Annotated in this window: 53 protein-coding genes (1 of these 53 running past the window's edge); 40 read left to right on the top strand and 13 right to left on the bottom strand. The window is 72.2% G+C overall.

The window, feature by feature from the left end:
• The 5 genes from V7Q31_RS05975 to V7Q31_RS05955 all read left to right on the top strand — a co-directional run.
• Positions 1 to 1,563 carry the 3' portion of a bifunctional metallophosphatase/5'-nucleotidase gene (locus V7Q31_RS05975; RefSeq protein WP_333832774.1) on the top strand. Its footprint begins 45 nt before the window's first position, so the window shows 1,563 of its 1,608 coding nt (coding positions 46-1,608); its start codon lies off the left edge, out of view; its stop codon occupies positions 1,561 to 1,563.
• A gap of 10 nt (positions 1,564 to 1,573) precedes the next feature.
• Positions 1,574 to 2,584, top strand: coding sequence for a hypothetical protein (locus V7Q31_RS05970; RefSeq protein WP_333832773.1), 1,011 nt, complete (start codon positions 1,574 to 1,576; stop codon positions 2,582 to 2,584).
• Between the two features lie 2 nt (positions 2,585 to 2,586).
• Complete coding sequence (locus V7Q31_RS05965) at positions 2,587 to 3,270, top strand: SOS response-associated peptidase (RefSeq protein ID WP_333832772.1); 684 nt, start codon at positions 2,587 to 2,589, stop codon at positions 3,268 to 3,270.
• 114 nt (positions 3,271 to 3,384) lie between these two features.
• Positions 3,385 to 3,837: a (2Fe-2S)-binding protein gene (locus V7Q31_RS05960; RefSeq protein WP_333832771.1), complete on the top strand. Its 453-nt coding sequence runs from the start codon at positions 3,385 to 3,387 to the stop codon at positions 3,835 to 3,837.
• Between the two features lie 14 nt (positions 3,838 to 3,851).
• On the top strand, positions 3,852 to 6,164 hold the full coding sequence (locus V7Q31_RS05955; RefSeq protein ID WP_333832770.1) for a xanthine dehydrogenase family protein molybdopterin-binding subunit: 2,313 nt from the start codon (positions 3,852 to 3,854) through the stop codon (positions 6,162 to 6,164).
• 43 nt (positions 6,165 to 6,207) lie between these two features.
• On the opposite strand, the gene V7Q31_RS05950 is transcribed toward V7Q31_RS05955, so the two are convergent.
• A complete protein-coding gene (locus V7Q31_RS05950) occupies positions 6,208 to 7,890 on the bottom strand; it encodes a sensor histidine kinase (RefSeq protein WP_333832769.1) in 1,683 nt (560 codons plus the stop codon).
• Between the two features lie 208 nt (positions 7,891 to 8,098).
• Between V7Q31_RS05950 and V7Q31_RS05945 the strand changes: the two genes are divergently transcribed.
• The 12 genes from V7Q31_RS05945 (at position 8,099) to scpB (ending at position 21,130) form a co-directional block, all read left to right on the top strand.
• The gene (locus V7Q31_RS05945) at positions 8,099 to 8,971 is read left to right on the top strand and encodes an amino acid ABC transporter permease (protein ID WP_333832768.1); all 873 of its coding nucleotides are present in this window, start codon (positions 8,099 to 8,101) and stop codon (positions 8,969 to 8,971) included.
• 22 nt (positions 8,972 to 8,993) lie between these two features.
• Complete coding sequence (locus V7Q31_RS05940) at positions 8,994 to 9,827, top strand: transporter substrate-binding domain-containing protein (RefSeq protein ID WP_333832767.1); 834 nt, start codon at positions 8,994 to 8,996, stop codon at positions 9,825 to 9,827.
• A gap of 34 nt (positions 9,828 to 9,861) precedes the next feature.
• Positions 9,862 to 10,758: an amino acid ABC transporter permease gene (locus tag V7Q31_RS05935; protein WP_333832766.1), complete on the top strand. Its 897-nt coding sequence runs from the start codon at positions 9,862 to 9,864 to the stop codon at positions 10,756 to 10,758.
• A gap of 248 nt (positions 10,759 to 11,006) precedes the next feature.
• Entirely contained in the window at positions 11,007 to 14,129 is a 3,123-nt protein-coding gene (locus tag V7Q31_RS05930) for a helicase-related protein (protein WP_333832765.1), read from the top strand.
• A 19-nt stretch (positions 14,130 to 14,148) separates the two neighbouring features.
• Positions 14,149 to 14,463, top strand: a complete 315-nt coding sequence (locus tag V7Q31_RS05925) for an RNA-binding S4 domain-containing protein (protein WP_333832764.1) — start codon at positions 14,149 to 14,151, stop codon at positions 14,461 to 14,463.
• Positions 14,464 to 14,521: 58 nt separating this feature from the next.
• Positions 14,522 to 14,860 (top strand): ferredoxin FdxA, encoded by a 339-nt coding sequence (gene fdxA, locus V7Q31_RS05920; RefSeq protein ID WP_333832763.1) that lies wholly within the window; start codon positions 14,522 to 14,524, stop codon positions 14,858 to 14,860.
• 288 nt (positions 14,861 to 15,148) lie between these two features.
• A complete protein-coding gene (locus V7Q31_RS05915; protein WP_333832762.1) occupies positions 15,149 to 15,667 on the top strand; it encodes a CarD family transcriptional regulator in 519 nt (172 codons plus the stop codon).
• A gap of 180 nt (positions 15,668 to 15,847) precedes the next feature.
• The gene (argS, locus tag V7Q31_RS05910) at positions 15,848 to 17,587 is read left to right on the top strand and encodes an arginine--tRNA ligase (protein ID WP_333832761.1); all 1,740 of its coding nucleotides are present in this window, start codon (positions 15,848 to 15,850) and stop codon (positions 17,585 to 17,587) included.
• A gap of 122 nt (positions 17,588 to 17,709) precedes the next feature.
• The gene (locus V7Q31_RS05905; RefSeq protein ID WP_333832760.1) at positions 17,710 to 18,681 is read left to right on the top strand and encodes an SPOR domain-containing protein; all 972 of its coding nucleotides are present in this window, start codon (positions 17,710 to 17,712) and stop codon (positions 18,679 to 18,681) included.
• A gap of 1 nt (position 18,682) precedes the next feature.
• A complete protein-coding gene (gene nagZ / locus V7Q31_RS05900; protein ID WP_333832759.1) occupies positions 18,683 to 19,735 on the top strand; it encodes a beta-N-acetylhexosaminidase in 1,053 nt (350 codons plus the stop codon).
• The gene (locus V7Q31_RS05895; RefSeq protein WP_333832758.1) at positions 19,728 to 20,513 is read left to right on the top strand and encodes a segregation and condensation protein A; all 786 of its coding nucleotides are present in this window, start codon (positions 19,728 to 19,730) and stop codon (positions 20,511 to 20,513) included. Before nagZ ends, V7Q31_RS05895 begins: the two co-directional genes overlap by 8 nt.
• Positions 20,510 to 21,130: an SMC-Scp complex subunit ScpB gene (scpB, locus tag V7Q31_RS05890; protein ID WP_333832757.1), complete on the top strand. Its 621-nt coding sequence runs from the start codon at positions 20,510 to 20,512 to the stop codon at positions 21,128 to 21,130. Before V7Q31_RS05895 ends, scpB begins: the two co-directional genes overlap by 4 nt.
• 6 nt (positions 21,131 to 21,136) lie before the next feature.
• On the opposite strand, the gene V7Q31_RS05885 is transcribed toward scpB, so the two are convergent.
• Positions 21,137 to 21,823 carry a response regulator transcription factor gene (locus V7Q31_RS05885; protein WP_333832756.1) on the bottom strand — a complete coding sequence of 229 codons (687 nt, stop codon included), beginning with the start codon at positions 21,821 to 21,823 and terminating at the stop codon, positions 21,137 to 21,139.
• A 146-nt stretch (positions 21,824 to 21,969) separates the two neighbouring features.
• On the opposite strand from V7Q31_RS05885, the gene ribA reads away from it, so the two are divergent.
• The 4 genes from ribA to V7Q31_RS05865 are packed head-to-tail and all read left to right on the top strand — an operon-like array spanning position 21,970 to position 24,666.
• Positions 21,970 to 23,058 (top strand): GTP cyclohydrolase II, encoded by a 1,089-nt coding sequence (gene ribA, locus V7Q31_RS05880; protein ID WP_333832755.1) that lies wholly within the window; start codon positions 21,970 to 21,972, stop codon positions 23,056 to 23,058.
• On the top strand, positions 23,055 to 23,561 hold the full coding sequence (locus tag V7Q31_RS05875) for a L,D-transpeptidase family protein (protein WP_333832754.1): 507 nt from the start codon (positions 23,055 to 23,057) through the stop codon (positions 23,559 to 23,561). The genes ribA and V7Q31_RS05875 overlap by 4 nt, the downstream gene beginning before the upstream one ends.
• Positions 23,555 to 23,773 (top strand): hypothetical protein, encoded by a 219-nt coding sequence (locus tag V7Q31_RS05870; RefSeq protein WP_333832753.1) that lies wholly within the window; start codon positions 23,555 to 23,557, stop codon positions 23,771 to 23,773. Before V7Q31_RS05875 ends, V7Q31_RS05870 begins: the two co-directional genes overlap by 7 nt.
• Before the next feature lie 44 nt (positions 23,774 to 23,817).
• On the top strand, positions 23,818 to 24,666 hold the full coding sequence (locus V7Q31_RS05865) for a DMT family transporter (RefSeq protein WP_333832778.1): 849 nt from the start codon (positions 23,818 to 23,820) through the stop codon (positions 24,664 to 24,666).
• Between the two features lie 6 nt (positions 24,667 to 24,672).
• Here V7Q31_RS05865 and V7Q31_RS05860 read toward each other — a convergent pair whose 3' ends face one another.
• Positions 24,673 to 25,437: an NAD kinase gene (locus tag V7Q31_RS05860; RefSeq protein WP_333832752.1), complete on the bottom strand. Its 765-nt coding sequence runs from the start codon at positions 25,435 to 25,437 to the stop codon at positions 24,673 to 24,675.
• Positions 25,438 to 25,688: 251 nt separating this feature from the next.
• Here V7Q31_RS05860 and V7Q31_RS05855 point away from each other — a divergent pair, with 251 nt between their 5' ends.
• The 5 genes from V7Q31_RS05855 (at position 25,689) to V7Q31_RS05835 (ending at position 30,151) form a co-directional block, all read left to right on the top strand.
• Positions 25,689 to 26,147, top strand: coding sequence for a MaoC family dehydratase (locus tag V7Q31_RS05855; protein WP_333832751.1), 459 nt, complete (start codon positions 25,689 to 25,691; stop codon positions 26,145 to 26,147).
• 131 nt (positions 26,148 to 26,278) lie between these two features.
• Positions 26,279 to 27,250: a bifunctional riboflavin kinase/FAD synthetase gene (locus V7Q31_RS05850; protein ID WP_333832750.1), complete on the top strand. Its 972-nt coding sequence runs from the start codon at positions 26,279 to 26,281 to the stop codon at positions 27,248 to 27,250.
• 85 nt (positions 27,251 to 27,335) lie between these two features.
• Positions 27,336 to 27,851, top strand: coding sequence for a methanogen output domain 1-containing protein (locus tag V7Q31_RS05845; RefSeq protein WP_333832749.1), 516 nt, complete (start codon positions 27,336 to 27,338; stop codon positions 27,849 to 27,851).
• A gap of 106 nt (positions 27,852 to 27,957) precedes the next feature.
• Positions 27,958 to 28,983: a hypothetical protein gene (locus tag V7Q31_RS05840; RefSeq protein WP_333832748.1), complete on the top strand. Its 1,026-nt coding sequence runs from the start codon at positions 27,958 to 27,960 to the stop codon at positions 28,981 to 28,983.
• A gap of 118 nt (positions 28,984 to 29,101) precedes the next feature.
• Positions 29,102 to 30,151 carry an aldose epimerase family protein gene (locus V7Q31_RS05835; RefSeq protein WP_333832747.1) on the top strand — a complete coding sequence of 350 codons (1,050 nt, stop codon included), beginning with the start codon at positions 29,102 to 29,104 and terminating at the stop codon, positions 30,149 to 30,151.
• A gap of 111 nt (positions 30,152 to 30,262) precedes the next feature.
• Here the strand turns inward: V7Q31_RS05835 and rnr are convergent, their stop codons facing one another.
• The 7 genes from rnr to V7Q31_RS05800 all read right to left on the bottom strand — a co-directional run bounded on the left by rnr (position 30,263) and on the right by V7Q31_RS05800 (position 38,708).
• Positions 30,263 to 32,497 carry a ribonuclease R gene (rnr, locus tag V7Q31_RS05830; protein WP_333832746.1) on the bottom strand — a complete coding sequence of 745 codons (2,235 nt, stop codon included), beginning with the start codon at positions 32,495 to 32,497 and terminating at the stop codon, positions 30,263 to 30,265.
• Between the two features lie 91 nt (positions 32,498 to 32,588).
• A complete protein-coding gene (locus tag V7Q31_RS05825) occupies positions 32,589 to 33,524 on the bottom strand; it encodes an alpha/beta hydrolase family esterase (protein WP_333832745.1) in 936 nt (311 codons plus the stop codon).
• Positions 33,521 to 36,274 carry a type I DNA topoisomerase gene (gene topA, locus V7Q31_RS05820; RefSeq protein WP_333832744.1) on the bottom strand — a complete coding sequence of 918 codons (2,754 nt, stop codon included), beginning with the start codon at positions 36,272 to 36,274 and terminating at the stop codon, positions 33,521 to 33,523. Before topA ends, V7Q31_RS05825 begins: the two co-directional genes overlap by 4 nt.
• 230 nt (positions 36,275 to 36,504) lie before the next feature.
• Positions 36,505 to 36,975 (bottom strand): tellurite resistance TerB family protein, encoded by a 471-nt coding sequence (locus tag V7Q31_RS05815; RefSeq protein WP_333832743.1) that lies wholly within the window; start codon positions 36,973 to 36,975, stop codon positions 36,505 to 36,507.
• Positions 36,976 to 37,007: 32 nt separating this feature from the next.
• Entirely contained in the window at positions 37,008 to 37,484 is a 477-nt protein-coding gene (locus V7Q31_RS05810; RefSeq protein ID WP_333832742.1) for a DNA polymerase III subunit chi, read from the bottom strand.
• A gap of 1 nt (position 37,485) precedes the next feature.
• Positions 37,486 to 38,184, bottom strand: a complete 699-nt coding sequence (locus V7Q31_RS05805) for a DUF1638 domain-containing protein (protein WP_442976365.1) — start codon at positions 38,182 to 38,184, stop codon at positions 37,486 to 37,488.
• Between the two features lie 104 nt (positions 38,185 to 38,288).
• Positions 38,289 to 38,708, bottom strand: coding sequence for a SufE family protein (locus V7Q31_RS05800; RefSeq protein WP_333832741.1), 420 nt, complete (start codon positions 38,706 to 38,708; stop codon positions 38,289 to 38,291).
• A 117-nt stretch (positions 38,709 to 38,825) separates the two neighbouring features.
• Between V7Q31_RS05800 and V7Q31_RS05795 the strand changes: the two genes are divergently transcribed.
• On the top strand, positions 38,826 to 39,275 hold the full coding sequence (locus V7Q31_RS05795) for a hypothetical protein (RefSeq protein WP_333832740.1): 450 nt from the start codon (positions 38,826 to 38,828) through the stop codon (positions 39,273 to 39,275).
• Positions 39,276 to 39,294: 19 nt separating this feature from the next.
• Here V7Q31_RS05795 and V7Q31_RS05790 read toward each other — a convergent pair whose 3' ends face one another.
• The gene (locus V7Q31_RS05790) at positions 39,295 to 40,674 is read right to left on the bottom strand and encodes a dipeptidase (protein ID WP_333832739.1); all 1,380 of its coding nucleotides are present in this window, start codon (positions 40,672 to 40,674) and stop codon (positions 39,295 to 39,297) included.
• A gap of 79 nt (positions 40,675 to 40,753) precedes the next feature.
• Positions 40,754 to 42,592: a phosphoenolpyruvate carboxykinase (GTP) gene (locus tag V7Q31_RS05785; RefSeq protein ID WP_333832738.1), complete on the bottom strand. Its 1,839-nt coding sequence runs from the start codon at positions 42,590 to 42,592 to the stop codon at positions 40,754 to 40,756.
• A 289-nt stretch (positions 42,593 to 42,881) separates the two neighbouring features.
• Here V7Q31_RS05785 and V7Q31_RS05780 point away from each other — a divergent pair, with 289 nt between their 5' ends.
• The 13 genes from V7Q31_RS05780 to phnE (V7Q31_RS05720) all read left to right on the top strand — a co-directional run bounded on the left by V7Q31_RS05780 (position 42,882) and on the right by phnE (V7Q31_RS05720) (position 54,011).
• Positions 42,882 to 43,226 (top strand): hypothetical protein, encoded by a 345-nt coding sequence (locus V7Q31_RS05780; RefSeq protein ID WP_333832737.1) that lies wholly within the window; start codon positions 42,882 to 42,884, stop codon positions 43,224 to 43,226.
• A gap of 712 nt (positions 43,227 to 43,938) precedes the next feature.
• Positions 43,939 to 44,568, top strand: coding sequence for a DapH/DapD/GlmU-related protein (locus tag V7Q31_RS05775; RefSeq protein ID WP_333832736.1), 630 nt, complete (start codon positions 43,939 to 43,941; stop codon positions 44,566 to 44,568).
• Positions 44,561 to 44,998: a phosphonate C-P lyase system protein PhnG gene (locus tag V7Q31_RS05770; RefSeq protein ID WP_333832735.1), complete on the top strand. Its 438-nt coding sequence runs from the start codon at positions 44,561 to 44,563 to the stop codon at positions 44,996 to 44,998. Before V7Q31_RS05775 ends, V7Q31_RS05770 begins: the two co-directional genes overlap by 8 nt.
• Positions 44,998 to 45,606, top strand: coding sequence for a phosphonate C-P lyase system protein PhnH (gene phnH / locus V7Q31_RS05765; RefSeq protein ID WP_333832734.1), 609 nt, complete (start codon positions 44,998 to 45,000; stop codon positions 45,604 to 45,606). Before V7Q31_RS05770 ends, phnH begins: the two co-directional genes overlap by 1 nt.
• Positions 45,607 to 45,608: 2 nt before the next feature.
• Complete coding sequence (locus V7Q31_RS05760) at positions 45,609 to 46,706, top strand: carbon-phosphorus lyase complex subunit PhnI (RefSeq protein ID WP_333832733.1); 1,098 nt, start codon at positions 45,609 to 45,611, stop codon at positions 46,704 to 46,706.
• Positions 46,703 to 47,635 carry an alpha-D-ribose 1-methylphosphonate 5-phosphate C-P-lyase PhnJ gene (locus V7Q31_RS05755; protein WP_333832732.1) on the top strand — a complete coding sequence of 311 codons (933 nt, stop codon included), beginning with the start codon at positions 46,703 to 46,705 and terminating at the stop codon, positions 47,633 to 47,635. The genes V7Q31_RS05760 and V7Q31_RS05755 overlap by 4 nt, the downstream gene beginning before the upstream one ends.
• Positions 47,632 to 48,447, top strand: coding sequence for an ATP-binding cassette domain-containing protein (locus V7Q31_RS05750; RefSeq protein WP_333832731.1), 816 nt, complete (start codon positions 47,632 to 47,634; stop codon positions 48,445 to 48,447). The genes V7Q31_RS05755 and V7Q31_RS05750 overlap by 4 nt, the downstream gene beginning before the upstream one ends.
• Before the next feature lie 7 nt (positions 48,448 to 48,454).
• Positions 48,455 to 49,159 (top strand): phosphonate C-P lyase system protein PhnL, encoded by a 705-nt coding sequence (locus tag V7Q31_RS05745; RefSeq protein WP_333832730.1) that lies wholly within the window; start codon positions 48,455 to 48,457, stop codon positions 49,157 to 49,159.
• Positions 49,146 to 50,315 (top strand): alpha-D-ribose 1-methylphosphonate 5-triphosphate diphosphatase, encoded by a 1,170-nt coding sequence (locus tag V7Q31_RS05740; protein ID WP_333832729.1) that lies wholly within the window; start codon positions 49,146 to 49,148, stop codon positions 50,313 to 50,315. The genes V7Q31_RS05745 and V7Q31_RS05740 overlap by 14 nt, the downstream gene beginning before the upstream one ends.
• Positions 50,316 to 50,398: 83 nt before the next feature.
• Positions 50,399 to 51,199: a phosphonate ABC transporter ATP-binding protein gene (gene phnC, locus V7Q31_RS05735; RefSeq protein WP_333832728.1), complete on the top strand. Its 801-nt coding sequence runs from the start codon at positions 50,399 to 50,401 to the stop codon at positions 51,197 to 51,199.
• 90 nt (positions 51,200 to 51,289) lie between these two features.
• Complete coding sequence (phnD, locus tag V7Q31_RS05730) at positions 51,290 to 52,198, top strand: phosphonate ABC transporter substrate-binding protein (protein ID WP_333832727.1); 909 nt, start codon at positions 51,290 to 51,292, stop codon at positions 52,196 to 52,198.
• Positions 52,199 to 52,248: 50 nt separating this feature from the next.
• On the top strand, positions 52,249 to 53,160 hold the full coding sequence (gene phnE, locus V7Q31_RS05725; protein ID WP_333832726.1) for a phosphonate ABC transporter, permease protein PhnE: 912 nt from the start codon (positions 52,249 to 52,251) through the stop codon (positions 53,158 to 53,160).
• Positions 53,157 to 54,011, top strand: coding sequence for a phosphonate ABC transporter, permease protein PhnE (phnE, locus tag V7Q31_RS05720; RefSeq protein ID WP_333832725.1), 855 nt, complete (start codon positions 53,157 to 53,159; stop codon positions 54,009 to 54,011). Before phnE (V7Q31_RS05725) ends, phnE (V7Q31_RS05720) begins: the two co-directional genes overlap by 4 nt.
• A gap of 114 nt (positions 54,012 to 54,125) precedes the next feature.
• Here phnE (V7Q31_RS05720) and V7Q31_RS05715 read toward each other — a convergent pair whose 3' ends face one another.
• Entirely contained in the window at positions 54,126 to 54,362 is a 237-nt protein-coding gene (locus tag V7Q31_RS05715) for a hypothetical protein (protein ID WP_333832724.1), read from the bottom strand.
• Positions 54,363 to 54,551: the final 189 nt, after the last annotated feature.

Raw genomic sequence — 54,551 nt, 5'->3', positions numbered from 1 at the left:
GGCCTCGCCGCCGCCCCCGCCTCAGCCGAATTCGCGCTGACGATCCTGCACATCAACGACTTCCACAGCCGGATGGAGCCGATCTCCAAATTCGACAGCACCTGCTCCGCCGAGGACGACGCCAAGGGCGAGTGCTTCGGGGGCGTCGCGCGCCTCAAGACCGCCATCGACGCCCGCCGCGCCGCCATCGCAGCCGCAGGCGGCCACGCGCTCACGCTCGACGCGGGCGACCAGTTCCAGGGCTCGCTCTTCTACACCACCTACAAGGGCGCCGACGCCGCCGAAATGATGAACGCCATCGGCTTCGACGCGATGGCCGTGGGCAATCACGAATTCGACGACGGCCCCGCCGTGCTCGCCGCCTTCGCCGCCGCGCTCGAGGCGCCGCTCGTCTCGGGCAACACCGTCGTCTCGCAGGAGCCCGCGCTCGCCGGAAAGATCTCGCCCTCGGTCGTGCTGGAAGTCGGCGGCGAGAAAGTCGGCATCGTCTCCGCCCTGACCCCCGACACCGCCGTGATCGCCTCTCCCGGCCCCACCGTGACCTTCCTCGACGAGATCGAGCGCCTGAAGGCCGACGTCGCCGAGCTCGAGGCGCAGGGCGTGACGAAGATCGTCGCGCTCACCCATGTCGGCTTCGGCCGCGACCTCGAGATCGCGGCCGCCGTGCCGGGCATCGACGTGATCGTCGGCGGCCACAGCCACACGCTGCTGGCCAACGCGCAGGAGCGCGCGACCGGCCCCTACCCGGTGATGGCGACCGGCCCGGACGGCGACGTGCCCATCGTGCAGGCCTACGCCTATGGCAAGTTCCTCGGCGAGCTGCGCGTGGTCTGGGACGATGCGGGCCGCGTGACCTCCGCCACGGGCGAGCCGATCCTGCTCGACGCCTCCGTGACCCCCGACCCCGCCATCGCCGCCCGTCTGACTGAGCTCGCCGCGCCCATCGAGGCGCTGAAAGGCCAGGTCGTCGGCGAGGCGTCCGCTCCCATCGACGGCTCGCGCGAGACCTGCCGCCTCGCCGAATGCCAGATGGGCGTGCTGGTGACCGACGCGCTGCTCGACCGCGCCCGCCCGCTCGGCGCCGCCATCGCCATCACCAATGGCGGCGGCCTGCGCGCCTCGATCGACGCCGGCCCCGTCACGATGGGCGAAGTGCTGACCGTCCTGCCCTTCCAGAACACCATGGCGACCTTCACGGCCAGCGGCGCCGAGATCCTCGCCGCGCTCGAGAACGGCGTGAGCAAGGTGGAGGAGCAGGCGGGCCGCTTCCCGCAGGTGGCCGGTCTGCGCTTCACCTGGTCCGCGGCGAAGCCCGCCGGCGCGCGCATCCTCTCGGTCGAAGTCGAGACCGCCGAAGGCTGGGCGCCGCTCGACCCCGCCGCCGACTATGGCGTCGTCTCCAACAACTACATGCGCAACGGCGGCGACGGCTACGCGATGTTCAGGGAGGCGCGCGACGCATACGATTACGGCCCCGGCCTCGACGAGGTGGTGGCGAGCTTCGTCGCCGCCAACGCGCCCTACGCGCCGCGCCTCGCGGGCCGCATCACGCAGGCCGATTGAGCGGGGCCGATTGAGCCGCCTCGGCAACTGGCGGCGGGCCGCGGCGGGGCTTCTCGCCCTGTCCGGCCTCGCCACAGGGGCCGCCGCCCTCCACGCGGCGGCGACTTCGCCTGCGCTCGCGCTGGTGGAGGAGATGAGCCCCGACGCCCTCGGCCCCGAGGCGCTGCGCCTCCGCCTCGAAACCGCCCTCGCAGCTGCGGTCACCGCCGACTGGCTCGCCCGCGAGACCGACGCCGCGCTCGACGAGCGCCCGCTGAACTGGTCCCGCCTCGACGCGCTTTCCGATCTCGCCGCCGAGCGCGGCCTCTCCCTGCCGCCCGAAACCGAGGCGCGCCGCATGGCGGCGCTCGCCGAACGCCCCGGCCTCGTCTGGGCCTGCGCGGAAGGGGCGCTCGGCGCCGACCTCCCCGACCACCCCACCGCCATCGCCTGCCATTTCGGCGCGTCGCTCACAGTGATCGGCGACGGGCGCGACCTGATCGCCGAAGGCGCGAAGCATCTGGCGGGCGAGGAGGTGGACGAAGTGACGGTCGCCCTCGCCGGCGCCGGCCTCGCGGCGGTTCTGGCGGGCCCCGCCGGTCCCGCAGTCAAGGCGTCGGCTGCGGCGCTGCGCACGGGCCGCCGCCTCGGCGCCGTCTCGCCCCGCCTGATCGCCGACGCGCTCGCCCAGCTGCGCCGCGCCGGCCCCCGCGCGCTCGCCGGCCCCTTCGCCGACATCGGGCGCGTGGCCGCCGATCTCGGCCCGGTCGCCGCCATCCGCAGCCTGCGCCATCTCGACAGCCTCGACGACGCGCGCAAGCTGCGCCGTGTGTCCGAGGCGATGGGCCCGCGCACCGCGCGGACCTTCGAGGCGCTCGGCGCGCAGCGGGTGTTCGCCGCCCTGACCCGCGTCAGCCGCGCCGCCCTGCGCATCGGCGGCCTCGCCGCCGCGGCGGTCGCGTTCCTGCTGGGCGCGCTCGCCGCGCTGGGGCAAGTCAGCCTCGGCCGCCTCCTCCGCCCCCGTCCCCGCCCGGTCCGCTAGCGATGTGCGGCCGCTTCGCCCTCACCCTGCCGCGCGACGCCGTGCGCGCCCATTTCTCCGCCGCGCCCACGGAGGCCGCCGCCGCGCTCCCCGACGCCCCGCGCTACAACATCTGCCCCACCCAACCCGTCGCCGCGATCCGGCTCGACGCGGAGGGCCGGCGCGCGCTCGACGCGCTGCGCTGGGGCTTCATCCCCCCTTGGGCCAAGACCCCGAGCGACGGCCCGCTCCTGATCAACGCCCGCGCCGAGACGCTGCACGAGAAGCCCGCCTTCCGCGAGGCGTGCCGGCGCACCCGCTGCCTGATCCCCGCCACCGGCTTCTTCGAATGGCGCGCCGATGCGGGCCGCGGCAAGGAGCCTTGGTTCATCCGCCCGGCGCAGGCCGACCTCATGGCCTTCGCGGGCGTCTGGACGGTCTGGTCCGGGCCTGACGGCCCCGTCGCCTCCTGCGCCATCGTCACCTGCGCCGCGAACGCGGCCCTCGCGCCGATCCACCACCGCATGCCGGTGATCGTGCCGCCCGCCGATTACGGCCTCTGGCTCGGCGAGGAAGGAAAGGGGGCGGCGACGCTGATGAAGCCCGCCCCCGAGGGGTTTCTCGCAATGCACAGGGTGGACCGCGCCGTCAACGCCGCCCGCCACGACGCGCCGGAGCTCATCGAACCGATCGACGCCGAGGCGTGAAATCGGGCGAACCGCACATCCCGCTTGTGAGAATCGTTCCGCCTCGCGCCTTGCGTGTGATAGTCTGTCGCACCAACGTCGCGACGGCGAAGACGACGCAGGGAGGAGACCCCGATGGCCAGACTGACCCTCAACGGTCGGGATCGCGAGATCTCCGCGCCCGACGACATGCCGCTGCTCTGGGCCCTGCGCGACCTCGAAGGGCTGACCGGCGCGAAATACGGCTGCGGCGCCGGCCTCTGCGGCGCCTGCACCGTGCATCTCGACGGCGTGGCCGTGCGCAGCTGCCAGACGCCCCTCTCCGCCTGCGAGGGCCGCTCCGTCGTCACCATCGAGGGGCTGCACCCCGAGGGCGACCATCCGGTGCAGGCGGCGTGGCGCGAGTTGAACGTGCCGCAATGCGGCTACTGCCAGTCCGGCCAGATCATGCAGGCGGCGAGCCTGCTCGCCGAAAACCCCCGCCCCTCCGACGACGACATCCTGCGCGCCATGGAGGGCAACATCTGCCGCTGCGGCTGCTACGAGCGCATCGTCGCCGCCGTCCGCCACGCCGCCACCGGCAGTTGAGGGAGGACCGCGCCATGCTCCACCGCATCCTGAGCGACAAGACCGCCTCCTCCGCCCTGCGCATCGCCCGAGTCGACCGCCGCGCCTTCCTCAAGGGCGCGTCGGGCTTCGCGCTCGCGGCATACGCGCTCCCCGCTTCCGCCTTCGACCGCTGGCCCGTCGGCGGCGAAGACATGTCCAACGGCCTGCGGACCGACCCGCTGATCTTCGTCGCCATCGACCCGGACGGAACCGTCACCCTCGTCGCCCACCGCGCCGAGATGGGGCAGGGCTCGCGCACCAGCCTGCCGATGGTGCTGGCCGACGAGATGGGCGCCGACTGGGCGCGCGTGCGCATCGTCCAGGCCCCCGGCGACGAGCCGCTCTACGGCAATCAGGACACGGACGGCTCGCGCTCGATGCGCCACCACATCCAGGCGATGCGCCAGATGGGCGCCGCCGTCCGCCAGATGCTCGCCGAAGCCGCCGCCGAGCGCTGGGGCGTCGCGCCTGAGGCCGTCCGCGTCGGCGTGCACGAGGTCGCCGACACGGTCGGCGGCGCGACGCTCGGCTTCGGCGAGCTGGCCGAGGCCGCGATGGCCCGCCCCGTCCCCGCCTTCGAGGCGCTCAGCTTCAAGTCCGAGGACGAGTTCCGCTACATCGGCAAGGAGGTCGTGCGGATCGTCGATCTGCACGACATCACCACAGGCAAGGCGATCTACGGCGCCGACGTCGCTGTGGAGGGGATGCTGGTCGCCGCCATCGCCCGTCCGCCGGTCGTCGGGGGGCGCGTCGCCCGTTTCGACGCGACCGCCGCCCTCGCCATCCAAGGCGTCGTCGCCGTCGAGACGCTCGACCCCCCTCCCCCCGGCCCGGTCGCCTTCATGCCGCTCGGGGGCGTCGCCGTTCTCGCGGAAAACACATGGGCCGCGATCCGCGGCCGCGACGCGCTGACCGTCGAGTGGGAGGACGGGCCGAACGCCGTCTATGACAGCGCGGCCTTCCGCGCCGAGATGGAGGCGACAGCCGCCGCCCCCGCCCGCATCATCCGCGACCGGGGCGACGTGGAGGCGGCGAAGGCGCAGGCCGCCAACGTGATCTCGGCGACCTACCATCAGGCCCACATGTCGCACGCGCCGATGGAGCCGCCCGCCGCGCTGGCCCGCGTCGAGGGCGGGAAGGCCGAGATCTGGGCGCCCGTCCAGAGCCCCTATGGAACCCGGCAGGCCGTCGCCGGCGCGCTCGGCCTGCCCGAGGCGGACGTGACCGTGAACCAGACGCTTCTCGGCGGCGGCTTCGGGCGCAAGTCGAAATGCGACTTCGCCATCGAGGCGGCGCTGCTGAGCGCGAAGGCGGGCCGCCCCGTCCGCGTCCAGTGGACCCGCGAGGACGACATCCGCCACAGCTTCCACCACACCACCTCCGTCGAGCGGATCGAGGCGGCGGTGGACGGCGCGGGCAAGGTGACCGGCTGGCTCCACCGCGCCGTCGCGCCCACCATCATGTCCACCTTCATGCCCGACCCCGAGCACTCCGCGACCTGGGAGGCGGGGATGGGGCAGGTGGACAACCCGTTCGACGTGCCGAATCTGCGCTGCGAGAGCGGGCCGGCGAAGTCGCACACCCGCGTCGGCTGGTTCCGCGCCGTCTCCAACATCCCGCACGCCTTCGCGATCCAGTCCTTCGCCGCCGAACTCGCCCATGAACTCGGCCGCGACCAGCGCGAGATGCTGCTCGAGCTGATCGGCCCGGCGCGCAAGGTCGACCTCGCCGCCGAGGGCTTCCCGGAGGATTTCTGGAACTACGGCGAGAATTGGGACCATTTCGCCATCGACACCGGTCGCCTCGCCAACGTCCTCATGCTGGCGTCGGACGCCGCCGGCTGGGGCCGCGATCTGCCGGAAGGCGAAGGGCTGGGCCTCGCCGTCCATCGCAGCTTCGTGACCTATGTCGCGGCCTGCGCGCGGGTGAAGGTCGAGAACGGGCGCATCCGCGTGCCCGAGATCCACATGGCCGTCGATTGCGGTTTCGCCGCCAACCCCGAGCGCATCCGCAGCCAGATGGAGGGCGCGGCGGTGATGGGCATGACGCTGACGCTGCACAGCGGCGTGAGCTTCGAGAAGGGCCGGGTGGTCCAGTCCAACTTCAACGACTACCCGATGGCGCGCGCGACCAACTTCCCCGAAAAAGTCCATGTCGAGATCGTGAAGCACCCGTTCTCGGTCCCCGCCGCGGGCGTCGGCGAGCCGGGCCTTCCGCCCATCGCGCCGGCGATCTGCAACGCGCTGTTCAACGCGACCGGCAAGCGCATGCGCTCGCTGCCCATCGGCGAGACCATCGACGCCTGAGGCGTGGACAGGCCGAGGAGGCGGGCGCGCGCGGCCCGCCCCCTCACGCCCGCGGAACCGTCACCGAGATCGCCACGACGCCGCCCTCGACCTGCGTCGAGAGCTGCGCGCCGATGCCGGCGGCGAGCTTTCCGACCAGCGGCAGCCCGATCCCCAGCCCCTTGGAATTCACCGCGACCCCGCGCCCGCCTTCGATATAGCCGTCGATCATTTCCTTGGTGACCGCGGCGGCCTCGTTCTCGACCGTGATCGTCGCGCTCTCCGGTCCGAGCGAGCACAGCACCCGCACAGTTCCCCGCCGGTCGGAATACCGCGCGGCGTTGACCACGAGATTGATCAGGATCTGCAGCAGGCGGTTGCGGTCGGACCGCACCGAGAGCCAGGTTCCCTCGAGTTCGGTCGGAAACGCCGCGTCGTCGCCGATCTTCGCGCGCGCGATCGCGGCCAGATCGTGGAGCAGATCGACGAGGTCGAACTCCGCGATGGCGGGTTCGAACTGCCCCCGCGCGATCCGCGCGATGTCGAAGGCGTCGTCCACCATGGCGTTCAGATACCAGGCGCAGCCGCGCATGTATTTCAGGTGCTTCGAGACCTGATCCTGCGCGGCGCCCGTCTCCATGCCGTTCTCTGTGATGTCGAGCAGCCCGATGATGCCGCCGAGCGGCGTCTTGAACTCGTGGGCGAGCTGGGCGAACTCGGCCTCGACGGCGGCGATGCGCCGGGTGAGCGCGTCGCGCTGCTCCGACAGTTCGTGGATGCGCAGGCGCCGGATCGCCGCCGCCGCCCGCTCCCGCATGCGCGCCATCGACAGGGCGATCATCGCGAAGGAGGCGAGCAGGAAGGTGCTGATCTGGAAGGCGAATTCGATCCGCCCTGACGGCGCCGCGTCGGTGGACAGCCACGCCGCCGCGATCGCGGAGATCAGGAACAGGTAGATCACCGCCGATTTCGGGGAGGCGGCGTAGGCCGCGATCACGCTGAACACGCCCACCCCGACGACGCAGAGCAGCCGGACGTTCAGCTCCGACCCTCCCGCGATCGCGGCGAAGACCGAGGCCAGCGCGACGGCGAGCCCCAGAGCCGCGAGCGGGGCTCTGAGGCGCGCCGCCGCTCTCCGCAGCGCGGCGCGCGACCGGATCGGACCAAGGGGCGCGAACAGCAGGACCGGGGCGAGCGAGAGGGCCCCGAACAGGTCGCCCACCGCCCAGCCCAGCAGGCGTTCGATGCTCAGCTCGTCTTCGCCCCCGGTGGCCAGATGCGCGTTCACATTGCCGAGCGCCGACGACAGCGCCGACCCGAGAAACGCGGCGACCATCAGCATTGCGAGCGTTTTCGGCCGGATCGACTGGCGAAGCGTCCGGACCTGGCTTCGATAGAGCAGCCCGGCCGCCAGATATGCGACCGCATGCGCGAGACTGCCGAGCACCGCCCAGTGGTCGGGATAGCCCGCCCATTGGCCCGACCCCGCGACGAACGACGCTGCGAAAACGGCGGGCGCCGCCGGCGCGCCGTAGCGGATCGTCAGGAACAGCGAGATCGCCGCCGGCGGATACCACGCGCTCACCCCATGATTGACCGCGAGGATCTCAGCGAGCTTCCACAGGGCGACCCAAGCAATGCTCCACGCGACGATCGCCGCCGCGTCGCCCAGATGGGGCCGGCCCTTCTCCGGGACGACGCCTGCTGGGCGCTTCGCGTCGTCTCGAACCGGCGTAGTCAATTGCATGAGTTTGCGCCTTACAATGGCGTGTGGACCAATCGCCGCCGACATGGCGCTCCGAATCTGAACAAGACCTTAACGCCGCGTCTCGAAAGTAGCTATTCGCATACCGTCCGCGGCAGGCCAACCCGGAAAGATCGACGCCGACGCGCGGAAGCCCGGCGCGGCGCCTTCGCGCTTGCAACGCCGGGCCGGGGCGGCCACAACACCCTCGATGACGGAGCGCGGCGAGACGCTGAGCATTGGGGCCGCCGCGCCCGACCTGCCTCCCCCCGCGCAGGCCCGTCTGCGCGCGCGCCTGCGCAAGGCGGGCGATGTGGCGCTGTTCGCCCTCGGCGCGGGGCTGCTGGCCTGGGCGATCTACGCCGGCGCGCAGGCGATGGGCTACAACTGGCAGTGGAGCCGGGTGCCGCGCGGCTTCTACCGGGTCGTCGAGGGCGAGCTGATCTGGGGGCCGCTCGCGCGCGGGCTGGTCGTGACGCTGCAGATCACCCTCGCCGCGATCCCGCTCGCGCTGGCGATCGGGCTGGCGACCGCCCTTCTGCGGCTGTCGCGCTCCTTCGCGGGCCATGCGCTGGCGACCTTCTATCTGGAGATCGTGCGCAACACGCCGCTGCTGGTGCAGATGTATCTGTTCTATTTCGTGCTCGCGCCGATCCTCGGGATCGACCGGTTCTGGACCGGGGTGCTGTGCCTTGCGGTGTTCGAGGCCTCCTTCATCTCCGAGATCATCCGCGGCGGCGTCCTCGCCGTGCCGCGCGGGCAATGGGAGGGCGCGGCGGCGCTGGGCCTGCGGCCGGCGCAGCTCTGGCGCAAGGTGGTGCTGCCGCAGGCGGCCCCGCTGATGGCCCCTCCGATGACCTCGGCCGTCGTCAATCTGATCAAGAATTCGGCGATCGTCTCGACCATCGCGGTGTTCGACCTCGCCAACGAAGCGCGCAACATGATCGCCGACACCTTTCTGAGCTTCGAGATTTGGCTTGTCGTCGCAGCCGTCTATCTGTGCCTCACAATTCCGCTCTCGGCCGTCGCCGGATGGCTGGAGCGCCGAAGCAACCGCAACCGCCGCGCCGCCGCGCCCGGCTGACCCCTTCACGGAGACCCCCCTCATGTTAAAGCGATTTTCGGCGGCTCTGGCCGCAGGCCTGACCGCTCTGGGCCTTCTCGCCCCGGCAACCCATGCGCAGGACGCCCGTCAGGCGCTGTCGCAGAGCAGCGTCGTCGAGCAGATCAAGAGCCGCGGCGCGATCCGCGTCGGCATGGCGACCTTCATCCCCTGGGCGATGCGCGACAAGAACGGCGAGCTGATCGGCTTCGAGATCGACGTCGCCAAAAAGCTCGCCGCCGATATGGAAGTCGACGTCGAATTCGTGCCCACCGCCTGGGACGGCATCATCCCGGCGCTGCTGGCCGGCAAGTTCGACGTGATCATCGGCGGCATGTCGATCACGCCGGCGCGCAACCTGACCGTCAACTTCTCGCGCCCCTACGCCCATTCCTCGCTCGGCGTGATGGCCAATCGCAGCCTCGCCGAAGGCCTCGCCTGGCCGGAGGGCTACGACGCGCCGGAAGTGACCTTCGCCTGCCGCCGCGGGGCCACCCCCTGCGCCTGGATCGCCGAGCGCTTCCCCCGCGCCACGCTGCGCCAGTTCGACGACGAAGGGCAGATGGTGCAGGAAGTGCTGAACGCCGCCGCCCACGCCGCCGTCTCCTCCCAGCCCACCCCGGCCTTCGAGATCTACGAGAACCCCGAACTGCTGTTCGCGCCGACCGACGAGCCGATCAACCCCGGCAACGAGGCCTTCGCGCTGCGCAAGGGCGATCCCGACGCGCTGAACTTCTTCGACAACTGGATCCTCGTGAACACCGCGAGCGGCTGGCTCGAGGCGCGGCACGAGTACTGGTTCGGCGGGCGGCCCTGGGCCGACCAGCTGGGCCAGTAAGCGGGCCCCGCGAAAGACGGACGCTGCGGCGCGGATGTATCCCGACCCGGACGCCCCGCGCCGCTTCGGCTGGCTCGACGCCGCGCTGATCGCGCTGACGGCGCTCTGCGCGGCCTATGTCTGGACGCGCGTTTCGGACGTGCTGGCCTATCGCTGGGACTGGAGCTTCCTGCCTCAGGCCCTGTTCCGCAGGGACGCCGAAACCGGCTGGCTGTCGCCCAACCTGCTGCTCGAAGGGCTGCTGGTCACCATCCGCCTGTCGCTGTGGGCGATGCTGGGGGCGAGCGTTCTGGGGATGGCGCTCGGCGCCATGGCGGCGAGCGCGCGGCTCTTGCCGCGGATGGTCGCCGCCGCCTATGTCGGGCTGGTGCGCAACATGCCGCCGCTCGTCTTCATCTTCATCTTCTACTTCTTCCTGTCCTCGCAGATCGCCCCGGCGCTCGGCCTGTCGGAGGCCGCGCGCGGCATGAGCCCCGCGGCGGCGGCGCTGACCCGCGCGCTGATCGGTCCGCCGGAGCTGCTGGAGAACCTCGTCTCCGGCGCGCTGTGCCTCGCGCTGTTCGAGGCCGCCTATGTCTGCGAGATCGCGCGCGCGGGGCTGAGTTCGGTGCCGGCGGAGCAGCGCGAGGCGGCGCGCAGCCTCGGCCTCGGGCCGTGGCGGGAGTTCCGCCACGTCGTCGCCCCGCAGGCGCTGCGGGCGGTCACGCCGCCGCTCGCCAACCAGTTCATCATGCTGGTCAAGAACAGCGCCATCGTCTCGCTGATTTCGGTGCAGGAGCTGACCTTCGTCGGAACCGAGATCGCCGTCTCCACCGGGCGGCGCTTCGAGACGTGGATCGTCGTGGCGGCGATGTATTTCGTCCTGTGCTATGCGCTGTCGCGGCTCTTCGCGCGGATGGAGCGGCGGATGCGGGCGCGCGACGCGCGTTAGGGCGCAAGCCCGCACGAGAAGATCCGTTGACAAGCTTTTTTGAAAACAACGGTCCACAGCTAGGACCTGCCTCTTTCGGGTCGATCTCCGCTCCAGCCCGGAGCCCCATGCCGAAGGCGCTCCGCGTCGTCCGCCGCGCGGGGCTTGCGCGATTTCGCGCGCGCGGGCTTCCCTTCGCGCGGCGCGCGCAATACGTCCCTTGGGCGGGCCGGCGCCGCCGGTCCCGCCCCGCGCCCGGAGCGACCGTCATGAACGCCCTGCCCCCGCACGCGCGCGACGCCACGGTCACGGCGATGCTCGGCCCCACCAACACCGGAAAAACCCATTACGCCATCGAGCGGATGCTCGCCCATCGCAGCGGGATCATCGGCTTCCCGCTGCGCCTGCTCGCCCGCGAGGTCTATGACCGCGTCGTGGCGCTGCGCGGCCCCCGCGTCGCCGCGCTGATCACCGGCGAGGAGAAGATCGCGCCGGCGGATGCGCAATATGTGCTCTGCACGGTCGAATCGATGCCGCTCGACTGGGGGGCGGAATTCCTCGCGGTCGACGAGATCCAGCTCTGCGCCGACCCCGACCGCGGCCATGTCTTCACCGACCGGCTGCTGCGCGCGCGCGGCCTGTCGGAGACGCTGTTTCTCGGCTCCGAGACCATGCGCGCGCGGATCGCCGCGCTGATCCCCAAGGCGCGCTTCGTCAGCCGCCCGCGCTTCTCGACGCTGAGCTACGCCGGCCCGCGCAAGATCTCGCGCCTGCCGCCGCGCTCGGCGGTGGTGGGGTTCTCGACCGATTCGGTCTATGCGATCGCCGAGCTGATCCGCCGCCAGAAGGGCGGCGCTGCGGTGGTGATGGGCTCGCTCTCGCCCCGCACCCGCAACGCGCAGGTCGCGCTGTTCCAGAACGGCGACGTGGAGCATCTGGTGGCGACCGACGCCATCGGCATGGGGCTCAACCTCGATCTCGACCATGTCGCCTTCGCGGGCCTGCGCAAGTTCGACGGCCGCCGCCACCGCGCGCTCGCGCCGGAGGAGCTGGCCCAGATCGCCGGGCGCGCGGGCCGCCATGTCGCGGACGGCAGTTTCGGCGTCACCGCCGAGGCCCGCCCGCTCGACGACGACGTGGTCGAGCGCATCGTCACCCACCGCTTCGACCCGGTGACGCGGCTGCAATGGCGCAACGCGCGGCTCGATTTCGGGACGGTTCCGGCGCTGATGGCGAGCCTTGAGGCCCCGCCGCCCCATCCCGACTTGCAGCGCGCCCGCGAGGCCGACGATCTGGCGGCGCTGCGCTGGCTGTGGGCCGACCCCGAGACGCGCGACATCGCGCAGGGCGGCCCGGCGGTGCGGCTCCTGTGGGACGTCTGCCAGATCCCCGACTTCCGCAAGACCTCGCCCAGCGAACATGCGGCGCTGCTGGCGCGCATTTACCGGTTCCTGACGGCGGAGGCGGGCGTTATACCCTGCGGCTGGATCGCCGAGCAGGTCGCGCGCGTCGATCGGACCGAAGGAGACATCGACGCGCTGTCGCGCCGTCTCGCCCATGTCCGCACCTGGACCTACATCGCCAATCGCGGGCGGTGGCTGGACGATCCGGGCGGATGGCGCGAGAAGACCCGCGCCGTCGAGGACCGGCTGTCCGATGCGCTGCACGAGCGGCTGACGAAGCGGTTCGTCGATCGCCGCACCAGCGTGCTGATGAAGCGGCTGAAACAGAAGGAGAGGCTCGTGGCCGAAGTCAGCGAGAGCGGCGAGGTCGTCGTCGAGGGCCACGCCGTCGGCCGGCTGGAGGGCTTCCGCTTCCGCCCGGACCCCGCCGCCGGCGCCGAGGAGGCCCGCACCCTGCGCTCGGCCTCGCTGCAGGCGCTTCAGGCCCATCTCGCCCACCGCGCCGACCGCTTCTACAACGCCCCCGACACCGAGATCGACGTCACCGAACAGGGCGGACTGATGTGGGGGACCGACGCGGTCGGCCGCCTCGAAACCGGGCCCGACCAGCTGAGCCCCGCGGTGCGCGCCTTCGTCGAGGAGGATGTCGACCCCGCCATCTCCGAGAAGGTCCAGCGCCGCCTGAGCCACTGGATCGAGCGCCGGATCAAGGCGCTGTTCGAGCCGCTGACCGCGATGCGCGACGACCCCGCGATGACCGGCCTCGCCCGCGGCGTCGCCTTCCAGCTCGTCGAGGGCCTTGGCGTGCTGCAGCGGCGCGCGGTCGCCGAGGACGTCAAGGCGCTCGACCAGGACGGGCGGGCGGCGCTGCGCAAGCACGGCGTGCGCTTCGGCCAGCACCATGTCTTCATGTCGGCGCTGCTCAAGCCCGCGCCCACCCGCTTCCGCCTGCTGCTGTGGAGCCTGCACAGCAAGTTCGACGATTTCCCGCCCGCGCCCCCGCCCGGCCTCGTGACCATCGCGCAAGTCCCCGGCGCGCCGGAGGGGTTCTACACCCGCGCGGGCTATCGGCTGTGCGGGGCGCGGGCGCTGCGCATCGACATGCTTGAGCGACTCGCGGACATGATCCGCCCGCTCGACGCGCGCGCGGGCTTCGAGGCGACGCCCGACATGCTCTCGATAACCGGCTGCACGCTGGAGCAGTTCGCGGACCTGATGAAGGGCCTCGGCTTCGCCGCCGAGCGCGGCGAGCGGCCAAAGGCGGCGCGGCGAAGCGAACCTGCCGCGCATGCCCAAGCCGCAGCGGGCGGCGACGCGCCCGCCGCGACGCCCGAGGAACCCGCGGAAGCGCCCGCCGAAGCTGTGGCCGAGAGCGCCGAGGCGACCTTCGACGCGCCGGCGGAGACGCCTTACGAGCCGCAGCCCGACGCCGCGCCGGCAGAGGCGCCGCAAGAGTCGCAGCCGGACGCGCTGATGTCGGACATCGCCGACGAAGCCGCCGCCGAACCCGAAATCGAAGGGGCGCCGGCGCCCGTCGAGATCGAGGCCTTCTACACCTTCACGCTGGCGCCGCGGCGTCAGCCCAATGCGCGGCGCGGCGACCGCGGGCCGCGGACCGAGGGCGAGACCCGGGCGCCGCGCGGCCAGCGTCGGGACGGCCGCCGGGAGCAGCCGGCGGCGGCGGACGGCGCGGCGCCCGTCGCCGACGCCGCGGCGCCTGCCGATCCGGGCCCGAAGCGCGCCGAATTCGCGCGCGGCGGCGACGGCGGACGCGGGGGACCGGGCAAGGGCGGCAAACCGGGCTTCAAGAGCGGAAAGCAGGGCTTCAAGGGCGGAGGCCGCCCCGACCGCGACGCGGGCAGGGATGGCGGCCGGGAAGGCGGGCGCGACGCCGCCCCCCAGCGCGCGGCGCCCCCCCCGCCGCGCGACAAGCCGGTCGATCCGGACAGCCCCTTCGCGATCCTCAAACAGCTCAAGGATCGCATGTGACGCGGGCCGAGGGCGGCGCGTGAGCGACGCCGACGGCCCCCCGCGCGCGCGCCTCGACGTCTGGCTGTGGCGCGCGCGCTTTTTCCGCACCCGCAGCCTCGCTGCGGAGGCCGCGGCGAAGGGCCTGCGCGTGAACGGCCAGCGCGTCGCCAAGCCGGGCGCCGGCCTCAAGACGGGCGACGTGCTGACCTTCGCGCAGGCCGGGCGCATCCGGGTGATCGAAGTCGCCGCGCTCGGCGACAGACGCGGCCCCGCCGCCGAGGCCCAGGCGCTCTATGTCGACCGCGACCCGCCCGCCGACGCCGCGCCGGACGCAGGCGAAGGCCCCCCTTGAAGCCCTCCGTTCGCCTGCTTACAACCCCGGACACGCGTTTTCGCTGGAGTCGCCGCCCATGACCTATGTCGTCACCGACAACTGCATCCGGTGCAAATACACCGATTGCGTCGAGGTCTGCCCGGTCGACTGCTTCTACGAAGGCGAGAACATGCTCGTCATCCACCCCGACGAGTGCATCGATTGCGGCGTCTGCGAACCCGAATGCCCCGCCGACGCCATCAAGCCCGACACCGAGCCCGGCCTCGAGAAATGGCTCGAGGTCAACACGAAATACGCCGGTCTCTGGCCCGTGCTGACCACCAAGCGCGATCCGATGCCGGACGCGGAGAAGTATGACGGCGAATCGGAAAAATTCGAACGCTACTTCTCAGAGGCCCCCGGCGAGGGCGACTGAACGTCGGGGCCCGCAGCTTTCGATCAATCGGTTCAAGACCTTGGCGCACACGCACTGAAGTCTCCGGAAATTTTGTCGCGGCGCAGTAGGATTCCGGCCTCGGGGATGTTATATTGAGGTCACACTCGAAGATCGGGGCTTCGGCGGCGCGCATGACCGACACGACTGTCCAGACCTGATCTTCGCTCTCCTGACGCCGCGCCTTGGCGTCCCCGAACGGGGATGAGGGCAGTGGCGTCTTTTTGACTGTGCCCTGCGCAAGCGCGGCGAGACCGAACGGGAGAAATCATGACCAAGAAACCGACCCAGCGGCGCGGCGACTTCCACCCCGACGATTTCGTGGTCTACCCGGCCCATGGCGTCGGGCGCATCCTGTCCATCGAGGAGCAGGAGATCGCGGGCTGCCGGCTCGAGATGTTCGTGATTTCCTTCGACAAGGAGAAGATGACCCTCCGCGTGCCGACCGCCAAGGCGAATTCGGTGGGGATGCGCTCGCTGTCCTCGCCCGACATCGTCGAGAAGGCGCTCCAGACGCTGAAGGGCCGCGCCCGCGTGAAGCGCGCGATGTGGTCGCGCCGGGCGCAGGAATACGAGCAGAAGATCAATTCGGGCGATCTGCTCTCGATCGCGGAAGTCGTGCGCGACCTGCATCGCGGCGGCGACCAGCCCGAGCAGTCCTATTCCGAGCGCCAGCTCTACGAGGCGGCGCTGGAGCGTCTGACCCGCGAAGTCGCCGCGGTCGAGCGCCTCGACGACGCGACCGCCGCCGAGCGCATCGAGACCGCTCTGGTGCGCCGCGCCGCCTGAACCGGCCGCCAGAGGCCGCACCGAAGCCGCCTTCCGAAGGGAAGGCGGCTTTTTTCATGGCGCGCTTGCAATGAGCGGGCGCTAACGCGCGACGGGCCGGTCGACGGCGGCCCCCGCTTTGCGCGGCCCGGCGTTCTGCGCTAGAGGGCGGGCGCGCAGCAATCCGAAGGGCGGTCCGCCATGAACCTGTTCGCCGACATCCGCGTTCTGGTCGTCGAGAGCCTGTCCGCGCTGGCCGCCGAAGGCGTCCTGCCCGGTGGTCTCGACCTGTCGCCCGTGCAGGTCGAGCCGCCGCGCGACCCCGCCCATGGCGACATGGCGACCAACGCCGCGATGGCGCTGGCCAAAGCCGCCGGGCTGAGCCCCCGCGCCATCGCCGAGCCGCTCGCAGCCCGCCTCGCCGGCGACCCGCGCGTGACGGCCGCCGAGGTCGCCGGCCCCGGCTTCATCAACCTTCGCCTCGCCCCGATCTGCTGGCTCGAAGCGGCGCGCGACGCGCTGGAGGCGGGGCTGCTCTACGGCCGCTCGGAAATGGGCGCGGGCAGGCGCGTCAATGTCGAGTTCGTCTCGGCCAACCCGACCGGCCCTCTGCATGTCGGCCACACCCGCGGCGCGGTGTTCGGCGACGCGCTGGCCAACCTGCTGCATTTCGCCGGCTGGGAGGTCACGCGGGAATACTACGTCAACGACGGCGGCGCGCAGGTCGACGTGCTCGCGCGCTCGGCCTATCTGCGCTACCGCGAGGCGCGCGGCGAGGCGGTTGAAATCCCCGCCGGCCTTTACCCCGGCGACTATCTCGTCGCGGTGGGCGAGGCGCTGTCGGAGCAGTTCGGCGACGCGCTGATGGACCTGCCGGAGGAGTCCTGGCTGCCCGACGTGCGCGAATTCGCCATCGAGCGGATGATGGCGGCGATCCGGTCCGATCTCGACCTGCTCGGCGTGAGGATGGACCGTTATTTCTCGGAGCGGTCGCTCTACGACACAGGGCTGATCGAGGCGGCGCTGAAGCGGCTGGACGAGGCCGGGCTGATCCATGTCGGCGTGCTGGAGCCGCCCAAGGGCAAGACGCCCGAGGATTGGGAGCCGCGCCCCCAGACCCTGTTCCGCTCGACGCAGTTCGGCGACGACACCGACCGCCCGCTGAAGAAGTCGGACGGAAGCTGGACCTATTTCGCCCCCGACATCGCCTATCATTTCGACAAGATCGAACGCGGCTACGATCTGCTGATCGACGTGTTCGGCGCCGATCACAGCGGCTATGTCCGGCGGATGAAGGCGGCGGTGGCGGCGCTGTCGGACAACCGCGTCGAACTCGACGTGAAACTGTGCCAGCTCGTGAAGCTCTACAAGAACGGCGAGCCGTTCAAGATGAGCAAGCGCGCGGGAAGTTTCGTCACCCTGCGCGACGTGATCGCCGAAGTCGGCGCGGACGTGACCCGCTTCGTGATGCTGATGCGCAAGAACGACGCGGCGCTCGATTTCGACTTCGCCAAGGCGATGGAGCAGTCGAAGGACAACCCGGTCTTCTACGTCCATTACGCCAACGCCCGCATCGCCTCGATGCTGCGCATGGCGGGCGAGGCGGAGCTCGACGCCTCGGACCGCGCGCTGGCGGGCGCCGCGCTCGAGACGCTGACCCATCCCGCGCAAGTGGCGATGGCGCGCAAGCTCGCCGAATGGCCCCGGCAGGTCGAGCAGGCGGCGGCGGCGCACGAGCCGCACCGCATCGCGTTTTTCCTGCACGAACTCGCCTCGGAGTTCCACAGCCTCTACAACGCCGCGCGCGACGAGCCGGCGCTGCGCGTGGTGCAGGGCGCGCCCGAGGGCGATGCGGCGCGATTGGCGCTGGCGCGCGCCGTTTCGGTTGTCATTTGCGCCGGACTTGCTATCCTCGGCGTCGCTGCGGTGGAAGAGATGTGACGCGTTGACGTCGCCGGCCTCCGGAGCTTGAGCAGAGCAGGCGCGGCGACGCGCCTTTCCGATCACCCGGAGGCGGCGGACGGCGTGCGCTCCCTCCCCTGTGATACAGGCGATCCGGCGCGATGCGGGACGACGAGACATTCGACTCCGAAGACGAAACCCGTCCGGCGGGCGGCTGGCGGCCCGTTCTGGGGGCCGGGCTGTCGCTGTGCCTGCTGGGCGCGACGGTGGTCTGGATCTACCAGCTCGGCATGCGCGACGCGGCGGAAGTCCCGGTGATCCGGGCGCTCGCGGGCGAGACGAAGATGCGCCCCGACACGCCCGGCGGCGCCCGCTTCGCGCATCAGGACCGCAGCGTCTACGACGTGATCGACGCAGGCGGCGCCGCCCCGACCGGGATCGCCCTCGCCCCGGCGCCGGAGCGGCCCACCGACGAGGACCTCCCCGCAGCGCGGCTCGCCGCGCTGGCCGAGCGCGCCGCCGCCCCGGTCGCCGCCGAACCCGCGAGCGCGCCCGAAATCGCGCCCGAACCTTCTGCGGCCCCGGACGCCGCCGCGCCTGCGCCTGAGGACGAACTCGCCAGTCACGCCGAGCTTCCCCCGTCGGCGGGCGGGGAAGTCGACCGCCTCGTGGCGCTGGTGCTCGAGGACGCCGGCGCGACCGCGTTCGACGCGCCCGGGCCCGCGGCGCCGAGGTCGAGCCCGGTCGCGCCGCCGCGCCCCCCGCGCGCCGCCGCCGCGCGCCCCGCGGCTTCCGAATCCGGCGTTCCCGTCCTTCAGGCTTCCTACTCCCCCGCCGAGCCCGCGCGGGCCCAACCGGCTGCGGCGCAAGCCGCCGTCGCGCAGCCGGACGGGGCGAATCTGGAGATCGGCGCTTACCTCACGCGCGGCGACGCCGAGCGGATGTGGGCCGCGTTCCGCGCCCGCAACGGCGATCTGATGGCGGGTCGGGAGCCGGTGATCTCGCCGATCGTCTCGGGCGGGCGGAATCTTTGGCTGTTGCGCGCCGCGGGGTTCGAGCGCCGGGCCGACGCCAGCGCCGTCTGCGACGCGCTGAAGGCGCGCGGCGAGGAGTGCGTGGCGAGGGGCGGCTGACATGGCCGCGCCGGCGCCTGTCCCGACCGCAGCCGGCCCCACCGCATCCGGCCCGTCCGCCGCGATCTACGGGTGCTCGGGCCTCGCACTGACGCAGGCCGAGCGCGCCTTCTTCGCCGACGCCGACCCTTTCGGCTTCATCCTGTTCGCCCGCAACGTCGCCGACCCCGCGCAGCTGCGCGCGCTGACCGCCGAGTTGCGCGCCTGCGTGGGCCGCGACGCGCCCATTCTGATCGATCAGGAGGGCGGACGCGTCGCGCGGCTGACGCCGCCGCACTGGCGCCGCTGGGCCGATGTCGGAACCATGCTCGCCGCCTGCCCGCCCGAGGCGGCGGAGGAGGCGCTGGAGCTGCGCTATCGCCTCATCGCCGCCGAGTTGCGCGCCGTCGGGATCGACGTGAACTGCGCCCCGGTGCTCGACGTGCCGCAACAAGGCGCCCATCCCGTGATCGGCGCCCGCGCGCTGGGGACGGACCCGGCGACCGTCGCGCGTCTGGGCGGCGCCGTGCGGCGCGGGCTGGAGGCCGGGGGCGTCGCGCCGGTGATCAAGCATCTGCCCGGCCATGGCCGCGCCGGCGCCGACAGCCACGAGGCGCTGCCGGTGGTGGACGCGCCGCGCGCCGCGCTGGAGGCCGATTTCGCCGCTTTCGCGCCCCATGCCGACGCGCCGTTCGGGATGACCGCGCATGTGCTCTACACCGCGCTCGACGCGGAGGCCTGCGCGACGCTCTCGCCGGTCGTGATCGGCCTGATCCGCGAGACGCTCGGCTTTCGCGGCCTGCTGATGAGCGACGACGTCTCGATGCGCGCGCTGGCCGGCCCGATGGCGGCGCGCTGCGACGCCGCCTTGCGCGCCGGCTGCGACGTGATCCTGCATTGCAACGGGCTGATGGACGAAATGGAGGCCGTGGCGGGCGCTGTCGGCCCGCTCGCCGGCGCGACGCTGGCGCGGGCCGAGGCGGCGCTGGCCGCCCGGCGCCCGCCCGAGCCGTTCGACGCCGCGCTTGCCGAAGCGCGCCTGCGGGCGCTGGCGGCGGAGCCCGTCCATGCCTGAGGACTTCGCGCCGCTGGACGTGGAGGCCGAGGCGCTGGTCGTCGACGTCGACGGCTTCGAAGGCCCGCTCGATCTGCTGCTGACGCTGGCGCGGGGCCAGCGCGTCGATCTGCGCAAGGTCTCGATCCTGCAGCTGGCCGAGCAGTATCTGCGCTTCGTCGAACAGGCGCAGCGGCTGCGCATCGAGCTTGCGGCGGATTATCTGGTGATGGCGGCGTGGCTCGCCTTCCTGAAGTCGCGCCTGCTGCTGCCCGCCCCGCAGGCCGATGGCGGACCTTCGGGCGAGGAGATGGCGGCGCGGCTGGCCTGGCGGCTGGAGCGGCTGGAGGCGATCCGCACGGTCGCGGCGCGGCTGATGGCGCGCGACCGGCTCGGCGTGCATGTCTTCTCGCGCGGCGAGGCCGAGTCGCAGCCGGCGCGCAGGCGCACCGAGTGGAGCGCGACGCTCTCGGACCTGCTGCGCGCCTACGCCGCGCTCAAGACCCGCGAGGCCTATGCGCCGCTGCACCTCAAGCGCGCGCCGGTGCTGGCGCTCGAGGAGGCGCTGGCGCGGCTGCGCGAGATGCTGGGCGACGCCGGGGAATGGGGCATGCTGGCGGCGTGGCTGCCGCCCGACTGGCGCGGCGACGACCAGCGCCGCCGCAGCGCGCTGGCCTCGACCTTCGCGGCGACGCTGGAGCTCGCCAAACGCGGCGAAGTGGAGCTGCGTCAGGACGCGCCCTTCGCGCCGCTCTGGCTGCGCCGCGCAGCGAGAACCCGCAGGATGGAGGCGACATGAGCGGCGATCTCTCGCAAATCCTGTTCGCCCCGCCCGGACTGCCCGAGCAGGAGCGGATGGTCGAGGCGCTGCTCTTCGCGTCGCCCGAGCCGATGACCGCCGCGGCGCTGGCCGACCGGATGCCGCAAGGCGCCGACCCCGAGGCGGCGCTGGCGGCGCTGGCGGCGCGCTACGCCGGGCGGGGCGTCGAGCTGCGCCGCATAGGCGACGCCTGGGCCTTCCGCACCGCCGCCGATCTGGGGTTCCTGATGCGGCGCGAGCAGGTCGAGAGCCGCAAGCTCAGCCGCGCCGCGATCGAGACGCTGGCCATCGTCGCCTATCACCAGCCCGTCACCCGCGCCGAGATCGAGGAGATCCGGGGCGTCGCCGTCTCGAAGGGCACGCTCGACCTGCTGGTCGAACTCGACTGGGTGCGGCTCGGGCGGCGGCGGATGTCGCCGGGCCGCCCGGTCACCTTCGTCACGACGCCGGGCTTTCTCGACCATTTCGGGCTCGAAAGCCCGCGCGACCTGCCCGGTCTGAAGGAGTTGCGCGAGGCCGGCCTGCTCAACGCCCGCGCCGCCGCCGGCGCGCCCGAGCCGCCCCGCGGCGAGGCGCCGCCGGAATTGTTCGACTGAACCGCGTCAGAGCGCCAGCCGGTAGCCGCCGCCTTCGGTGACCAAGAGCCGCGCGTCGGAGGGGTTCGCCTCGATCTTCTGGCGCAGCCGGTAGATGTGGGTCTCGAGCGTGTGGGTGGTGACGCCGGCGTTGTAGCCCCAGACTTCGTGCAGCAACACGTCGCGCGGCGCGACCTGCTCGCCGGCGCGATAGAGGAATTTGAGGATCCCCGTCTCCTTCTCGGTCAGCCGGATGCGCTTGCCCTCGCCGTCGATCAGCGCCTTCTGGGCGGGGCGGAAGCTGTAGGGGCCGATCGCGAAGACCGCGTCCTCGGACTGCTCGTGCTGGCGCAGCTGGGCGCGGATGCGCGCGAGGAGCACCGCGAAGCGGAACGGCTTGGGAATGTAGTCGTTCGCCCCCGAATCGAGGCCGAGGATCGTGTCGCTGTCGCTCGTGTGTCCGGTCAGCATCAGCACCGGGCAGCGCACGCCGGCCTTGCGCATCAGCCGGCACACCTCGCGCCCGTCGATGTCGGGCAGGCCGACGTCGAGGATGACCAGGTCGCGCAGCTGGGCTTTCGCCCGTTCGAGCCCGGCGGCCCCTGTCGGCGCTTCTTCGACCTCGAACTCCTCGGTGAGGGCGAGTTGTTCGGACAGCGCCTCGCGCAGGTCGTCGTCGTCGTCGATCAGCAGGATCTTCTTCATCGCGCTCATGTCCAGACCTCCGTTTGAGCCACGACTCGGTCACCGGCGCGCCGGCAGTCAAGCGGGTCGGCGGCGGGTTCACGCCGATGTGCGCCCGGAGCGCGGTTTGTTTCAGCGCCTTGCCGCGCCCGCGCGCCCGTGCCATCTGAGCGCGCATGAAACTGGGCCTCACCGTCGCAGAGCGCGTCGCGCGCGCGCGCGCCGATCTGCGGATCGGAGCGCCGGTGGCGTTGCGCGCGGGCGCGGCGGGGGCGGTCGCGCTCGCCGCGGAGACGGCGGCCCCTGCGCGGCTGGCGGCGCTGCATGCGCTCGGGCCGGTCGATCTGGCGCTGAGCGCGCGGCGCGCCGAGACGCTGCGCGCGCGCGCCTATGACGGCGACCTCGCCCGCCTGATCCTGCCGCCCGACATCGACCCCGCGCGCCTGCGCGGCGCCATCGACCCCGCAGAGGCGCTGCGCGCGCCGCTGATCGGCCCGTTCGCGACGCGGCGCGAGGGCGACCCGGCGGCGCATCGCCTCGCGCTGACGCTGTGCAAGCAGGCGCGCCTCCTGCCGGCGGCGCTGGTCGCGCCGGTCGCCGATCCCGAGGCGCTGGCCGCGGCCCAGGGGCTGACGCTGGTCGACGCCGCGGAGATGGCCGAGGCGGATGCGGCGGCGGTGCTGCTCGACCCCGTCTCCGCCGCGCCCGTGCCGCTCGAGACGTCGCTCGACGCGCGGGTCCATGTGTTCCGCCCGCGCGACGGCGCCGAGGAGCATTACGCCATCGAGATCGGCGCGCCGTCGCGCGCCGCTCCGGTGCTGACGCGGCTGCATTCGGCCTGCTACACCGGCGACGTGATCGGCAGCCTGAAATGCGATTGCGGCCCGCAATTGCAGACCGCGCTGGCCCAGATCGGGGCCGAGGGCGCCGGGGTGCTGCTCTATCTCAATCAGGAAGGCCGCGGCATCGGGCTCGCCAACAAGATGCGCGCCTACGCCTTGCAGGATGCGGGCTTCGACACGGTCGAGGCCAATCACCGGCTCGGCTTCGAGGATGACGAGCGCGATTTCCGCATCGGGGCTGCGATCCTGCGGCGGATGGGATTCTCGGCGGTGCGGCTGATGACCAACAATCCCGGCAAGGTCGCGGCGATGGCGGCGGCGGGGATCGCGGTGGTCGAGCGGGCGCCGCTGAAAGTCGGCCAGACGCCGCAGAACGCGCGATACCTGGCCACCAAGGCGGCCAAGAGCGGCCATCTGCTGTGAGGCGCGATCTGGCGGTCGGGCGCTGGGGCGCGCGCTTCATGGGGCGGCGCTTTCCGGTCTCGGTCGGGCGGACGGGCTTCGCGGTGGACAAGCGCGAGGGCGACGGGGCGAGCCCGGTCGCGCGGCTGCGCCTGCTGCGCGTCTTCTGGCGGCCCGACCGGGTCGCGCCGCCCCGCGCGCGCCTTGCGCGCGTCGCCATCGGGCCCCGCATGGGCTGGTCCGACGATCCCGCCGACCCGGACTACAACCGTCTGACGCGGTTGGGGCGCGGCTTCGGAGCCGAGCGGATGCGCCGCGCCGATCCGCTCTACGATCTCGTCGTCGAGACGGACTGGAACGCGGCCTGCGCGCCGGGGGCGGGTTCGGCGATCTTCGTACATGTGATGCGGGGCCCGGGACGGCGCACGGCGGGCTGCGCGGCGTTCCGGCGGGCGCATCTGGCCTGGATTCTCGCGCGCTGGCGTCCGTGGTCGCGGCTGGCGATCATGGGGCGGCCATGCTGAGCGGCATCGTGGTCGGGATCGGCGCGGCGCTGGCGCTGGCGGGCGTCGGCGGGCTCGGCTGGATCATCGTCCGCGCCCGAAGGCTCGCCCGCTCGGACGCGTCGCCCGAGCAGGCGAAGGACGAGTTGCGCAGGCTGGCGATCTGGAACGCGGCGGCGGTCGCCGGAGCGGGGCTCGGGCTGTCGGCGATGATCGTCGGGCTGGTTCTGTGAGCGCGCCGGCCCCGCCCAGGGCCTTCGATCCGCTGTCGGTGGCGATGGGGCTCGGCTTCGCGCTGATCTGGAGTTCGGCCTTCACCTCGGCCAAGATCGCGCTGGTCGACGCGCCGCCCTTCCTGATGCTGACCGCCCGCTTCGCGCTGGCGGGCGCCGTCACGATCGCTTTGGCGCTCGCGCTCGGACAGCGGCTCCCGCGCGACGGGCGGGCCTGGGCGCTGATCCTTCTGTTCGGGCTGTGCCAGAACGCGCTCTATCTCGGGCTCAACTTCCTCGCGATGACGAAAGTGCCGGCGGGGCTCGCCGCGATCATCGCGAGCGCGCTGCCGCTGGCGGTGGCGGCGCTGAGCCGGATCGCCTTCGGCGAAAGGCTCAACCGTCTCGGCGCCTTGGGGCTGGCGGCGGGCTTCGCGGGGGTGGGGCTGATCATGGGCGGGCGGATCGCGGGCGGCGTCGATCCGCTCGGCGTGGGGCTGTGCGTGGTCGCGCTGGTCGCGCTGGCGGTGGCGACGCTCGCGGCGCGGTCGATCTCGCTCGGCGGCGGCGTGGCGATGGCGGTGGGTCTGCAGATGCTGGTGGGCGCCATGGCGCTGGCGCCGCTCGGGCTGGTCTGGGAGAGCGCGGCGGATGTCCGCCCGACCCTCTCGCTCGCCCTCGCCTTCGCCTACACGACGCTGGTGGCCGGGGTCGCGGCGACGCTGATCTGGTTCGCGCTGGTGCGCCGGGTCGGCGCGACGGCGGCGTCGAGCTGGCATTTCCTCAACCCGGCCTTCGGCGTGGCGATCGCCGCGGCGCTCCTCGGCGAGCGCGTCGGCTGGCTCGATTTCGCCGGGGTCGCGGTGATCAGCGCCGGCATCGCCGCCGTGCAGCTGTCGCGCCGGGGCGTCTGAACGCGCTCAGGCGAACTGCTCGCGCAACAGCCGCTCGCTCAGCCCGTGGCCCGGATCGAAGAGCAGCTCGATCCGGATGGCGAGGTCGAAGGCGACCTCGACCGAGGTCACTTCCGGCGCTTCGAAATAGTCGGCGACGGCCAGCACTGGCCGGCGCTCGGGGTCGAGCACGTCGATGCGGACCTGCGCCCCGCGCGGCAGGATCGCCCCGCGCCAGCGCCGCGGGCGGAAGGCGGCGACCGGGGTCAGCGCCATCATCTCCGCCTCGATGGGCAGGATCGGCCCATGCGCCGAGAGGTTGTAGGCGGTCGAGCCGGCGGGGGTCGAGACGATGATCCCGTCGGCCACCAGCATCGCCATGCGCTCGCGCCCGTCGATGGAGATGCGCAGCCGCGCCGCCTGATGGGCCATGCGCAGCAGCGACACTTCGTTGATCGCGAGTTCCTCGGTGACCCCGCCGCGGATGTCGGTGGCGCGCATCCGCAGCGGGTTGATCGCGAAGCGCTCGGCGGCGGCGAGGCGCTCGGGCAGGTTCGCCTCGGCGTAATCGTTCATCAGGAAGCCGACCGTGCCGCGATTCATGCCGTAGACCGGCGCGGCGATGTCGATGGCCTCATGCAGCGTGTGCAGCATGTGCCCGTCGCCGCCGAGCGCCACGATGAACCCGGCCGAATCGCGCGACGTCTGGCCGTAGCGCGCCACCAGCGCGGCGAGCGCCGCCTGCGCGTCCGGCGCCTCCGAGGCGGTGAAGTGGATGCTGGGCTGGGGCATCGGGGCGGGCTTTCGGTGCTGCGGCGCGGGCGACGATGCCCCGGCGGAACGCCGAGGTAAAGCGGGCGCCGAGAGCGCCGGAGGTCGGGCCGCCGGACCTTGCGAGGAGGTCGGGCGGCAGGCCGACGCCGCGCGACGACCGCAACAAAGTTTCCGCCCGCCCAAAAAAAACTGAAGGATGTTGCGCGCGACTTGCTTTCGCATGCGCAACATGGCATCACCTGAGCATGCGGGCGACAGGAGAGAGAGACATGCTGGATTCGGGTGTTTTCGGCGACATACAGCGCGGCACGGTCTGCATCGAGGACATCGAGGTCGGCATGTCGCGCGGGCTGCGCAAGGTCATCGAGGACGCCGATCTGGAGATGTTCGGGCGGATCTCCGGCGACCGCAATCCGGTGCATTTCGACGACGACTACGCCCGCGACACCATCTTCGGCGGGCGCATCGCGCATGGCATGCTGACCGCCTCGCTGATCTCGGCGGTGATCGGCGAGCAGCTTCCCGGCCACGGCACGATCTATCTCAAGCAGTCGCTGACCTTCCTCGCCCCGGTCCGCCCCGGCGACCTCGTCGAGGCGAGCGTGACCGTGGCCGCCATCGATTACGGCAAGCGCCGGGTGACGCTCGACTGCGTCTGCCTCGTCGAAGGCAAGCCGGTGCTCAAGGGCGAGGCGATGGTGCTGGCGCCCTCCGCCAAGTTCGACTGAACCCCGCCATCGCCTCCGCCGGCTCGCCCTTGCGCGCTCCGGCGCAGCGGGCGATACCCTTGCCCGGATCACAGGGGCGGCCCGCAGGCCGCAAATGACATGGCGCGCCAGCGGCGGCGCGACGGGACGGAATGCGCACCATACGCGGCGACGGCGCGGCGGGGCCGGCGGAGCGCGGCGCCTCGGCGGCTCTGGGGAACTTCGACGGCGTCCATCTCGGCCATCAGGCCGTTATCGAGGCCGCGCGCCGCGCCCGCCCGGACGCGCCGCTCGCCGTCGCGACCTTCGCGCCGCATCCGCGCCGCTGGTTCGCGCCCGAATCCCCCCCCTTCGAACTGATGGACCCGCAGGCCCGCGCCCGACGGCTCGAAAAGCTCGGCGTCGAACTGCTTTTCGAGATGCGTTTCGACGCGGCGCTGGCGGCGATGAGTCCGGCTGAGTTCTGCGAGCAGGTGCTCGTCGGGCGGCTCGGCGTGGCGCATGTGACGGTCGGCGCCGATTTCTGTTTCGGGCGCGGGCGGTCGGGCGATGTCGCGACCTTGCGGGCCGAAGGCGCGCGGCTCGGCTTCGGCGCGACGGCGGTCGATCTGGTCGGCGGCGCGGCGGCGGCGGTGTCCTCCACGGCGATCCGCGCGGCGCTCGCCGATGGGCGCCCGCAGGACGCCGCCAGGATGCTCGGTCACTGGCACCGCATCGAGGGCCGCGTCGCCCATGGCGAGAAGCGCGGGCGCACTCTGGGATATCCCACGGCGAACCTGCCGATCGAGGGCGTGCTCGCGCCGCGGTTCGGCGTCTACGCCGTGCTCGCCGACGTGCTGGACGGGCCGCATGCGGGCGCCTATCGCGGCGTCGCCTCGCTGGGCGTTCGGCCGATGTTCGGCGTCAACGCGCCCAATCTGGAGACGCATCTGTTCGATTTTCGGGGCGATCTCTACGGCGCCGGCCTGTCGGTGGCGCTGGTCGACTTCCAGCGGCCCGAAGCGGTGTTCGACGGGCTCGACGCGCTGGTGGCGCAGATGGACGCGGACAGCGCGCAGGCCCGCCGCACGCTCGACCGCCGGCCGACGCCGCATCTCGGCCCTCTTCTCAACCCAATGTCTTGATCCACAGCGCTGGCGATCCGAAGTAAGGAGACGTCGAGTTCGGCTTTTCCGGGGGATGAGTCGCGGCGATATCGGGGATCACGCCATGGAGCGCAGCGTCGCGCGAGCGCCGGACGACCGCGAGCACTTCCTGCAGGAAGTCGTGGGCGCGCTCGCCGAGACCATCGAGCAGGTCGTGGGCCTCGATCAGGCGCAGGGCTTCATCGCCGTCGTGGGCGACAAGATCGGGCGGGCGATCGACGCGGAGTATCGCGGACGCGCGGGCGGGGGCGAGATGCGCCTCGATCAGGTCGCCGAGGCGCTGGTGGATTTCAAGCGTCGCATCGACGGCGGTTTCTCGATCGCGGCGATCGACGCGCAGGGCGTCGTGCTGGTGAACACGCGCTGCCCCTACGGGCGCGAAGTTCTGGGCCGCGAATCGCTGTGCATGATGACGAGCACCGTGTTCGGACGGATGGCGGCGGAGAATCTGGGCTTCGCGCATGTCCGCATCGACGAGGCGATCGCGCGCGGGGACCGGCGCTGCGTCGTCTCGATCCGCTTCGACGAGGACGCGCCGGGCCGCAGCATCGGAGGGCGCAGCTATTTCCGCACCGGCTGACCTGCTCGCCGCCTCCGCCGCCGCTTTCGACCGCGCGCCGCTTCCGATCGCGCTGCTGACGCCAGAAGGGGCGCTGGCCGGCGCGAACCGGGCTGCGCGCGACCTGATGGCGCTGCCGCGCGGCCCCGCGGCGGTCCCCGCGCTCGACCTCGCGGCGGTGGCCGAGCGACTCGGCGTCGACGCCGCCACGCTGGCGGCGGCGCTTTTGCGCGCGCAGGGCGAGGATGCGCCGACCCCGCTCGGCCTGCGGCCCGCGCGCGGCGGCAATCGCGGCGTGCTGCGCGCGGCGGTGGAGGGGTTGCGCGAGGGGCGCGCGCTGATCGGAGTGATGGTGGCCGCCCAGCCGCCGTCGCAGGGGCTGCGCGGCTTCGCCCATCTGACCGAGGAGCTTGAAATCCGCGCCGCCGCGCTCGCCGCCGAAAGGTCCTCGGCGCGCGCGCTGGAGGCGGAGCGCGACCGCGCGCGGGTGATCGCCGAAGTGATCGCAGAGGATGTCGGCGCGCCGGCGGGCCGCATCGCCTCGCGGCTCGGCGCGCTGTTGCGCGCGCCCGATCTGGTCGGCTCGGCGTCGGCGCGGCAGGCGCTCGAGGCGGCGTCCGAGGAAGTGTGGCGGCTGCTCGACACGGTCGCGACCGTGCTCGAACACGGAGCGCGCGCGCCAGTGGAGATCGAAGCCGAGCCGGTGGACCTCGCCGCCTGCATCGGCGAGGCGCTGTCGCGGCTGCGCGCCGCGCAGCCGCAGCGCCCCGCGCCGTTCTGCGCGCTCGGGCCGCAGCCTCTGCGCGCGCTCGGCGACTGGCGGCTGACGCCGCTGCTGTTCCAGCGCTGCCTGACCTATGTCGCGCAGCGCGCCGCCCCGACGGCGCGGCTCGAGCTGCGCGCGACGCTGGGACGGCCCGGCGCGCCGCTGACGCTGGATTTCCGGGCCGAGCCGCCGCGCCGCGAACGGCTCGCCGACGCGCCGGGTTCGGCGATGTTGCTTGCGGTGCGCGATCTGGCGCGCACGCATGGGTGGGAGGCGGCCCCGGCGCTCGACGCGCCGGATGCGCTGACCCTCGTCATCCCCGCCGACCGTCTGGCGGTCGGGCGCGACGGCGATCCGCTGGCGATCCCGCGCGGCGTCGACGGGTGAGCCGGCGCCCGGGCTGGAGAGCGTCGCGCGGATCCGCTTGGCAGCGCGGCGGAGCGCCGCGCGAACCCGCGTCCGACGCGCATTCTCGGCGCGCCTCCGACCCACTAGACTGCGGCGCATGATCGACCGACTCGCCCCCGGCGCCCGCCGGCGCGTCGCCACGGCGCCCGACGGCGCCGAGATCGAGGAAGTCGCCCTCGCGGCGGGCGGCCTCGCCATGCGCGTCCTGACCTTCGGCGCCGCCATCCGCGACCTGCGCCTCGACGGCGTGGACCGCCCTCTGGCGCTCGGCTTCGCCGACCCCGAAGACTACCTGCGCGACGCCGGCCATGTCGGCGTGGTCGCGGGCCGCTGCGCCAACCGCATCGCACAGGGTCGCTTCACGCTCGACGGCGCCGAGCGCGCGCTCGAGCGCAACCACGGGGCGCATCACCTGCATGGCGGCGCGCAAGGGTTCGGGCGGCGGCTCTGGCGGATCGAGGCGGCGACGGCGGAGACCGTCGCGCTCAGCCTCGTCTCGAACGACGGCGAAGCGGGCTATCCGGGGCGGGTGCGCGCGCGCTGCGTCTATCGCCTCCTGCGCCCCGCCACCCTGCGCGTCGAGCTGACCGCCGAGACCAACGCGCCGACGCTGATGAACCTCGCCCAGCACGCCTATTTCGCGCTGCAGGACGGGCCCGACGCGCGGGTCTGCGCGCTGCATGTCGCAGCCGACGCCTATACGCCGACCGACGCCGAGCTGATCCCGACCGGCGACGTCGCGCCAGTCGCGGGAACGCCTTTCGATTTCCGGGCGGCGCGCCCGCTCGCCGACGCCGGCGCGCCGCTCGACGTGAACCTCGTCCTGAGCCGAACGCGCGCCGCCGCCCCCCGCTTCGCCGCTCGCCTGTCGGCGCCGGACGGTCTGGCGATGGAGCTGCGCACCACCGAACCGGGCTTGCAGCTCTATGACGGCGCGCATCTGGGGCGCGCCGAGGGGGTCGGCGGGCGGGCGCTCGGGCCGCATGCGGGCGTTTGCCTCGAACCGCAATGCTGGCCCGACGCGATCAACCATCCCGGCTTTCCCAGCCCGATCCTGCGCCCCCGCGAGACCTATCGCCAGATCACCGAGTTGCGCTTCGCCCCTCCAACGCCTGGGCGGGCCGCGCCCGGGGCGCCTGGGCCCTGATTTCCCGAACCGGGTCCGATCGGGCGCAGATGGCGCGCGCCGACGGCGTTGGGGAGGTCCTCGGACGGTCGGCGGGGCGTGCGGTCGCCGCGCGAGACGCCGGAAAGCGCCTCACCGCGTGCGCTTGCCCTTGCGGCCCGCCTTGAGCGCGGCGGCGCGCGTCGCGCCGAGTTTGCGGCGGGGGCCTGCGCCGCCGCGCCCGCGACCGCCGGAGGGAATGCGCCCCGCCCCCTCGACGTCCAGCAATTCGAAGCGCAGGCCCCCCGAGACCGGGGCGGCCTCGACCAGCCGGACCCGCGCGCGCGCGCCCATGCCGATCACCTTGCCGGAGGTCTCGCCGGTCAGCGTCAGCGTCTCCGCGTCGAACCGCCAGTATTCCCGGCCGAGCGTCGAGATCGGCACGATCCCGTCCGCGCCGGTCTCGTCGAGCTTCACGAACAGGCCGAACCGCGCCACGCCCGACACTTTCGCGTCGAACTCGGCGCCTTCGCGCTCGGCGAGGAAGGCGGCGAGGTAGCGGTCGGTGGTGTCGCGCTCGGCCTCCATGGCGCGGCGCTCGGTGCGGCTGATGTGCTCGGCGGTCTGGGCGAGGCCCGCGGCCTCCTCAAGCGTCTGGCCGTCGGCGCCCCAGCGATGCGCGGCGATCAGCGCGCGATGCACGACGAGATCGGCGTAGCGGCGGATCGGCGAGGTGAAATGCGCGTAGGCCCGCAGATGCAGCCCGAAATGGCCGAAATTCTCGGGGCTGTAATAGGCCTGCGTCTGCGCCCGCAGCACGCCCATGTTGACGAGCTCGGCGAATTCCGTGCCCTCCGCGGCCTCCAGCAGCGCGTTGAAATGGCTGGTGCGCAGGACCTGACCTTTGGCGAGCGTCAGCCCGACCGTCTCCACCTGCTCGCGCAGCGCGTCGAGCTTCTCCGCCGCCGGCTCCTCGTGGACGCGGTAGATGAGGGGGCGGCGCGCGGCCTCCAGCGTCTCGGCGGCGCAGACATTGGCGAGCACCATGAACTCCTCGATCAGCCGGTGCGCCTCGAAGCGCTCGCGGAAGGCGACCGAGGTCACATGGCCCATCTCGTCGAGCACGATCCGCCGCTCCGGCAGGTCGAGCGCGAGCGGGGCGCGGCGCGTCCGTTCCTGCGCGGCGCAGGCGTAAGCCGCGAACAGATCGCGGACCGGGGCGGCGAGGGCGTGGTCGGCGCCGTCGGCGATCTCCTGCGCCTGCGCATAGGTCAGCGAGGCGGCGGAGCGCATCACGGCGCGGTGGAAGGCGTGGTCGAGCTTGCGGCCGTCCGCCGACAGCCGCATCTGAAGCGCGAGCACGGGCCGGTCCTCGCCCTCGTGCAGCGAGCACAGATCGCCCGACAGGCGCTCGGGCAACATCGGCACGACGCGGTCGGGGAAATAGCAGGAATTGCCGCGCTCGCGCGCCGCGCGGTCGAGCGCCGAGCCGGGGCGGACGTAATGGGCCACGTCGGCGATGGCGACCCAGACGCGCCAGCCGCCGGGATTGTCGGGCGCGTCGTCGGGCAGGGCCGCAACCGCGTCGTCATGGTCCCGCGCGTCGGGCGGGTCGATGGTCAGAAGGGGCGTCTCGCGCAGGTCGAGCCGGCCTGCGAGCGAGGCGGGTTGCGCGGCCTCGGCCTCGGCGAGCGCGTCGGCGGGAAAGGCGGTCGGGATCTGATGCTGGTGGATGGCGATGAGCGACACGGCGCGCGGGCCGAACGGGTCGCCGAGCCGCTCGACCACCCGCACCCGCCGCAGCCCGAGCCGCGCGGGGCCCAGCGCCTCGACTTCGACGAGTTCGCCCTCCTCGGCGCCGCAGAGGTCGTGATGCTCGACGCGCATCTCCTCGCCGCGCTTGTCGACGGGGACGACCCGCCCGCCGCCGTCGCTCAGCCGGATCACGCCGAGCGCGCGCGGCGCGCCGGCCTGCAGCTTGCGGATCAGCCGCGCCTCGTAGCGCAGGCCGTCCTCCTCGTGGATCGGGGCGAGCTTGGCGAGGAAGCGGTCGCCGGGCCCGAGCGCCGCGTCGCCCTTGCGGGGGATGTAGAGGATCGGCGGCGGCGCGCCGGGTTCGGACCATTGCAGCGGACGGGCGAGCAGATCGCCGTCGCGGTCGATCCGGTCTCCGACCAGCACGGTCGCGGGGGGCAGATGGCCGGGCGGGCGAAAGCGCCTGGCGCTGCGGTCGATGGCGCCGGCTTCGGTCAGTTCGCGCAGAAGGCGCTTGAGTTCGATCCGGTCGGCGCCCTTGAGGTCGAAGGCGCGGGCGATGTCGCGCTTGGAGGCGTGCGTGGGGTTCTCTCGGATCCAGCGCAGCAGCGCGTCCTTGTCGGGGAGGGGCATGCGCGCTCGCAAATCGGTCGACCGGGTCAGGCGGCGAGGGCTGGTCGCGCGCCCCTCGCCCTTCGGGCTCTAGCACGCGGCGGGGCTTCGGTCATCCGCCCTGCGCGGCGATCTCGGCGAAGAAGCGCTCGATCTCGGCGGTGGCCGAGATGTCCTGATTGGTCGCCCCGATCAGCGCCTCGCCCATCGCGGAGCGCCGCATGCCCGGCCAGCTGTGCCCGCCGCCCTCGACGACGAAATGGCGAAGCGGCGCGGCGCAGCCGAGATAGTCGCGGCGCAGCACGCGGCTGCCGTCGTCGGCGACGCGGTCGGGCAGCGCCGTCTCGGCGAAGCCGTCGCAGCGGTTGCGCGCGGCGAGGCGGGCGAGCGTGTCGGCGACCGGCTCCGCCGAGCCGCGGTCGCGGGCGAGCAGGAACGAACCGGCGATCCGGCCCCCTTCCTCCGGCACGATGGCGTCCGCCGTGCCGTGCAGATAGAGCACCGGGCGGGGCGGACCGTCCGGGCAGTCCAGCCCTATGGGCGCTGCGGCGATGGCGATTGCGGCGCCCGCCACGAGATCGGGCGCCTCGCAGAGCATCCGCAGGGTCATCATGCCGCCGATCGAGGGGCCGGCGAAGAACACGCGGTCGGGATCGACTGTTCCCTCTGCGGCGAGCGCCTCGATCAGCGCGCGCAGGAAGCCGACGTCGTCCACCTCGGAGAAGGGGCGCCCGCTAGCGTCGACGCGCCCGTCGCTCCAGTCGTCCACCGCCTCGGGCCAGAGCACCACCCAGCCGCGCCGGGCGAGCGTGACGCCCGCGCGGCGGCGGATGTAGCCCGCAGAGCCGATGCCGCCATGCAGCGCCACCAGAACCGGCGCGTCGCGCAGATCGGGGGCGGCGTCCATGATCGCGCTGCGCTCGCGCCCGTCATGGGCGAGGACGAGCGTGCGGGTCTCCACGAAGGGCGTCGTCGCCGCCTGCGCCGGCTGAGCGGATGCAGGGGCGGCTGCGAACAGGGCGAGGCAGAGTGCGGCGGCTCGGATCATGCCGAACTATCTGCGTCGGTCCCGTCGCCGATCAAGTCCGCCGCCTGTCCATCGCCCTGCGGGGCGGCATCCTTCCCCGCAGCCGGTTTTTTCGCAGCCGGTTTTTTCGCAGCCGGTTTTTTCGCCGCGGTCTTCTTCGCAGCGGGTTTCTTCGCCGCCGCCTTCTTCGCCGGGGCCTTCTTCGCCGGGGCCTTCTTCGCCGGGGCCTTGGCGGCGATCAGCGCGAGCGCCTCGTCGAGCGTGGCGGCCTCGGGCGGCGTCTCCTTCGGCAGGGTGGCGTTGACCTTGCCCCATTTGACGTAAGCGCCGTAGCGGCCCGCGAACAGCGCCACGTCTCCGCCGTCGGGGTGCTGGCCGAGCATCCGCAAGGGCTCCGCCGCGCCGCGCCGCCCGCCGCCCGCGCGCTTCTGGGCGATCAGGTCGACGGCGCGGTTCATGCCGATGGTCAGCACGTCCTCGCCGGCGGGGATGCTCGCATAGGTCTTGCCGGATTTGACGTAAGGCCCGAAGCGCCCGATGCCCGCCTCGACCTTCTCGCCGTCTTCGGGGTGCATGCCGATCAGGCGGGGCAGCGCCAGCAGATCGAGCGCGCGCGCCAGATCGAGCGTCGCCGCGTCGACCCCCTTGGGGATCGAGGCGCGCTTGGGCTTGTCGCCGCCCTCCTCCTGCTCGCCGAGCTGGACATAGGGGCCGAAGCGGCCGAGCCGGAGCGTGACGGGCCGGCCCTCGGGGTCGTGGCCGAGCAGCTTGCCGTCGCCCGCCGCCTCCGCCGGGCCGTCCTGCTCCCCGCCCAAGGGTCGGGTGTATTTGCACTCGGGGTAGTTCGAGCAGCCGATGAAAGCGCCGAACTTGCCGGTCTTGAGGCTCAGGAGCCCCGCCCCGCAAGTCGGGCAGGCGCGGGGGTTGGAGCCGTCGCCGCGGTCGGGAAAGAGGTGCGGCGCCAGCGCCTCGTTGATCTTCTCGATCACTTCGGAGATGCGCAGCTCTTTCGTCTCGTCCACCGCGCCGGTGAAGTCGCGCCAGAAGTCGCGCAGCAGCTGCTTCCAGTCGGCGCGCCCGCCGGACACGTCGTCAAGCTCCTCTTCGAGCCCGGCGGTGAAGTCGTATTCGACGTATTTCGGGAAATAGTTTTCGAGAAAGGCGATCACGAGGCGGCCCTTGTCCTCGGGGATCAGCCTGTTCTTGTCCTTGCGGACGTATTCGCGGGTCTCGATGGTGTCGATGATCGAGGCGTAGGTGGAGGGGCGGCCGATGCCGAGCTCCTCCATGCGCTTCACCAGCGTCGCCTCGGTGTAGCGCGGCGGCGGCTGGGTGTGGCTCTGGACGCCGAGCACGGCCTTGTCGGCGGCCTCGAAGGGCGCGTCGCCCTCGCGCTCGGCCAGCTTGCCGGCTTCGCCCGCCAGCGCCGATTGCGCGAAGGGCGGGACGAGGGCCGCCTCGCCCTCGCGGATGGCGGGCAGGCGCGCGCCGTCCTCGCCTTCCTCGTCGTCGCGGCCCTCCTCATAGACCTTGAGGAAGCCGTCGAACTTCACGACCTGTCCGGTCGCGCGCAGGCCGACGCGCCCGCCGGCGATCTCCACTGTCGTGCGCTCCAGCCGCGCCGATTCCATCTGGCTGGCGAGAGCGCGCTTCCAGATCAGCTCGTAGAGGCGACGCTGGTCGCTCTCCAGCCCCTTGATGTCCTCTGGCGCCCGGTCCATCGCCGTGGGGCGGATGCACTCATGCGCTTCCTGCGCGTTCTTGGCCTTGGTCTTGTAGAGGCGCGGCGCACCGGGGAGGTAGTTCGTGCCGAAGCGGGCGGCGATGGCGGCGCGGGCGGCGGTGACCGCCTCGGGCGCCATGTCGAGCCCGTCGGTGCGCATGTAGGTGATGTGGCCGGCCTCGTAGAGCCGCTGCGCCGTGCTCATCGTCTGCTTGGCGCCGAAGCCGAGCTTGCGGCTGGCCTCCTGCTGGAGCGTGGAGGTCATGAAGGGCGGATAGGGGTTGCGCGTCGCGGGCTTGGCCTCGACCGAGCGCACGGTCAGCTCGGCGCCGGCGACCGCATCCACCGCCGCGCGCGCCGCCGCCCGGTCGGCGAGGTCGAACTTGTCGAGCTTGCGCCCGTCCAGCGCCGTGAGGCGGGCGGCGTAGGCCTCGCCCATCGGCGTGCGCAGCTCGGCCTTCACGGTCCAGAACTCGCGCGGGCGGAACGCCTCGATCTCCATCTCGCGCTGCACGATCAGCCGCAGCGCGACCGACTGCACGCGCCCCGCCGACTTGGCCCCGGGCAGCTTGCGCCAGAGCACGGGCGAAAGCGTGAAGCCCACCAGATAGTCGAGAGCGCGCCGCGCCAGATAGGCGTCGACCAACGGCTGGTCGATCTCGCGCGGGGCCTTCATCGCCGCCGTCACCGCCGCCTTGGTGATCGCGTTGAACACGACGCGGCTGACAGGGGCGTCCTTCTTCAGCGCCTTGCGCGCGCGCAGCGCCTCGAGCAGGTGCCACGAGATCGCCTCGCCCTCGCGGTCGGGGTCGGTGGCGAGGATCAGCGCGCCGTCCGCCTTCACGGCGTCGGCGATGGCGCGGACATGCTTGGCGGATTTCGGGTCGACCTCCCAGATCATCGCGAAATCCGCCTCGGGATCGACCGAGCCGTCCTTGCGCGGCAGGTCGCGCACATGGCCGTAGGAGGCGAGCACGGTGTAGCCCGCGCCGAGATAGGCGTTGATGGTCTTGGCCTTGGCGGGCGATTCGACGACGACGACAGGCATGACCGACCGCTCTCCCGGGCGCCGGACCGGCGCGGGGGCGGAAAATGGGCGCGGGCCGGGGGCCTGTCAACTCATCGCTGCGGCGCGGCGAAGCCGCGTCGGGCGCTCAAGCGGGGCGCCGGGCGGCCAAGTGGTTGAAGACCCTCCGCCAAGATCGCCAGAGGACTCCATCGAACAGGTTCGCGCGATCGCCGGAGTCGCAGCCTCGGGACGGGCCGCGCGGGCGCCGATCAGCAAGCTCCGCCGTCGGTTCCGGCGCCGCGCGCGAGCGCGCGCATCCGCGCCTCGGCGCTGTCGCGGTCGGTCACGGCGATCAGGGGGGCGAGCTTGCGCAGCAGCGCGTCCTCGTGCGGATCGCGGGTTCCGTCGCTCAGCGCCACGCTCCAGAGCCCTTCCATCAGCGCGACGCGGTCGGCCTCGGACAGCTGCGTCTTGACCACGCGGGTGAAGCGCACGAGGTCGGCGGCGCGCGCCTGCGCCGCCTCGCCGTCGAGCCGCGCCCGCCGCGCCTCGGCCGCGTCGAGATCGAACAGCCCTGCGAGAAGATGCTCGACGACGACGCGCTCGGCGTCGGTGTAGTCGGCGTCGGCCCGCGCGAGCTCCACCAGCAGCGCTGCGACCGCCACGACGGGGTCGTCGGCTGCGGCGGCGGCTTCAGGCGCGGCGAAGAATTTGCGGATCGCGTCGAGCATGCGCGCCATATAGGCCGCGCGCGCCGGGGGAGAAAGCCCTTTCAGGCTTGCGCCTTGCGCGTCCAGCGCCCGCCCGCGTCCTGCGCCCAGTAGGTCGCGGCGGCGCCGGCGGCGACGGCCTCGCGCCAGGCGGCGCGCGCGGCGGCGACCGCCGCCTCGTCCCAGCCGTCGAACATCAGCACGACCCGGCGGTGCGCCGTCCATTCGCCCGGCGCGGCCTGCGCGCCGTCCACCAGCATCAGCACCTCCGGCGCGTTCGGGGTCTCGGGGCCGTCGGTGAGATAGATCGGCTGGCGGTCGGCGGCGCCGTCCGACGCGTCGCCATGCGGCAGGAAGGCGTCGTCGCGATAGGTCCACAGATGGGCGTTCAGCGCCTCGACGCGGGCGCGCGAGCCGGCGCGCAGCGTCACCCGCCAGCCGCGTTCAAGGCATTTCTCGAGGATTTCCGGCGCCGCCTGCTCGAGCGGACGGGCGGTCAGGTGGTAGAACAGCGCTTCCGGCGCCGCCGGCTGCGCCATCTCAGCGCGCGCCCGGGCGGGCGACGAAGCCCGCCAGATCCGCCTCCAGCGCCGCGCGCCCGGTGAAGCGGCGCGAAAAGCGCAGGCCCAGCTTGCGGGCGGCCTCGCGCGCGGCGGCGTCGGTCGCCGCGTCGTCGGTCTGCGCCAGATGCACGAGAACGGTGAAGTGGCCGAACAGCATCTCGCGCAGTTCGGGGTGACGGTCGAGCCCCATGCCGCGCCAGAAGATCGCGTCGAAATGGCGCGCGAGGAAATCGGTGAGGTGGAACGCGTCGGGCTCGGCGGCGACGGCTGCGGCGAAAGCGTCGCGCCCGGCGAAGACCGCCTGGCAATCCGGCCCCGGCAGGCGCTCGACGCCTTCCTCGGCGCAGACGACGTCGAGCCGCCCGCCGGTCCCGCAATCGCCGAACACCGCGACGACGCGCCCGTAGCCGCGCGCGCGGGCGGCGCGCAGCCGCAGGCGCAGCGCCTCGGGGATGCGCTCGGGCGCGCTGTGCAGGATCGCGGGCAGACAGTCGAGATCGACATGGTCCCAGCCGTTCGCCGTCTTCAGCGCGAGAAGGTCGGGCGCGAGCGCTCCGCAGGCCACGAACATCACCCGCTCGGGCGAGGGATCGGGCCGCAGCGGCGCGGGCAGGCCGCGTCGCAGAAGCGCCGCCTCGTCCGGCGGCGCCTGATCCGCTTCCGGCGCGTCCCGCATCGCCCCGCCCCCTCCCGTCACGGCGCGCCCTGCGGCCCGCCCGCGGGCGACCCTGCCGCCGCGCCGTGAAGAAATCGCTGACGCGCCGGGCCGGGTCGCCGCGCTCACGCCGCCTGCGCCTCCGTCGCGAAGGCGCGCAGCCGGTCCACCATCGCGCGCAGGCCGTTCGAGCGCTGCGCCGACAGCGCCTGATCGAGCCCGAGCCTGGCGAGCGCCGCCTGCGCGTCGAGCGCCGCCGCCTCCTGCGGCGTGCGCCCGCAATAGAGCGCGCGCAGCACCGCGATCAGCCCGCGCACGATCATCGCGTCGCTGTCGCCGTCGAAGGCGACGCGGCCCTCGCGCAACGCCGGGACGATCCAGACCTGGCTGGCGCAGCCGTCCACCTTCGCGCCCGGCGTGCGCAGCGCCTCGTCGAGCGGCGGCATCGCCTTGCCGAGCTCGATGACGTAGCGGTAGCGGTCCTCCCAGTCGTCGAGAAACGCCATGTCCTCGGCGATCTCCTCGAAGCCGCGCTGAGTGCTCATGAGCCCCTCCCTGCCTCACCCGGACTTAGGCGCGCGCGCCGCCGCGGTCCAGAGCGCTTTTCACCGCGCGCGATATCGGGTTAGGTCGCGCCCCAAGGTTTCGGCGGAGAGGGTGAGATGGCGGCGGTGAGTGCGAGGCGCGGACGGGCTGCGGTTCTGACGGCGGCGCTGGCCGCATCGATTGCGGCGGGATGCACGGTCGGCGGGAATCTCTCCGACCCGCCCGACCCAGCCCTCGCGCAGCGCTATCTCGACGGGTTGCGCGCTCCGGTGGCGCAGATCGAGGCGATGGAGCTCGGCCGCACGCGCGACGGCTTCGCGCTCAGCGTGTTCGGGCGCGTTCCGACTGTGGGATGGTCGGCGCCGCAGCTGCGCCCTCGCGACCCGGCGGTCTCGGCGGACGGGATGCTGGAATACGACTTCGTCGCCGTGCCGCCGCAGGGCGTCGAACCCCGCCCCGGCCCGGTGCGCATCCGCGCCGACCGCGCCTTCCCGGCGGACGCCGCGGCGCAGGCGCGCGGCGTGCGCATCTGGTCGGCGGAAGGGGCGGCGGAAGGGCTTTTCTGAGCCCCCTCCCCCGCCCAGGTCAGCCCGCCAGCGCCGCCAGCACCCGCGCCCAGGAGCGCGCGCCCTTCTGGAAGCAGCGCAGATCGTATTTCTCGTTGGGGCTGTGGATGCGGTCGTCCTCCAGCGCGAAGCCGGCGAGGATCACGTCCATGCCCAGCACGTCCTTGAACTCGCGCGTCACCGGGATCGAGCCGCCCGCCCCGATGAAGGCCGCCTCGCGCCCCCATTCCGCCGACAGAGCGGCGCGCGCCTTCTCGAACGCCGGGTCGTCCACGGGGAAGGCGACCGCCCTGCCCGACCCGTGCTCGATGAAATCCACGGTGCAGTCCGCAGGAACGCGGGCGCGGACGAAATCGCGGAAGGCGGCCCGGATCGCGTGCGGGTCCTGGTCGAACACCAGCCGGAAGCTGACTTTAGCCGACGCCTTGGACGGAATCACCGTCTTGAAGCCCGGCCCCTGATAGCCGCCGCCCATGCCGTTGATCTCGGCGGTGGGGCGCGACCATGTCTGCTCGAGCGCGCTGCGGCCCCGCTCGCCGGCGGGAATGCTCAGCCCCACCTGCCCCAGAAACGCCGCCTCGTCGAAGCCGAGCGCCGCCCATTGCGCCCGCAGCGTCTCGGGCAGTTCGGGCGCGCCTTCGTAGAAGCCGGGGATCGTCACCCGCCCGTCCGCGTCGTGCAGGTCGGCGAGGATTCGCGCGAGGACGCGGTTGGGGTTCGCGGCGGCCGAGCCGAAATGGCCGGAATGCAGGTCGCGGTCGGCGGCGGTTATCACGATCTCCTCGCCGCACAGGCCGCGCAGCATGGTGGTGATCGCCGGCGCCTCCGGGCTCCACATGCCGGTGTCGCAGATCAGCCCGATATCGGCGCGCAACGCGTCCTTGTGCGCCTGCATGAAGCCGGGCAGATGCTCGCCGCCCGATTCCTCCTCGCCCTCGATCAGCAGCGACACCGAGATCGGCAGGTCGCCCGTCGCCGCCAGCCACGCCCGGCAGGCCTCGACGAAGGTCATCACCTGGCCCTTGTCGTCGGACGCCCCGCGCGCCCGGATCTCCTGCGCGCCGTCGGGGCGCGCGGCGAGGACCGGGTCGAACGGGTCGCGCTCCCACAGCTCCAGAGGGTCGACCGGCTGCACGTCGTAATGCCCGTAGAACAGCGCCGACGGCCCTTCCTTGCGGCGATGCGCGACGACGATGGGGTGGCCGGCGGTGGGATGGGCCTCGGCCTCGAAGCCCATGCTCCGCAGATCGGCGACCAGCCAGTCGGCGGCGCGGCGGCAGTCGGGCGCATGGGCCGGGTCGGTCGAGATCGAGGGGATGCGCAGCCAGTCGAACAGCCGCGCGAGCGCCCCCTCGCGGTCGGCGTCGAGGCGGGCGAGGGCGGCGTCGAGATCGGACATCTGGGGGCTCCGTCGGGTAGGACGACCCGAGCCTAGCCGGGTGGGCGCGGAGGCGGAAGCCCCCGCGCCGCGCGCCTTGTCAGCGTTCGTGCACGAGGCCCCAATGCTCGGGCGAGCGCCACAGCCGCGAGCGCAGCAATTCGCGCTCGTAGATGAACTCCTTGGGCAGCCGGTCGAAGAAGCGGTCGAACAGCTTCTCGTGGTCGTGCGCCTCGGCGGTTCCGGGATCGCGATCCACCGTCATCAACTCGTAATAGGTGGCGCGCGGGAAATCGAGGCCGGTCCACTCGATGTCCTCGTAGCGCGGCATCCAGCCCAGCGGGCTTTCGACCGGCGTGGTGCGTCCATGCACGCGGTCGACCACCCATTTCAGCACGCGCATGTTCTGGCCGAAGCCGGGCCAGATGAACTTGCCGTCGTCGTCCTTGCGGAACCAGTTGACGCGGAAGATGCGCGGCGGGTTGGGGATGTGGCGGCCCAGGTCGAGCCAATGGGCGAAATAATCGGCCATGTTGTAGCCGCAGAACGGCAGCATCGCCATCGGATCGCGCCGCATCGCGGCCTGGCCGACGGCGGCGGCGGTGGCTTCCGAGCCCATCACGGCGGCGTTGTAGACGCCATGGCTCCAGTTGAACGCCTGATAGACCAGCGGCGTGCTCTTGCTCATGCGCCCACCGAACATGAAGGCCGCGATCGGCACGCCCTTGGGGTCCTCCCAGGCCGGATCGATGGTCGGGCACTGGTTCGCGGGGGCGGTGAAGCGCGAGTTGGGATGGGCGGCTAGGCGACCGCAATCGGGCGTCCAGTCCTGCCCCTTCCAGTCGATCAGATGCGCCGGCGGCTCGCTGAGGCCTTCCCACCAGATGTCGCCGTCGTCGGTCAAGGCGACGTTGGTGTAGATGCAGTTGGCGTGCAGGGTCTTGATCGCGTTGGGGTTGGTCTTCATCGAGGTGCCGGGGGCGACGCCGAAGAAGCCGGCTTCAGGGTTGATCGCGCGCAGCACGCCGTCGGCGTCGGGCTTGATCCAGGCGATGTCGTCGCCGACGGTCAGGACTTTCCAGCCCTCGAAGCCCTCGGGCGGGACCATCATAGCGAAATTGGTCTTGCCGCAAGCCGACGGGAAGGCGGCCGCGACATAGGTCTTTTCGCCCTTGGGGCTCTCGACGCCGAGGATGAGCATGTGCTCGGCCAGCCAGCCCTCGTCGCGCGCCATCACCGAGGCGATGCGCAGCGCGAAGCACTTCTTGCCGAGCAGCGCGTTGCCGCCATAGCCCGAGCCGTAGGACCAGATCGTGCGTTCCTCCGGGAAATGCACGATGTGGGTGTTGGGCGGGTCGCAGGGCCAGGCGACGTCGGCCTGCCCGGGCTCGAGCGGCTGCCCCACCGAATGCAGGCACGGCACGAAGGCGCCCTCGGGGCCGAGGACGTCTAGGACGGCCTGGCCCATCCGCGTCATGATCCGCATGTTGACGACGACATAGGGGCTGTCGGTGATTTCGATCCCGATCTGCGCGATGTCCGAGCCCAGCGGACCCATCGAGAACGGGATCACATACATGATGCGCCCACGCATGCAGCCCTTGAACAGCCCGCGCAGCTTGTCCTTCATCTCGCCGGGAGGCGCCCAGTTGTTGGTCGGGCCGGCGTCGTTCTTGTTGCTGGAGCAGATATAGGTGCGGTCCTCGACGCGGGCGACGTCGCGCGGGTCGGAGCGGCAGAGGAAGGAGTTGGGGCGCTTCTCGGGGTTGAGGCGAATGAAGGTTCCGCCGTCGACCATCAGCTGGGTCAGCTCGTCCCATTCGGCGTCCGAGCCGTCGGCCCAGCGGACGGCGTCGGGCTGGCAGAGGGCCGCCATCTCCTCGACCCATGCGATCAGGCGGGCGTGGCGCGTGGGGTGTTTTCCGGCGTCGAGAGGCATCGCGATCTCCATGTTGCGTGTCGGGGCGATGATGCAGGTCGGCGCTTGTCGGTCGCGCTCGCAACCGCCGCGGGCATTGAAGCGGCGCGCATCGCCCTGCGGCAAGCCCTTTCAGGACCGCCTTAGACGGAAGTCGGATGCCGCCGCCGGCGCGCGCCGCCGCAGGTCCGGGCGCCGCGGGTCGCCGAAGCGGGTCGCGACCGCCGTCTCGATCTCGCAGGAAGGACCCCCGGACATCCGAGGCGACGACGGCGAAGGCGACGCCGCCGACGCCGATCTTCCGCCGATCGTGATCGAGAACGCGGCCTTGCCGACGCCGGACGGCCTCGTCGACGGCGCGCTGACCATGGCCGGCGGCGAGATCGCGCGGCCGGACGGGCCCGCCGAGCGCGGCGCGCTCGTCATCGACGGACGCGGCCTGATCGCCGCGCCGGCGCTCGTGGGCGCGCATGGCGACGCGTTCGAGCGGCAGGTCAGCGCCGACGCGGAAGGGCGGATGAGCGGCGCGCGCGTCGCCCGGGCGGCGGGTCGCGCCGCGCAGGGAGCCGAGCCGCCTGCGGTCGCATTCCGGCGAGCGACCTTCGCGACGCCCGCGGGGAGATGCGCGGCGCGCCCCGGATCGAGCACGGCCTGATCGCCGGGGCCGGCGCGGGTCCGATCGGAGAGGGCGAGCGCCGGGAAGGCGACGGCCTCCTTTCCAGCGCGGTCGATCTGGATGCGAAACTTTCCGAGAAGCGCGTCTTTCCCCGCGCATGTCCATCGGGGGCTTTCTCGCCGCCGCATCGCGCCGACGCGTATCCTCCGCGCGTCACGCGCCATCGCAGCGGCGGGGACGTCGGGGCGCTGCGCTCATGCGCGACGGCGACCACGTCGGATGCGCCCTGCCGGGATGCGACGCCGCCCGCGGGCAGCTGCGGCCTGCGTCCAAACGCCCACGAACGGAGGACGTATCGGCGACGACCAGTCCGATATGCCGCTCGGAGCGGTCGAACGCGCCGCGAACGGCCCTGCGGAAGGGATTTGGAACGCCGGGATCGACGGACATCGCAGCCTCGGGGTCGCGCGCTCCGGCGCCCGAACGCGCAGGTCCCCGCCTCGGGCGGTCCGCGCAATTCGCGAAAGCTTGTCGCGCATGTCGCGCAAACGTCGTCGAAGGCCCGTCTAAGCTTCGACGTCGGAGGAGAGAGGCCCATGCACGTTCCCGCCGGATCGAGGCCGCCTGCGTCGCGGACCCGGCAGGGCGCCGCCACAGGCGGGCTTCGCTCCGGGGCGGCGCGCTGTCCGGACCCTCGGGCGATTCGCGGAGACGGCCTGCGCACCCGGCGCGCGCATCCGGAGCAGACGACGTGAAACGATTGAGCGAAGCGCCGACCGTGCATCCCACGGCGACCGTGATCGACTGCGCGCTCGGGCGCTGGACCGAGATCCAGGCCGGCGTGACCATGCGGGAAGTCGAGTTCGGCGACTACTCCTACATCGTGCGCGACGGCAATGTCGTCTGGTCGACCTTCGGCAAGTTCTGCTCGATCGCCGAGGGCGCGCGGATCAATCCGGGCAATCACGCGACCTGGCGGGCCTGCCAGCACCATTTCACCTATCGCTCTGCGCAGTACGATCTCGGCGAGGACGACGCGGAGTTCTTCGCCTGGCGCAAGTCGCATTGGACGACCATCGGAAACGACGTCTGGATCGGGCATGGCGCGACCGTGCTGCCCGGCGTCACGGTGGGCGACGGCGCGGTGATCGGGGCGGGGGCGGTCGTCTCGAAGGACGTCCCCCCCTATGTGATCGTCGGCGGCGTGCCGGCGCGCCCGATCCGCCGGCGCTTCACCGAGAGTCAGGCCGAGGCGCTGATGGCCATGGCGTGGTGGGACTGGCCCCATGAGGCGCTGCGCGCGCGCCTGCCCGACATACGCCGCCTCGGGATCGACGCGTTCATCGAGGCCTACGGCGAGACGGGCGGCGGCGATGTCTGACGAGGCCGCCCTCCGCCATGTCGCGGCCCTCGAAACCCTGGCCGCGATGGACCCCGCGAAGCTGAAGGCCGAGGCCGAGGCGATCCTTCCGCTGCTCGGCGCGGTCGAGGTGATCGAGAGCCGCTCCGGCCTCGTGACGCTGCCGATGCGCGACACGGTGCGGGAGACCGATTTTCTGCTCGGCGACGTGCTGGCGGCGGAAGCGCATTTGCGGCTCCCGGCCTTCGGCGTCGAGGGCTACGGCATGGTGATCGGGCATGACCTCGAGCGCGCCATGGCGATGGCGGTGATCGACGCGGCGCGGGCGGCGGGCGTCGAGACGGACCGGCTCGAAGCTTTCCTCGCCGCCGCGGCGGCCGAGATCGCCGAGGCGGAGGACGCGCTCCTGCGCCGGATCGAGGCGACCCGCGTCGAGATGGAGACGTTCTGATGGCCGGCCCCGACATCGACGCCGCCATCGCCTTCGCGCCGATCCTTCAGCCCGCCGCGCCGCCCGCTCCCGACGCCGCCGAGATCCGCGACAATGCGACCTTCGCCGCGCTGCTCGCCGCGCTGGCGCGGCCGGGGAGCGTCCACCGCATGCCCGAGCCGGGCCCCGCGCCGCTTGCGCTGGCGCTGCTCGACCGGGAGTGCCGCGTCTGGGCCGAAGAGGGATGGCCCGGCGACGACGCCCTGCGGGACGTGATCCACAGGACCGGCGCGGTCGCCGCGCCGCTCGGCCAGTCCGGACATGTGTTCCTCTCCCTCGACAGCGCCGCCGCCGCGACGCGGCTCGCCGAGGCGGCGGCGGGCGATCCGCTCTACCCCGACGCGGGCGCCACGATCGTCGCGCCGGCGCGCATCGGGGCCGGGCCGGCGTTGCGGCTCGTCGGGCCGGGGATCGAGACCGAGGCGCTGCTGCGGCTCGGCGGGGTCCATCCGGGGGTCTGGGCGGCGCGCGCCGCGCTCTGCCGCTATCCGCTCGGGATCGAGATGATCTTCGTCGACGGCGACAGGATCGCCGCGATTCCGCGCTCCACCCGGATCGAGGAGCTCTGACCATGGCCTATGTCGCGGCGCGCGGCGGCGAACGCGCCATCGAGCAGGCCGAGCGGATGCACCGCGCGCGGGCCGGCGCGATCACGCCCGCCCGCGTGGCCGAGCTCGAAGCCGCGCTGCCCGACCTGATCGACCGCGTGATGGGCGAGGCGTCGCTCTACGCGCCCGATCTGGCGGCGCTGGCGCTCGCGCAGTCGGCGGGCGATCTATACGAGGCGATCCTGCTGCTGCGGGCCTGGCGCACCACTCAGCCGCGCCTGCAGATCGCCGAACCCGTCCGGCAGGAGGAGAGCTTCACGCATCGCCGCATCTCGGCGGCGTTCAAGGAGATTCCCGGCGGCCAGATCCTCGGGCCGACGCTCGATTACAGTCACCGGGTTCTGGCGACCGAAGTGCTCGACGGGCGGACCTTCGCGCCCGAGCCGGTGGCGCCCGCGCCGCGCCCGGCGCCGGCCCGCCACCCCTCGCTCGCGCGCTGGCAGAAGGCGCAGGGTCTGGTCGCAGAAATTGAAGCGCAACCGGTCGAGAAGGACGACATTCCCGACGTCACGCGCGAGCCGCTGCTGTTCCCCGCCAGCCGGGCGCACGCGCTCCAGAGCCTCGCGCGGGCCGACACCGGGGGGCTGCTCACGCTCGGCTACGCGGCGATGCGCGGCTACGGCAACGCGCATCCCACGGTGAACGAGTTGCGCCTGTCGGAGGCCGATCTGCGCGTGCGCCATCCAAGCGGCGTCGTCTTCCGCGCCGGTCGCGTGCGCGCCAGCCAGGCGGAAGTCGTGACGGCGAAGAGCGCGGGCGGGCTGACGCTGGGCTTCGCCGCGACGCTTGGCTGGAACGAGGTCAAGGTGATCGCCGCGGCGACGCTCGACCTGAACGCCGCCGGCGCGCCGAAAACGTCGCCGGTGAACGAGGAATTCACGCTCTACCACACCGAACCGGTGGAGGCGTCGGGCTTCTGCATCCACTTCAAGCTGCCGCATTACGTAACGTTCCAGTCCGCGCTCGACGCCCTGCGCGGCGCGGCGGCCATCGACCCCGCGGCGAAGGCCGACCCCGCGCCTTCAGCCGCCGAAAGCGCCCCCGCGCAGGAGCCCGCATGACGCTCGCCGCCCTCGCCCGCAGCTGGCGGCCCTACGCCTACGGCTTTCTCGACGCCTCGGCCAAGCGCGAGATCCGCCGCCGGCTGATCAAGGCGGTGGCGATCCCGGGTTGCCAGGTGCCCTACGCCAGCCGCGAAGTGCCCATCGCGCGCGGTTGGGGCACGGGGGGGCTGCAAGTCTCGCTCACGCTCGCGACCCCGCGCCATGTGGTCAAGGTGATCGACCAGGGCGCGGACGACAGCGTCAACGCCGCCTCGATCCGCTCCTTCATCGCGCGCGTCTCGGGCGCGGCGACCACGCTGGACACGCAGGCGGCGACGCTGATCCAGTCGCGCCACCGCATCCCCGAGGAGATCCTGCGCCCCGACCAGATCCTCGTGCTGCAGGTCCCGAACCCCGAACCGCTGCGCCCGGTCGAGCCGAACATGTCGGTCGCCCGGCGGATGCACGCCGACGCCGATTACGGGCGGCTCTGGCTGACGCTCTACGAGCAGATCGTGCGCTCCGGCCGGGTGATGCAGGGCGCGTCCTATCCCGCGCTGGTCAATGGGCGCCATGTGATGACGCCGTCGCCGATCCCGCGCTGGGACCTGCCCAAGCTGCACATGGCCCGCCATCTGACGATCCTGGCGGCCGGGCGCGAGAAGCGCCTCTACGCCGTGCCGCCCTTCACGCGGGTCGAGCCGCTGGTGTTCTCCGACATCCCCTACCGGATCGAGGACCACGCCGGACTGACCTGCCGCCGCTCCGGGCTGAGCGGGTTCTTCATGAACGAGATCCCGCGCGCGGATGGCGGGGCGGAGCACGAGGTCTCCGACAGCCATCTCGGCGTCAAGGCGATCCGCGCCCGCGACGGCGACGGCGACGGCGACGGCGAGTCGGTCGAGATCGGCGCGACCTGGTATGTCGAGGGGAGGATGCGGCGATGACGGCCTCTGCGGGCGCGGCTTCGCCGCGCGAGGCGCCGCGGCTTGTGACGCAGCCGCCGCGCGTCGCGCTGTCGGGCGTCTCGAAGCGCTATGGCGACGTCGTCGCGCTGCGGGACGTGTCGCTGAGCGTGCATGCGGGCGAAGTGCTCGGCGTCGTCGGCGAGAGCGGCTCGGGCAAGTCGACCTTGCTGCGGATGCTCAACCTCGAAGAGACGCCCGACGCGGGCGCCTACCGGCTCGATCTGCCGGGAACCCCCGAAAACCTCTTCGCGCTCGACCGCCACGCCCGCCGGATGCTCTGCGCGCGCCATGTGGGGATCGTCTATCAGAATCCTCATCTCGGGCTGCTGATGCGCCACACCTCCTCGGGCAATGTCGCCGAGCGGCTGCTGATCGCGGGCGAGCGGCGCTTCGCGGCGCTGCGAAGTCGGGCGCGCGAGGCGCTCGACGCGTCGGAATTCCCGCTGGAGCGGATGGACGCGCCGCCGGCGGAGCTGTCGGGCGGGATGCAGCAGCGGGTGCAGCTCGCCAAGGCCATCGCGCTGGAGCCCGCGCTTCTGCTGCTCGACGAGCCGACGACCGGGCTCGACGTCAGCGTGCAGGCCCTCGTGCTCGACACGCTCAAGCGGTTGCAGCGCGAGCGGCGGATCACGATGGCGGTCGTCAGCCACGATCTCGGCGTGATCCGGACGATGGCGGACCGCGTGATGGTGATGCGCCGTGGCGAAGTGGTCGAGGAGGGCCTCGCCGATCAGATCTTTCTCGATCCGCAGCACCCCTACACCCAGCAACTCGTCCATGCCGAACTGTGAGGCCGCGATGCGCCCGATCCTGACGGTCGAAGGGCTGACCAAGACCTTCCGGATGCACCATCTGGACCAGAGCCTGCTCGCGTTCCGCGACCTGTCCTTCTCGGTCCGGCCAGGCGAGTTCCTGCTGCTGTCGGGACCGAACGGCGTCGGCAAGTCCACGCTGCTGCGCACGCTCTACCGCTCCTGCCTGCCGGTCGCCGGGCATGTCTGGTACGAGGCGCGCGAGGGCCGGATCGACCTCGCCTGCGCCGCCGACGTCGACGTGGCCTTCCTGCGGCGGCGCGAGATCGGCTTCGTCACCCAATTCCTGATTGCGCGCCCGCGCGTTCCCGCTGAGGGCGTTGTGGCCGAGCCTCTGCTCCAAGCCGGCATGGACAGCGCCGAGGCGCTCGACGAGGCGCGGCGCTGGCTTTCGGCCTTCGGGGTCAAGCCCGCGCTCTGGCGCGCCTATCCCTCGACCTTCTCGGGCGGCGAACAGCAGAAGGTCAATCTCGCCCGGGCGCTGATCCGTCCGCCCAGGCTGTTGCTTCTCGACGAGCCGACGGCGTCGCTCGACGCGGGCGCCCGCGCGGCGCTGGCGGTCCGGCTGGCCGAGTTGAAGGCGGCGGGCGCGGCGCTCGTCGGCGTCTTCCATCACCCCGCCGACGTGCGGCCCCTGATCGACCGCGAGATCGCGCTGCGCCCGGAGGAGTTCGCCCATGTGGCTGAGTGATTTCCGCGTGGTCCTGCCCGACCGGGTCCTGCCTCGGGGCTCGGTCCGCGTCGAGGACGGCGCGATCGCCGAGATCGCCGAGGAACCCGTCGCCGGCGCGGCGCTGTCGGGCGGCGGTCTGCTGCTGCTGCCCGGCTTCATCGACATGCATGGCGACATGATCGAGCGCGAGGTCGAGCCGCGCCCCGGCGTGCGGATGCCGTTGGAGCTCGGCCTGCGCGACCTCGACCGCCGCCTGAAGGTCGCCGGCGTCGCCACCGCCTACGCCGCCGTGAGCTTCAATCCGAAATCGGCCTACGGCCATCTGCGCAGCTACGACCATTCGCGCGAAATGCTGCGCGCGCTCAAGGCGATGCGGCCCGACCTCAAGGTCGACCACCGCGTCCACGCCCGTTTCGAGATCACCTTCCCCGACGCGCTCGGCGTGGTGGAGGAGCTGATCGCCGACGGCACGGTGGACCTCGTGTCGTTGACCGACCACACGCCGGGGCAAGGGCAGTATCGCGACCTCGAAGCGCTGAAGCGCAGGACCGCGCGCGAGCAGGGGCTGACCGCCGAGCAGGCCGAGATCGCGGTGCGGGAGCGGATCGCCGAGAAGCAGGCCCATGCCGGGCGGATGGCGGCGACGCTCGACGCGGTCGCGCGGGTCTGCGCCGAACACGGCGTCGCGCTCGCCTCCCATGACGACGACACGGTCGAGAAGGTGGCGCTGATGCGCGCCCTCGGCGCGACGATCAGCGAGTTCCCGGTGACAGCCGAGGCGGCGGCGGAGGCGCGCCGGCTGGGGCTGGCCGTCGCGATGGGCGCGCCGAACGCGCTGCGGGGTCGGAGCTATTCGGGCAATCTGTCCGCGCGCGACGCCCATTCGGCGGGGCTTCTCGACATCCTCGCTGCGGACTACCACCCCTCGGCGATCCTGCCGGCGATCCTCGTTCTCGCGCGCAGCGACCCCGACGGGCTCGCCGGAGCGACGCGGCTCGCGACGACGAATCCGGCGAAGGCGCTGGGCCTTGCCGACCGCGGCGCGATCGCGCCCGGGCTGCGCGCCGATCTCGTGATCGCCGACGATTCCGGCGTCGGCCATGTCCGCGCCGCTTTCCGCGCCGGTCGCAAGATCTTCAGCGACGGGACGGTCGCGCTGCGCGGCGCGGAGTGACCCCAGGAACGCGCCGCGCGGCGACGCGGAAAATTCATGCGCCCGTCGCGCCCATGACATGCCGGGATGCCATGTCTAGACACATGAGCAGCGAACTCGTCATCACACGTCTCACGCGCCGCTTCGGGGCCGCCGCGGCGGTCGACGACGTCACCTTCCGCGCGCCGGCGGGTCAGATGGTCGGCGTGATCGGGCGCTCGGGCGCGGGAAAATCGACGCTCCTGCGCCTGATCAACCGTCTGATCGAGCCCAGCGCGGGTTCGATCCGCTTCGGCGAGACCGACGTCACCGCCCTGAGAGGCCGGGCGCTGCGGCAGTGGCGCGCGCGGTCCGCGATGATCTTCCAGCAGTTCAATCTGGTGGACCGACTCGACGTGCTGACCAACGTGCTGATCGGACGACTGTCCGAACACGGATTCTTCTCGTCGATGGCGATGCGCTTCTCCGACGCCGAGCGCGCCATGGCGATCCGCGCGCTCGACCGGCTCGACATGGCCGCCTACGCCCTGCAACGCGCGGGCACGCTTTCGGGCGGGCAGCAGCAGCGGGTGGCGATCGCCAAGGCGCTGGTGCAGCAGCCGCGCCTCGTGCTCGCCGACGAGCCCATCGCCTCGCTCGACCCCGCCAACGCGACCCGCGTCATGGACGCGCTGCGCGCGATCAACCGCGAGGACGGCATCACCGTGCTGGTGAACCTGCACACGCTCGACACCGCGCGCGCCTATTGCGACCGCATCCTCGCGATGCGGGCCGGCGCCGTGGTGTTCGACGGCCCCGCAGGCGCGCTGACCGACGCGCGCGTGCGAGAGATCTACGGCGTCGAGAGCGCCGACGCGCTGAACGAGCGCGTGACCTCGACATCGCTCGGAACCGCCGCCGCCTGACCCCCGGACGCCTGACCCCGGACGCCTGACCCCCGGACGCCTGCCCCCCGGACGCCTGCCCCCCGATCAACCAGACAGGGACGCCCACACATGATCCGCATCAGCCTCATCGCCGCGACCGTCGCCGCCATCGCCGCCCCCACCCTCGCCGAGGACTGGAAGAGCGAGTTCAAGACCCTCCGCTTCGGCGTGCTTTCGGGCGAGAACGAGAAGGACCGCATCCAGCGCTACCAGCCTTTCGAGGCCTATCTCGAGAAGACGCTGGGCGTGGACGTCGAGATCTTCACCGCCTCGGCCTATGACGGCGTGATCCAGGCGCTCGCCGCCGACCAGATCGAGTTCGCCTTCCTCGGCTCGTCGGCCTATGCGGCAGCCTGGAGCGAGACGGAGGGGGGCGTCGAGCCGCTCCTGTCGCGCCGGCAGAACGACGGCTCGACCGGCTACTACTCGATCATCGCGGCGCAGTGCGACGGCCCCTTCAAGACGCTCGCCGACCTGAAGGGCAAGGTCCTCGCCTTCGCCGACCCGGATTCGACTTCGGGCTATCAGGTGCCCTACTACAACCTGATCGAGCGCGAGCAGATCGACCCCGCGACGTACTTCTCCGCGACGCCGTTCTCGGGCAGCCACGAGAACGGCGTGATCGGCGTGGTGAACGGCGCCTACGACGCCGCCGCGACCTACACCACCAACGAGACGAGCGGCGCGATCCAGAACATGGTCAGGAAGGGCATGATCGACGCCGACAAGGCCTGTTCGATCTGGCAGTCGCCCGAGATCACCTCCGGCCCGTTCACCGCTCGAACGAACCTTCCCGAAGGTCTCAAGCAGGACATGAAGGCGGCTGTCATGGACATCGTGACCGCTGATCCCGAAGCCTTCAAGATGATGACCGGCGGCGAGGTCTCGACGCAGGCCGGCTGGATCGAGGTCGACCACGACCGCTACCAGTGGATCGTCGACATGCAGAACTGGCTGCGCGCCCAGCGCCGCGGCTGAGGCTCGGCGGCGGGCGGCCCTCGCGCCGCCCGCCGGCCCCGCGCGCTCCCATGACCGACGCCGCCCTCTCCGCCTCGCCCGCGATCCGCGCCTTCGAGATCGACTGGCGCGAAGCCCGCCGCCGCGCGCGCCTCGAACAGGCGGTGGGCGCGGGCGCGATCCTCGTCCTGCTGCTGCTCTCGGCATGGCTGGGCGACTTCTTCAAGACCGTTCGGGTCAGGGGCGAGGACGTCTGGATCGTCTGGGCCGGCCTGCCGCGCCTCGGCGAGTATGTATGGAAGCTCCTGCCGACGCTGCGCTGGGAGAGCCTCGCCGCCGATTTCGCCGAGTGGTTCTGGCGCTGGCGGGTCTGGCTGCAATTGCTGGTCGAGACGATCCTGATCGCCTGCATGGCGACCCTGCTCGGCTTCGTCGGCGCGCTTGTCCTGAGCTTCCCCGCCGCGCGCAACCTCGCGCCCGCGCGCTGGCTGCACTGGGTCTCGCGGCGCTATCTCGAGATCGCGCGCACCGTGCCCGAACTCGTCTGGGCGCTGATCTTCGTCTATTGCCTGGGGGTCGGGCCGCTCGCGGGCGTGCTCGCGATCGGGCTGCACGCGACCGGCGCGCTCGGCAAGCTCTACGCCGAAGTCAACGAAAACGCCGACATGCGCCCCGTGGAAGGCGTTCGCGCCGCAGGCGGCGACTGGTTCGCACAGATGCGCTACGGCGTGTTCCCGCAGGTGCTGCCCAACATTCTCAGCTACACGCTGCTGCGCTTCGAGATCAACGTGCGCTCCTCATCGATCATCGGCTTCGTCGGCGCGGGCGGGCTTGGGCAGGAGATCCGCACCGCCCTGTCCCTGCAGGAATATGCGGACATATCGGCGCTGTTCGTCATCATCCTGTTCACGGTGTTCGCGATTGATTTCGGCTGCGAGAAGCTGCGCCACCGCGTCATCGGCATCGGGGAGGCCACGCGATGACCGACATCTCCGCCGCCGAGATCGCGCGCCTGCGCGCCGCCCACCCGCTGGCCTTCCGCGATCCGCCCGCCGTGATCTGGCGGCGCCGACTGGTCTGGGGCGCGCTCGCCCTTCTGGTCGCCTGGTGCCTCTATGCCTTCGACGCCTCGCCCGCCCGCCTCTGGCAGGGCGTCGAGCGTTTCGGCCGCGTCGCCTCCTTCATGTTCCCGCCGCATCTCTACCCGACGCTCGAAGGCTGGATGGAGCCGATCGAGGCCATCGCCGAGACGGTCGCGATGGCCTTTCTCGGCACGGTTCTGGCGGCGGTCGCGGCGTTCCCGCTCGCCTTCTTCGGGGCGAAAACCATCAACCGCTGGGAGTGGGCGCGCGTCTTCATGCGCCGCGGCTTCGACACGGTGCGCGCCTTCGAGACGCTGATCCTCGCGCTGATCTTCATCCGAGCCTTCGGGCTCGGGCCGCTCGCCGGCATCCTCGCCATTGCGGTCGCGGACACGGGCGTGCTGGCCAAGCTCTTCGCCGAGGCGCTGGAGAACGTGTCGGAGAAGCCCGTCGAGGGAGTGCGCGCGGCGGGCGGCTCGACGGCGCAAAACGTGCGCTTCGCGGTGCTCCCGCAGGTCGCGCCGGTGATGATCTCGAACGCGCTCTACCATCTGGAGTCCAACACGCGCTCCTCGACCATCCTCGGCGTGGTCGGCGCGGGCGGCGTGGGGTTCATGCTCTACGACCGGATCGGGGCCAACAACTGGCCCGAAGTCTGGACCATCATCATCATGATCATCGCCACGGTCTATCTGATCGACGCTCTGTCGGCGCGGCTGCGCCATCGCCTGATCGGCGAGACGGCGCGCTGAGGGCGTCGCGGCGGACGCAGCCGTTCCTCCCGATCTGCGACGGCGCGCCGACTGCGACAACCGTATTTCGTCAAAAGGCGATCAGGCTCGCCGGACCCGGACAGTCGAGCGTCGTCAGACCAAGCGCGACAGCAAGAGAATGGCGAGCACCGCCAGCGCTATTCCCAGATGGTCGCGTGCGCTCACGGTCTCGTTGAAGAGCAGGACGCCCATCGCGCAGAGCGCGAGCAATGTGAAAACCGAAAGCGCGACGCCGATCTGCGAGAGGGAGATCAGCCGCATCGCCATGAACCACCCAGCCGCAGAGACGGCGTAGAGCGCTGCGCCGGCGGGAACCGGGACCGAAGACATCGGCAGGCCGCGATCCGCGCCGATCTTAAGCGCAAAGTCGCCGAGCAAAACCGCAGCGGTCGCCGCGGCTCCATAGAATTGGCCCCAAGCCGCGCTCATCCGAACCGTCGCATGCGTACGACCCGGTAGTCGCAGGTCAGTTCCTCGCCGGCGCCGAGGTCGCGCCCCGATGTCGCGCGCCGCTGCTAG

Origin of the sequence: Rubrimonas sp. (genome assembly GCF_036788415.1) — a bacterium.
GTDB lineage: Bacteria > Pseudomonadota > Alphaproteobacteria > Rhodobacterales > Rhodobacteraceae > Rubrimonas.
Note: the sequence above shows the minus strand (reverse complement) of the source record. Positions and strands in the feature narration are given on the sequence as shown.

What these genes read in the sequence shown, in the direction of transcription:
- V7Q31_RS05850 (WP_333832750.1), top strand. Translation starts at nt 26,279, where the DNA reads ATGCGCACCATACGCGGCGACGGCGCGGCGGGGCCGGCGGAGCGCGGC.
- V7Q31_RS05755 (WP_333832732.1), top strand. Translation starts at nt 46,703, where the DNA reads ATGACGCTCGCCGCCCTCGCCCGCAGCTGGCGGCCCTACGCCTACGGC.
- V7Q31_RS05745 (WP_333832730.1), top strand. Translation starts at nt 48,455, where the DNA reads ATGCGCCCGATCCTGACGGTCGAAGGGCTGACCAAGACCTTCCGGATG.
- V7Q31_RS05770 (WP_333832735.1), top strand. Translation starts at nt 44,561, where the DNA reads ATGTCTGACGAGGCCGCCCTCCGCCATGTCGCGGCCCTCGAAACCCTG.
- V7Q31_RS05960 (WP_333832771.1), top strand. Translation starts at nt 3,385, where the DNA reads ATGGCCAGACTGACCCTCAACGGTCGGGATCGCGAGATCTCCGCGCCC.
- nagZ (WP_333832759.1), top strand. Translation starts at nt 18,683, where the DNA reads ATGGCCGCGCCGGCGCCTGTCCCGACCGCAGCCGGCCCCACCGCATCC.
- V7Q31_RS05860 (WP_333832752.1), bottom strand. Translation starts at nt 25,437, where the DNA reads ATGCCCCAGCCCAGCATCCACTTCACCGCCTCGGAGGCGCCGGACGCG.
- V7Q31_RS05915 (WP_333832762.1), top strand. Translation starts at nt 15,149, where the DNA reads ATGACCAAGAAACCGACCCAGCGGCGCGGCGACTTCCACCCCGACGAT.
- V7Q31_RS05740 (WP_333832729.1), top strand. Translation starts at nt 49,146, where the DNA reads ATGTGGCTGAGTGATTTCCGCGTGGTCCTGCCCGACCGGGTCCTGCCT.
- V7Q31_RS05805 (WP_442976365.1), bottom strand. Translation starts at nt 38,184, where the DNA reads ATGCGGGACGCGCCGGAAGCGGATCAGGCGCCGCCGGACGAGGCGGCG.
- phnD (WP_333832727.1), top strand. Translation starts at nt 51,290, where the DNA reads ATGATCCGCATCAGCCTCATCGCCGCGACCGTCGCCGCCATCGCCGCC.
- V7Q31_RS05750 (WP_333832731.1), top strand. Translation starts at nt 47,632, where the DNA reads ATGACGGCCTCTGCGGGCGCGGCTTCGCCGCGCGAGGCGCCGCGGCTT.
- V7Q31_RS05945 (WP_333832768.1), top strand. Translation starts at nt 8,099, where the DNA reads ATGACGGAGCGCGGCGAGACGCTGAGCATTGGGGCCGCCGCGCCCGAC.
- phnH (WP_333832734.1), top strand. Translation starts at nt 44,998, where the DNA reads ATGGCCGGCCCCGACATCGACGCCGCCATCGCCTTCGCGCCGATCCTT.
- V7Q31_RS05835 (WP_333832747.1), top strand. Translation starts at nt 29,102, where the DNA reads ATGATCGACCGACTCGCCCCCGGCGCCCGCCGGCGCGTCGCCACGGCG.
- rnr (WP_333832746.1), bottom strand. Translation starts at nt 32,497, where the DNA reads ATGCCCCTCCCCGACAAGGACGCGCTGCTGCGCTGGATCCGAGAGAAC.
- scpB (WP_333832757.1), top strand. Translation starts at nt 20,510, where the DNA reads ATGAGCGGCGATCTCTCGCAAATCCTGTTCGCCCCGCCCGGACTGCCC.
- fdxA (WP_333832763.1), top strand. Translation starts at nt 14,522, where the DNA reads ATGACCTATGTCGTCACCGACAACTGCATCCGGTGCAAATACACCGAT.
- V7Q31_RS05800 (WP_333832741.1), bottom strand. Translation starts at nt 38,708, where the DNA reads ATGAGCACTCAGCGCGGCTTCGAGGAGATCGCCGAGGACATGGCGTTT.
- V7Q31_RS05905 (WP_333832760.1), top strand. Translation starts at nt 17,710, where the DNA reads ATGCGGGACGACGAGACATTCGACTCCGAAGACGAAACCCGTCCGGCG.
- phnC (WP_333832728.1), top strand. Translation starts at nt 50,399, where the DNA reads ATGAGCAGCGAACTCGTCATCACACGTCTCACGCGCCGCTTCGGGGCC.
- V7Q31_RS05895 (WP_333832758.1), top strand. Translation starts at nt 19,728, where the DNA reads ATGCCTGAGGACTTCGCGCCGCTGGACGTGGAGGCCGAGGCGCTGGTC.
- V7Q31_RS05885 (WP_333832756.1), bottom strand. Translation starts at nt 21,823, where the DNA reads ATGAGCGCGATGAAGAAGATCCTGCTGATCGACGACGACGACGACCTG.
- V7Q31_RS05855 (WP_333832751.1), top strand. Translation starts at nt 25,689, where the DNA reads ATGCTGGATTCGGGTGTTTTCGGCGACATACAGCGCGGCACGGTCTGC.
- V7Q31_RS05965 (WP_333832772.1), top strand. Translation starts at nt 2,587, where the DNA reads ATGTGCGGCCGCTTCGCCCTCACCCTGCCGCGCGACGCCGTGCGCGCC.
- V7Q31_RS05785 (WP_333832738.1), bottom strand. Translation starts at nt 42,592, where the DNA reads ATGCCTCTCGACGCCGGAAAACACCCCACGCGCCACGCCCGCCTGATC.
- V7Q31_RS05930 (WP_333832765.1), top strand. Translation starts at nt 11,007, where the DNA reads ATGAACGCCCTGCCCCCGCACGCGCGCGACGCCACGGTCACGGCGATG.
- V7Q31_RS05955 (WP_333832770.1), top strand. Translation starts at nt 3,852, where the DNA reads ATGCTCCACCGCATCCTGAGCGACAAGACCGCCTCCTCCGCCCTGCGC.
- V7Q31_RS05935 (WP_333832766.1), top strand. Translation starts at nt 9,862, where the DNA reads ATGTATCCCGACCCGGACGCCCCGCGCCGCTTCGGCTGGCTCGACGCC.
- V7Q31_RS05825 (WP_333832745.1), bottom strand. Translation starts at nt 33,524, where the DNA reads ATGATCCGAGCCGCCGCACTCTGCCTCGCCCTGTTCGCAGCCGCCCCT.
- ribA (WP_333832755.1), top strand. Translation starts at nt 21,970, where the DNA reads ATGAAACTGGGCCTCACCGTCGCAGAGCGCGTCGCGCGCGCGCGCGCC.
- V7Q31_RS05815 (WP_333832743.1), bottom strand. Translation starts at nt 36,975, where the DNA reads ATGGCGCGCATGCTCGACGCGATCCGCAAATTCTTCGCCGCGCCTGAA.
- topA (WP_333832744.1), bottom strand. Translation starts at nt 36,274, where the DNA reads ATGCCTGTCGTCGTCGTCGAATCGCCCGCCAAGGCCAAGACCATCAAC.
- phnE (WP_333832726.1), top strand. Translation starts at nt 52,249, where the DNA reads ATGACCGACGCCGCCCTCTCCGCCTCGCCCGCGATCCGCGCCTTCGAG.
- V7Q31_RS05790 (WP_333832739.1), bottom strand. Translation starts at nt 40,674, where the DNA reads ATGTCCGATCTCGACGCCGCCCTCGCCCGCCTCGACGCCGACCGCGAG.
- argS (WP_333832761.1), top strand. Translation starts at nt 15,848, where the DNA reads ATGAACCTGTTCGCCGACATCCGCGTTCTGGTCGTCGAGAGCCTGTCC.
- V7Q31_RS05950 (WP_333832769.1), bottom strand. Translation starts at nt 7,890, where the DNA reads ATGCAATTGACTACGCCGGTTCGAGACGACGCGAAGCGCCCAGCAGGC.
- V7Q31_RS05760 (WP_333832733.1), top strand. Translation starts at nt 45,609, where the DNA reads ATGGCCTATGTCGCGGCGCGCGGCGGCGAACGCGCCATCGAGCAGGCC.
- V7Q31_RS05865 (WP_333832778.1), top strand. Translation starts at nt 23,818, where the DNA reads ATGGGGCTCGGCTTCGCGCTGATCTGGAGTTCGGCCTTCACCTCGGCC.
- V7Q31_RS05870 (WP_333832753.1), top strand. Translation starts at nt 23,555, where the DNA reads ATGCTGAGCGGCATCGTGGTCGGGATCGGCGCGGCGCTGGCGCTGGCG.
- V7Q31_RS05795 (WP_333832740.1), top strand. Translation starts at nt 38,826, where the DNA reads ATGGCGGCGGTGAGTGCGAGGCGCGGACGGGCTGCGGTTCTGACGGCG.
- V7Q31_RS05840 (WP_333832748.1), top strand. Translation starts at nt 27,958, where the DNA reads ATGGCGCTGCCGCGCGGCCCCGCGGCGGTCCCCGCGCTCGACCTCGCG.
- V7Q31_RS05845 (WP_333832749.1), top strand. Translation starts at nt 27,336, where the DNA reads ATGGAGCGCAGCGTCGCGCGAGCGCCGGACGACCGCGAGCACTTCCTG.
- V7Q31_RS05940 (WP_333832767.1), top strand. Translation starts at nt 8,994, where the DNA reads ATGTTAAAGCGATTTTCGGCGGCTCTGGCCGCAGGCCTGACCGCTCTG.
- phnE (WP_333832725.1), top strand. Translation starts at nt 53,157, where the DNA reads ATGACCGACATCTCCGCCGCCGAGATCGCGCGCCTGCGCGCCGCCCAC.
- V7Q31_RS05810 (WP_333832742.1), bottom strand. Translation starts at nt 37,484, where the DNA reads ATGGCGCAGCCGGCGGCGCCGGAAGCGCTGTTCTACCACCTGACCGCC.
- V7Q31_RS05715 (WP_333832724.1), bottom strand. Translation starts at nt 54,362, where the DNA reads ATGTCTTCGGTCCCGGTTCCCGCCGGCGCAGCGCTCTACGCCGTCTCT.